Genomic DNA, 55,237 nt, shown 5'->3' on the forward strand with positions numbered 1-55,237 from the left:
GGGCGCGGGCGGGCGGGTTTCCCGGCGCCGCGCGCATCCTCGGTGAGATCGGCGACTGTCCCGCGTCGCGGCGCGTCGGCCTGCTGCCGGAAGGCCCGACCCCGATACGGGGAGGGGCCGCGCTCGTCGCAGAGGAGGCCGGCGAGGCCATCGGCCGGGTCACCTCCGGCGGCTTCAGTCCCAGCCTCAAGGCCCCCATCGCCATGGGCTACGTCCCCGCCGCCCTGGCGGCGCCGGGCACCCGCCTCTTCGCGGAAGTGCGCGGCCGGCGACTGCCGGTCTCGGTCGTGACGCTTCCCTTCGTACCGGCGCGCTTCAAGCGCAGCTGAATCCCGGCCCCCGGCCGTCTTCCCCCACCACCTGTTCACGGAGCGCATCATGCTGAAATTCACGGACGAGCACGAGTGGCTGGCCATCGAGGGCGATGTCGCCACCATCGGCATCACCGCCCATGCGGCGGAGCAGCTCGGAGACCTCGTCTTCGTCGAACTCCCCAAGGTCGGCGCCAAGCTCGTCAAGGGCGAGGCCGCGGCGGTGGTGGAATCGGTCAAGGCCGCCTCCGACGTGTTCGCCCCGGTCTCGGGCGAGGTGACGGAGGTCAACGAGGCCGCCGTGTCGGACCCGGCCAGCATCGGCACCGACCCGCAGGGCGCCGGCTGGCTCTATCGCCTCCGCCTCGACGACGTCGCCTCCCTCGACGGATTGATGGACGAGGCCGCCTACGCCGCGTTCGCGAAGTAGCGCTTGGAACGACCCAGAACGCGCCCTCCTCCCCCTTGTGGGGAGGAGTTGGAGGTGGGGGTGATTGGGTGACCCGCTGCGGAGTCCGGCGGAACCACCCCCACCCTCGACCCCTCCCCACAAGGGGGAGGGAGGTGCGTTGCGACATTCGTCAGACTTCGGCACGCGAGGCCCATCATGCCCAACGATCGCTACGACCCTTACGATTTCGCCAATCGCCGCCATATCGGCCCGACCACCGCCGAGATCGCGGCGATGCTGGCCGTGATCGGCTCCGAGAGCCTTCACGGCCTCGTGGACGAGACCCTGCCGCCGGACATCCGCCAGGAAGAGCGAATCGATTTCGGCACGTCGCTCACCGAGCGCCGGGTGCTCGAACACATGCGCGGCATCGCCGACAAGAACCGGCTTCTCGTCTCGCTCATCGGCCAGGGCTATCACGGCACCACGATGCCGCCGGTGATCCAGCGCAACATCTTCGAGAACCCGGCCTGGTACACGGCCTATTCGCCCTACCAGCCGGAGATCAGCCAGGGCCGGCTCGAGGCGCTGCTGAACTTCCAGACCCTGGTCTGCGACCTCACCGGTCTCGACATCGCCAATGCCTCGCTCCTCGACGAGGCCACGGCAGCGGCGGAGGCCATGGGCATGGCCTCGCGCATCGCCGGCAACGGCAAGACCGCCTTCTTCGTCGACGGCGAATGCCTGCCCCAGACCATCGCCGTGCTGAAAACCCGCGCCGCGCCGCTGGGCTGGACCATCGTCGTCGGCGATCCCGCCACCGATCTCGACCCGGCGGAGGTCTTCGGCGCCATCTTTCAGTATCCCGGCGTCTGCGGCGCCATCCGCGATTTCTCGGAGGTCATCGCCCGCCTGCACGAGGCCGGAGCCGTGGCGGTGATGGCCGCCGACCCCCTGGCCCTCACCCTGCTGAAGCCGCCGGGCGAGATGGGGGCCGACATCGCCATCGGCTCGATGCAGCGCTACGGCGTGCCCATGGGCTATGGCGGGCCGCACGCCGCATACCTGTCGACGCGCGACGCGCATAAGCGCACCCTGCCGGGCCGGCTCGTGGGCGTCTCCGTCGATGCGCGGGGGAACCGGGCCTACCGTCTCGCCCTTCAGACCCGCGAGCAGCATATCCGTCGCGAGAAGGCGACGTCGAACATCTGCACCGCGCAGGTGCTGCTGGCGGTCATCGCCGGCATGTACGCGGTGTTCCACGGGCCACGCGGATTGAAGGCCATCGCCGCGCGGGTCCATCGCGACGCGGTGCGTCTCGCCGAAGGCCTGGAGAGTCTCGGCTTCACCGTGGAGCCGAAGGGCTTCTTCGACACGATCACCGTCGAGGTCGGCGCCTTCCAGGGGCTGATCCTACAGAACGCGGTGAAGAACGGCGTCAACCTGCGGACAGTGGGCTCGGACCGCATCGGCATCACCGTCGACGAGCGCACCCGGCCCGACATCGTCCAGGCGGTGTGGCGCGCCTTCGGCGGCGAGCATCTCACCTACGACGAGGCCTGGCCCAACCAGCGCCTGCCGGAGGCGAATTTGCGCACCTCCGCCTATCTCACCCACCCGATCTTCCACATGAACCGGGCCGAGAGCGAGATGACGCGCTACATGCGCCGCCTCGCGGACCGCGACCTGGCGCTGGACCGGGCGATGATCCCGCTCGGCTCCTGCACGATGAAGCTCAACGCCACCGCCGAGATGCTGCCGATCTCCTGGCCGGAATTCTCGGAGATCCACCCCTTCGTCCCGGCGGATCAGGCGGAGGGCTACCGGGAACTCCTGCGCGACTTCTCCGACAAGCTCTGCGCGATCACCGGCTACGACGCGATCTCGATGCAGCCGAATTCCGGCGCGCAGGGGGAATATGCGGGGCTGCTCGCCATCCGGGCCTACCACCTCTCGCGCGGGGAGGGGCACCGCAAGGTCTGCCTCATCCCCTCCTCGGCGCACGGCACCAACCCGGCCTCGGCGCAGATGTGCGGCATGAGCGTCGTGGTGGTCGGCGCCGACCAGCACGGCAACATCGACGTGGAGGACTTTTCGCGGAAGGCCGAGTTGCACGGCGAAAACCTCGCGGCCTGCATGATCACCTATCCGTCGACCCATGGGGTGTTCGAGGTTCGGGTCCGCGAGATCTGCGACATCGTCCATGCCCATGGCGGCCAGGTCTATCTCGACGGGGCCAACCTCAACGCCATGGTGGGCCTCGCGCGCCCCGGCGATATCGGCGCCGATGTCAGCCACCTCAACCTGCACAAGACCTTCTGCATCCCCCATGGCGGCGGCGGCCCCGGCATGGGGCCGATCGGCGTCAAGGCGCATCTCATCCCGTTCCTGCCCTCCGACCCGCGCAGCGGTGAGGAGGGTGCGGTCTCTGCCGCCCCCTACGGCTCGGCCTCGATCCTGCCGATCTCGTGGAGCTACTGCCTGCTCATGGGCGGGCGCGGCCTCACCCAGGCCACCCGCGTGGCGATCCTCAACGCCAATTACATCGCGAGCCGCCTGAAGGGTGCCTACCCGGTGCTCTATGCCGGGGCGCAGGGCCGCGTGGCGCATGAATGCATCATCGACGTGCGGCCGTTCCAGAAATCGGCCGGGATCGGCGTCGAGGACATCGCCAAGCGCCTGATCGATTGCGGCTTCCACCCGCCGACCATGAGCTGGCCGGTGGCCGGCACCCTGATGATCGAACCGACCGAATCCGAGACCAAGGGCGAGATCGACCGGTTCTGCGACGCCATGCTGGCGATCCGGGAAGAGATCCGTGCCATCGAGGAGGGGCGGATGGACAAGGCAAACAACCCGCTGAAACACGCGCCGCACACGGTGGCGGACCTGATCGGCCCGTGGGAGCGGCCCTATTCCCGCGAGGCGGCGTGCTTCCCGTCGGGGAGCCTGCGGATGGACAAGTACTGGCCGCCGATCAACCGCGTCGACAACGCCTATGGCGACCGCAACCTCGTCTGCTCCTGCCCACCGGTGGACGCCTATAGCGAGGCGGCGGAGTAGGGCGGGTCTTCCACCTCCTAGCCTACTGGTTTCACCCATCTGCTCGTGCAGGCAGAGCGCGTCCCTCTCCCCCTTGTGGGGAGAGGTTAGGAGTGGGGGTGGCTCCGCCGGCCTCCGCAAGCTGAGGGTCACCCAACCACCCCCACCTCCAACTCCTCCCCACAAGCTCGACGGATCTCGGGCAGGCCCGAGATCCGCTGGGGAGGAGGGCCGCTTCCCTCCGTGTAGGATGGCGGACACCTGCGGGGGCGGTCTCCCGAGGCGCGCACCCACCGGCCCGAGACGATCCGCCATGCCCGACACCCGCTACACGTTCCTCGACACGCCCATCGGCGCGCTGCTTCTCGCGGGAGCGGACGAGCGCCTGCGTTGCATCGGTTTTCCCACCGGCAAGGGCGCGGTGACACCCCGGGCGGACTGGCACCGGGACGACGCGGCCTTCGCCGAGGCCCGGCGGCAATTGAGCGCCTATTTCGAAGGCCGACTCACCCGGTTCGACCTCGACCTCGATCCGCGCGGCACGCCGTTCCAGCGCGCCGTGTGGGAGGAACTCACCTGCATCCCGCCGGGGGAGACGATCAGTTACGGCGCGCTGGCCAGGCGGATCGGCCGTCCGAGCGCCAGCCGGGCCGTGGGTGCCGCCAACGGTGCCAACCCCCTGCCCATCGTGGTTCCCTGCCATCGCGTCATCGGCGCGGCGGGCAGCCTCACGGGGTTCGCCGGCGGCCTCGATACGAAGAAGTGGCTGCTCGCCCTGGAGCGCGGGGCGACCTCTCGTGTCTCGGAGCAGCTCAGCCTGCTCTGAGCGACTGTTTAAGATGTCCGTCCAAGGCTTGACCTCATCCTGAGGTGCCGCGGAGCGGCCTCGAAGGAGGCCTCCAGAACTAACCGAGCGAACTGGAGGGCTCCTTCGAGGCCTCCGCTACGCTCCGGCACCTCAGGATGAGGAGGTCGGCTCGGATGATCGTGTCTGGCGGGTGATCGACTCTGAGTCCGGCGCGAAGCGGCGCTTTGATCATTCTCCACATCCTCACCGCGACGACAAGCCGGCCTCGCCGCAGACACGCCCTGCGTGTTTCGAATTTCGGCGCATCCCGTTCCTGACGTATCCGCCTGCCCAGCGGCCAGCGACAGGGCCGAGCCGGAGGGATGAATGGCGGGACCGGACAATCGTCTGAGCGGGCTCGGCAAGGACGCGATGCGCCTGCTGCGCCCGATCTGGCCGCTCGTGGCCGCCTCCTCGGCGATCGGCGCCTTGAGCGGCCTCGCCACGGCGACGGTGCTGGCCAAGGTCAACACGGCCATCCATGCGGAAGGCGGTCTTTCCGAGACTTTCATTCCCGTCTTCCTCGGCCTCGTCCTCCTCGGCGTGGGCGGGTCCCTCCTGTCCGGGCTCGGCAGCGCCCTGGCGAGCGGGCGCATCAGCGCCGGCCTCAGCCGCGATCTCGCCGACATGATCCTCACGGCGCCCATCGACCGCATCGAGCAGATCGGCCGCCACAAGGTCCTCGCTTCGCTCAACACCGATGCCGCCACGCTGTCGACGACGGTCTCGATGCTGTCGGGACTGATCATCCATAGCGGCGTCACCGCCGGCTGCCTCGTCTATATGCTCACCCTGTCAGCCCCGCTCTTCGCCATCACCCTGCTGATCTTCGGCCTCGGCAGCTATGTGGAGAACATCCTGCGCCGCCGGGCCATGGTCGGCTACCGCACGCGCCGCGCCCTGGCGGACACGATGCAGAAGCATTTCCAGAGCCTGACCGACGGCAGCAGGGAATTGCGGCTCAACCGGGAGCGCCGGATGCGGCTGAGGGACGGGGCCCTTGCCTCCTCCATCGAGGAGCTCCGCCGCAACGGGTTCAGGACCAACACGCTCGTCGAATTCTCCTACCTGACTAAGAAGCTGGCCCTGTTCGCCACGATCGCGGCCATCGTGACCTGCAAGGCGACATTCGGGATCGACAACGCCGTCCTCTCCGGCTTTGTCCTGGTGCTGCTCTATATCGAGCTGCCGGTCACCTACATCCTCGCCATCCTGCCCGAGATCGGCCGGGCGCGGATAGCCTACCAGCGCATCGCCGAATTCTCGGCCGGACGCACCGTCTCGGAGCCGAACCTGCTCGCATCGGTGGAAGCACGGACGCCCCATGCGATCAGTGACATCGCGCTTCGCGGCGTCAGTCACGCTTTCCCGGCCGCCGAGGGCAAGCCGGGCTTCACCCTCGGCCCCATCGACCTCACCGTACGGCGGGGGGAGATCCTGTTCATCGTCGGCGAGAACGGCTCGGGCAAGACCACCCTCATCAAGCTGATCCTCGGCCTGTATCCGCCACAGACCGGCACCCTGTTCCTCGACGGAGCGCCGGTGACGGACGAGACGCGGGACGCCTACCGCCAGCATTTCTCGGCGGTGTTCTTCGACTATTACCTGTTCGACGATCTCGTCCTGCCCGCCGGGGCGGATCCGGCGGCGGCGGATGCCTATCTCGAGACCCTCGATCTTGCCCACAAGGTGACGATCCGGGACGGGGCCTTCTCCACCGTCGATCTCTCGGCCGGGCAGAGGAAGCGCCTCGCCCTGGTCCAGGCCAATCTCGAAGGACGGCCGGTCCTCGTCCTCGACGAGTGGGCGGCGGAGCAGGACCCCACCTTCCGCCGCCTGTTCTACACACGGCTCCTGCCGGACCTGAAGCGTGAGGGCCGGACCCTGATCGTCATCAGCCACGACGACCGCTACTTCGATGCGGCCGACCGGGTGATCCACCTGAACAACGGCGCGATCGTGGAAGCCTCACCGCCGGCCTGAGCGGCGATCCGCCTATTTCGGCAGGGCGTAGATGTTCACGTCGAGCTTCTCGTCCGCCTTGTCGTTCAGGTCGGTGACGTATTCCTCGATGAACCGGTCCTGGACCACCACGTCCTTGGCGTCGAGATAGGCGGTGAGGGTCTCGTAGGTGCCGTCGATCTCGTCGTAGGAGCCCTTGTGCGGGAAGCGCAGGGCCTTGCCGCTGGGGGTCGTGCCGAAGCGGAGGCCGCCGGTCTCGGCGGGCTTCGGGTTCGGCATCGAGGCGATGGGGATCATCGCCTCGAACTGGAACCCGTCATCGTCGGTCTTGGCGAAGACCGCGAGCGGCCGGCCGGCGGGGGTGATCCCGTCCTTGGCCAGCGCCTCCTCGATCTTCACGAAGGCCGCCTTCAGGGCCGGCACCGCCTCCTCCCAGCTCGCCCGCCCCGCCAGGATCGCGGCGGGTTTGGGCGGCAGGGAGACCTCGTCCACGTCGTTGGCGTCGCCGGGGGTCTCCACCAGGGTCGGGCGCGAGGGACCCGGCGTGAGTGCCGGCGCGGCGGGGAGGGCCTGGGTCGGCACCGGACGGGACGGCGCGTCGGGATTGACCGGATCGGGCGCCGTCGTGGTCGGCAGCGGAGAGGAGGTCGCGGGCGAGGCCGGCTGCTGCGCGAGCGCGGAGGAGACGGCCAAAGCGGCGGCGAGGCTGACGAGCGGCAATAGACGATGACGGGTCAAGGCAACGCTCCGGAGATCGCACGCCGCGACGAATCGTACGGCTGAATCGCGAAGCCCTAAAATAGGGAGGAAGCCGCCCTCCTGCGAGGCACCAACCCGCATCGGGCGCAGGAACGTGACGGGCGCGTCCCTTGTGCAACGCTCCCCCGAGCGGACCCCGCGTGCGCGGCCCGGCGCTTTGTCCTATATGCGGGGGCCGCGCATGCGGGATGCCCCGTTCGGACAACGAAACCAAAGACGCTCATGACGAGGCTCGAGAACCGTCGGTTCCTGAAGATGCACGGGGCGGGCAACGCCATCGTGGTGCTGGACCTGCGCGGCACGGAGCTGGTCGTGCGCGCCGAGGAGGCCCGCGCCATCGCCGGCCACCCGCGCTCCGGCTTCGACCAGCTCATGGTCATCCACGATCCGCGCAAGCCCGGCACGGATGCTTATCTGCGGATCTACAATACCGACGGGTCGGAATCCGGCGCCTGCGGCAACGGCACCCGTTGCGTCGCCTTCGCCATGCTGGACGACCCCGCCATGGCGCGCCCCGCCGAGAGCGGCCGCCTCACCCTGGAGACCAAGGCCGGGCTCGTCGGCGTGAAGCGCGAGGCGCAGGCCTCCTTCACCGTCGACATGGGCCGCCCCCGCCTGAAGTGGGACGAGATCCCGCTGGCCGAGCCGTTCCCCGACACGCGGCGGATCGAACTGCAGATCGGTCCCATCGACGCGCCCGTCCTGCATTCGCCGGGGGCGGTGAACATGGGCAACCCCCATGCGGTGTTCTTCATCGAAAGCGATCCCGACGGCTACGACCTCGGCCGCTTCGGCCCGATGCTGGAGAACCACCCGATCTTTCCCGAGCGCGCCAACATCTCCCTGGCGCAGGTGACGGGACCGGAGACGATCAAGCTCCGGGTCTGGGAGCGCGGCGCCGGGTTGACGCTGGCCTGTGGCACCGCCGCCTGCGCCACGCTGGTGGCGGCCTCGCGCCTGCGCATGCTCGGCCGCCACGCCACGGTGAGCCTCCCCGGCGGCGACCTCGTCATCGAGTGGCGCGCCGACGACCACGTGCTGATGACCGGCCCCGTGGCCCTCGAATGGGAGGGGTTCCTGTCCCCCGAGCTCTTCGCGCGGGTGGACTGAGTGGCGGTGGAGACCCTGACCTTCGGCTGCCGCCTCAACACGGTGGAATCCGAGGTGATGCGCCGCCACGCCGAGGCGGCGGGGACGGGCGGCGACCTCGTCCTCGTCAATACCTGCGCCGTCACGGCGGAGGCCGGGCGCCAGGCCCGCAAGGCGATCCGCAAGCTCGCCCGTGAGCGGCCGGGGGCCGAGATCGTCGTCACCGGCTGCGGCGCTCAGGTGGAGACGGACGCCTATTCGGCGATGCCGGAAGTGGCGCGGATCGTCGGCAACGACGCCAAGACCAGGGCCGAGACCTGGCTGCCCGCAACGCATGTCAGACCGCGCCTCGCCATCGACGACATCATGGCCGCGCGCGACGCCGCTCCGACGCGGATCGCCTCTGTGGCCGGGCATACCCGCGCCTTCGTTCCGGTCCAGAACGGCTGCGATCATCGCTGCACCTTCTGCATCATCCCCTTCGGCCGGGGGAATTCCCGCTCCGTCACGCTGGCGGACGCGGTCGATCAGGTCCGCCGAATCGTCGACCATGGCGGGCGCGAGGTCGTGCTCACCGGGGTCGACCTCACCGCCTACGGCCGGGATTGTTCGGAGCCGTCGAGCCTCGGCCGATTGGTCCAGGCGATCCTGCGCCACGTGCCGGATCTCGCGCGCCTGCGCCTGTCCTCCATCGATTCCATCGAGGCCGACGCGGCTCTCTGGGAGGCGATTGCCGGCGAGAACCGGCTGATGCCGCATTTCCACCTCTCGCTGCAGGCCGGCGACGACCTGATCCTCAAGCGCATGAAGCGCCGGCACGGCCGCGACGACGCGATCCGGTTCTGCGAGGCCGTGCGCCGTCTTCGCTCGGGCGCCGTCTTCGGGGCCGACCTCATCGCCGGCTTTCCCACCGAGACCGAGGCGCAATTCACCCGCTCCCTCGATCTCGTGGCCGAATGCGGGCTGACGCATCTCCACGTGTTTCCCTATTCACCGCGCCCCGACACGCCGGCCGCGCGCATGCCTCCCGTCGCCGGAGACGTGATCCGCGAGCGCGCCGCCCGCCTTCGTGACGCGGGAGCGGCAGCCTTGACGGCGCATCTCGCGGGAGAGGTCGGCCGGACCCACCGCGTGCTCACCGAGCGCGGCGGGATGGGACGCACGGAAGGGTTCACGCCGGTGCGGCTAGCAGCCGACACGCCTCCGGGCGAGCTCCGCGACGTGACGATCGCCGGACATGACGGCCGGGTGCTGATCGCGGCAGAGTGATCCGAGCGCAACGGCTCTACCGGCTTCACACATCCGCACTTGTCGGCAGAGCGCGTCCCTCTCCCCCTTGTGGGGAGAGGTTAGGAGTGGGGGTGGTTCCGCTTGCCTCCGCAAGCTGAGGGTCACCCAACCACCCCCACCTCCAACTCCTCCCCACAAGGGGGAGGAGGGACTCGCGCCTTACTCGTCGGCCTCGTACCCACACATCTCCATCCGCTCCCGCATATGCCCCGGCGCAGGCGCCTCGACCACGATCGGCGGCTTCTTGGGGTAGAGCGGCAGGGTCAGCGCGCGGGCGTGGAGCTGGAGCCCCGGCCCGCCCGAGCGAGGGGCGGTGCCGTAGATCGTGTCCCCGAGGATGGGCCAGCCCATGGCGGCGCAATGGACGCGCAGCTGATGCGTGCGGCCGGTGACCGGGCTGAGGGCGAGCCAGGCGAGGCTCCGGTCCGGCGAGCGGCCGAGAACGCGCCATGTGGTCAGCGACGGGTCACCGGCGGGGTCCGTCTTCATCCACCACGAGCGCGGGTCGTCCGAGCGGCGGGCGAGGGGCAGGTCGATGCGGCCCTCGTCTTCCGAGGGATCGCCCTCCACGATGGCCCAGTAGGTCTTCCCCACCGTGCCGCTCGCGGCGAACAGCTTGTTGAGGCGAGCGAGAGCCTTGGCGTGACGGCCGAGAGCCAGGCAGCCGGACGTGTCGCGGTCGAGCCGATGAGCGGCCTCCGGACGACGCGGCAGGCCGAAGCGCAGGGCATCGAGATGATCGGTCAGGGTCTCCCCGCCCTTGGGGCCGGGATGGACGGGCAAGCCAGCCGGCTTGTCGATGACGAGGACAAGGGCATCGCGGTAGAGGAGGCGCGCGCCTATGTCTGTTATGCGGTGTTCCACTGGGGCATCGGCTGACGGCATCGCCCTGCGCTACTCATGCGGGGTCGAGGGAGCAAGTGGGAATGAGCGAAGACAAGAGGCCGGGCTGGTTGCTGCGGCGGATGTTCGGGAAGAAGGAGGAGGCCTGGCCGCCCGAGCCGGTGCCGGTCCAGCCGCCCGATCCCAAATCCGAGTCCAAGTCCGAGCCCAAGCCCGAGCCGAAACCCGAGCCGAAACCCGAAACGCCGATCGAGCCGGCATCGCCTCCCATCGCGTCCCCCGCCTCGGCATCGGAAGGCCAGCCCGACTTCGCCACGGGTGCGGACGACATCTCGGCGATCCCGCTGCCCCCCAGCGAGCCCGCGCCCGCCGACCCGGACAAGAACACGATCGCCGACGAGATCGAGGGGGCGGACCTGCAGCCCATCGCGGGCGCCGACGAGCGCCCGCCGGCAGGCACCGCGGGAGACGATCCCGCGCGCGGAGCGGAGAAGGCCGACACCACGACGGTCGCCTTCGCACCAAAGCCCGCCCCCACGCCCGAGCCGGTCTCCGAAGCCGAACCGGCCTCCGAGAAGCGCGGCTGGTGGAGCCGCCTCACCGGGGGCATGAAGCGCACCTCGTCGGCTTTGTCCGAGCGGGTGACCGGCCTCTTCACCAAGCGCAAGCTCGACGCGGACACGCTGGAGGAGCTGGAGGACGCCCTGATCCAGGCCGATTTCGGCATCGACACCGCCATGCGGATCTCGGAGGCCGTGGGCAAGGGCCGCTACGAGAAGGGCATCTCCCCCGACGACGTCCGGGCCATCCTGGCGGCCGAGGTGGAGCGGGCGCTGACACCCGTCGCCATTCCCCTCAGCATCGACACGACGAAGAAGCCGTTCGTGATCCTGATGATCGGCGTCAACGGGGCGGGCAAGACCACCACCATCGGCAAGCTCGCCCTGAAGCTGAAGGGGGAGGGGCACAGCCTGATGCTCGCGGCGGGCGACACGTTCCGCGCCGCGGCCATCGAGCAGCTCAAGGTCTGGGGCACGCGCACCGGGGTTCCGGTGGTGGCGGGCGCGCAAGGAGCGGATGCCGCCGGCCTCGCCTTCGAGGCCTTCCAGCGGGCCAGAACCGAGGGCACCGACGTGCTCCTGATCGATACGGCCGGCCGGCTCCAGAACAAGACCGGGCTGATGGCGGAGCTGGAGAAGATCCTGCGCGTCATCCGCAAGATCGACGCCGAGGCGCCCCATGCCGTCCTCCTCGTCCTCGACGCCACCGTGGGCCAGAACGCGCTGAGCCAGGTCGAGCTGTTCTCGAAGGCGGCCAACGTCACCGGCCTCGTCATGACCAAGCTCGACGGCACCGCGCGGGGCGGCATCCTCGTGGCGCTGGCCGCGAAGTTCGGCCTGCCGGTGCATTTCATCGGCGTCGGAGAAGGCGTCGAGGATCTCGAACCCTTCGCCGCGCGGGATTTCGCACGGGCCATCGCGGGGTTGGACAAGGACTAGATTCATGGACGGGCGCTCCGGCGACCTGCGCGAAAAGGGCTCGCGCTAGGAAAGCCGGGGCGACTGTCCTACATCCGGCGTCCCGCCCGGCGCCGCTCTGCGTCCGGGCGTGCCGAACCACGAGCCGCTCACGATATGACCCTGCCCATCGAATCCGTGCCGCCGCGCCGCCATCTCGATCCGGTGCCGAAGCTCGCCCTGGAAATGGGGCCGCTGGTGCTGTTCTTCCTGCTGAACTCGTTCGGCACGCGGTTCGGCCTGAGCGAGGACAGCAGCACCTTCATGGCCATCGGGGTGTTCGTGGTGGCGACGGTGGTGGCCCTGGCCATCCACTTCGCGCTGCTGCGACGGCTGCCGATCATGCCGCTGGTCTCCGGCATCGTCGTGCTCGTCTTCGGCGGCATGGCGCTGGCGCTGCACGACAAGACGTTCTTCGTGATCAAGCCGACGATCGTGAACGCCCTGTTCGGCGCCATCCTCCTCGGCGGCCTGCTGTTCGGGAAGTCCCTGCTGTCGGTGGTGCTCGACTCGGTCTTCGACCTGACGGAGGAGGGCTGGCGCAAGCTCACCTTCCGCTGGGGATTGTTCTTCCTGGCGCTCGCCGCCATCAACGAGGTGGTCTGGCGGACGCAGACCTACGCGTTCTGGGCCAATTTCAAGGTGGTCGGCATCATGCCCCTGACCATCCTGTTCGCCCTGTCGCAGACCCCGCTCCTCATGCGCTACGACCGCAAGGCCGAGGCGAAGCCCGACGTCTAGTCAGGCGCGTCGGCGAATCAGGGCTTCGCGACCGTCAGCGTCTCCGCCGCCCGGATCTTCTGCAGCACCGCCGCATAGTTCTCCGCCGTGACGATCCCCACGAGCTTGTCGCGGATCACGCCGTCGGGGCCGATGATGAAGGTCTCCGGCACGCCGTAGACGCCGAAATCGATGCCGGTGCGGCCCGTGGAATCCATCCCCACCGCCTGGAACGGAACGCCGCTGCGCGACAGGAAGCGGCGGCCGTTCTCCGGCGCGTCCTTGTAGTCGATGCCGACGAGGTTCACGCCCGGCTCTCGCGCCAGCCGCATCAGTTGCGGATGCTCGATCTGGCATGGGGCGCACCACGAGGCCCAGAAATTGACCACCGTCACGCGGCCCTTGAGGTCGGCGCTCGACAGGCCGGGAATGGCCTGGCCTTCGCCGCCGACGAGGTTGGGCAATGGTCCCAGGGCGAAGGCCGGGACCGGACGCCCGATCAGCGCCGAGGGAATCGCGGCCGGGTCGGCGCCGGACCGAAGGCGGATGAAGAACACCAGGGCCAGCGCGGCGAAGATCACCAGCGGCGCGATGACGAGGAGCGACCGGCGCACCGGCGCGGACGAGGATGCGGCGCTCACGCCCGCTCTCCCGCATCGCCCTGGAGGGCCGCGAGCGCCTGTTTCTGCGCCCGGTGATCGCTGAGCGAGCGCCAGATCAGGGCGCCGATGACGAGGGCGGTGAAGGCGTAGGCGCCGAGGATGAAGCCGGCATGCGGCCCGAGGGAAGCCATCGGTCAGACTCCCCGGATCGCCTGGCCGAGGGGCCGGGCCGGACGCGGATCGGCATCGAGACGCTCGGCCTCGCGAATGGTGAGCGCCCTGACGCGGCGGCGCAGGATCTCCGTGCGCATGGCGTAGAGATGCAGCGTGATCCCCAGCAGGGTGAAGGCGAGGATCATCTCGAGCAGGGGGTAGAGCATCGAGGGATCGATGCTGGAGCCGCCCATCCGCATGATCGAGGCCGGCTGATGCAGCGTCGACCACCAGTTCACCGAGAACTTGATGATCGGCAGGTTCACGGCCCCCACCAGGGTCAGGATCGCGATGGCGCGCGCGGCCCGGTTCGGATCCTCGATGGTGCGCCACAGGGCGATGATGCCGCAATAGATCAGGAACAGGATCAGCATCGAGGTCAGCCGCGCGTCCCAGACCCAGTAGGTGCCCCACATCGGCTTGCCCCAGAGCGAGCCGGTGACGAGGCAGATCAGGGTGAAGGCCGCCCCGATCGGCGCGGCGGCGCGCTGCGCCACGTCCGCGAGGGGGTGGCGCCAGACCAGGGTGCCGATGGCGGAGAGCGCCATCGACCCGTAGAAGAACACGCCGAGCCAGGCCGCCGGCACGTGGATGTACATGATCCGCACGGTCTCGCCCTGCTGGTAGTCGGGCGGAACCACGAACCAGGTGAGATACAGGCCGATTGCGAGCAGCACGGCCGACAGCCCTGCGAGCCAGGGCATCACGGGGCCGGTCCAGCGCAGGAAGTGACCGGGATGGGCAAGACGTGTCCACATGGTCCGTGGACCTAGCCCAAGGTGCGGTGCAGCATCAATGCGGGCGTTACGCGCAGTCCGGCCGCGTCGATCATTTCTTCGCGCACGTCCTCACGTCTTTACCGTCCGGCCGGCCTCGATCTCGGCTATTCCGATGCCGCCCATTTCACCCGCGCGTTCCGTGGCTGGACCGGCCCGCCGCCGACGGAATGGCGGCGACTGGCGGCGAGCCTGGAAACAGGGGCGCCGATGGGGCGTTGACGCCGCGCCATGCTCGACAAAGCCCTCTACTACGCCCTGACCTTCGCGGAATCGGTCCTGTCCGTGGTCGGCATCCGTGCCACCTACGAGCAGCCGCGCTACGAGGTGGTCGAGCAACTGCCCCGCAACGTCGAAATCCGCCGCTACGAACCGCGTGTCGCGGTCGAGACCGACATGGCGGGACCGGGCGATAAGGAAGCGTTTCGGCGGCTGTTCCGGTACATCACCGGCGCCAATGGGGGAGACGACCGCATCGCGATGACGGTGCCGGTGGAACAGGGCACCCTGATTGCCATGACCGTGCCGGTGGAGCAGGGCGGCGATCTGCGCGTCATGCGCTTCTTCCTGCCCGCCGCCATCGCGAAGGCAGGTCCGCCGGTTCCCACCGATCCGAAGGTCCGCATCGCCCGGCTGCCCGCCGCGACCTACGCGGCGCTCCGCTTCTCCGGCACTCTCGACGCCAGGGCTCGCGAAAAACGCGAGGCGGTTCTCCGGCAGGTCCTGGCGAAGATGGCCCGCGAGACGACGGGTCCGTCGAGCGTGCTGAGCTACGATCCGCCCTTCGCGATCCCTTTCCTGCGGCGCAACGAAATCATCGTCCCCGTCGCCGAGGGGCGTTGATCATTCCGACCAGCGCAGGGCCGCGGCCGCCGCGAAGGTCCCGATCACCGCCGCGATCAGGCTGAGGGCCGACAGGATCAGCAGGGGCGTCGTGAAGGGCACCGTGCCGCCGGAGGCCGCCTCGGTCGCCGAGACGCCGAAGATCAGCGTCGGGATCATCAGCGGCAACACCAGGACGGCGAGGATCAGGCCGCCCCGGCGGATCGATGCGGTGAGCGCCGCACCGACCGCGCCGATGAAGGTCAGGGCCGGCGTGCCCACCAGCAGGGTGAGGGCGGTGGCGCCCATGGCGGTGCCGTCGAGGGCGACGAGCAGCCCGAAGAGCGGCGAGGCCAGTGCCAGCGGCAGGCCGGTGGTGAGCCAATGGGCGATCACCTTGGCGAGCACCACCATCTCCATCGGCGCGGGAGCACCGGTCATCAGGTCGAGGGAGCCGTCCTCCTCGTCGGCCTGGAACAGGCGGTCGAGGCCGATCAGGGTGGCGAGCACCGCCGCGAGCCAGAGTATGGCCGGACCGATCCGCGAGAGCAGGTTGAGGTCGGGTCCGAGCGCGAAGGGCACCAGGGCGACGATCATCAGGAAGAACACCAGCGACAGGGCGCCAGAGCCGCCGACACGGGCCGCGAGCTGCAGGTCGCGGGCGATGAGGGCGCGCATCACGCCGATCACCACCACACCTCCGAATCGGCCGCATTCGCGCCGGCCGAGGCGGGTGCGGGCTTCAACGCCTCGTCGATGCGCAATTCGCGGGCATCCTCCAGGCCGAGGGACTGGTGGGTGGCCGCCACGATGAGGCCGCCCTCGGCCCGGTGGCGCGCCATCAATCCGGCGAGCACGGCCTGAGAGGCGGTGTCGAGGGCCGCGGTCGGCTCGTCGAGCAGCCAGAGCGGACGCCGGCAGACGAGAAGCCGGGCGAGGGCGACGCGGCGGCGCTGGCCGGCGGAGAGGTAGGCCACCGGCAGCCGCAGGGCATGGCCGAGGCCGAGTTCGTTCAGCGCTTCGGCCGGGCTCGCGGTGGGCGAGCCGAGGAGGTCGCGGGCGAAGGTGAGGTTCTCCTCCGCCGTCAGCGGGCTCTTCAACCCGTCGCGATGGCCGACCACGTGAAGGCATTCGGCCAGCGTCGCCTCGCCCACATCGGCGACCGCGATGGTGCCGGCATCCGGCTTCAACCGGCCGGCGAGCAGGCTGAGCAGGGTGGATTTTCCCGCGCCGTTGCGCCCCGTCACCATCAAGGCCTCGCCGGGGCCGAGCGCGAAGGACAGACCCGAGAAGATGCGGCGACCGGAGCGGCGGGCGGCGAGGTTCGTGGCGGTCAGCCGCACGGCGCGCCCTGCCGGCCGACGGCGACGGCACGCCTCCAACTGCTCATGGGATCTGCGACCTTCACGTCTCGCGCTGGCGGCGCGGGCCTCCTCTCCTGGAAGGCTACTGGATTCACACATCTGCTCGACAGCCGTTCCCTCGATCCAAGAGGGTTGGCATGAGGCGCAGCGGAACTCCCTCTCCTGGAAGGAGAGGGCTGGGGTGAGGTGTGGTTCATCTCCGGAGTGGTCACACACCTCACCCTGTCCCTCTCCTTCCAGGTGAGGGGACCCGAGCCCCCCGCGAGAGGTGTGAATGCCGTAGCCGGAAGTGGGCGCCTGTCGCGCCTCATACCGACGTGAGCGTCCTCACTCGTTGCCAGTTTCGTGGATGGGGCAAATCCCTGCATCGCAAGGGTAAGGGGATCGTGCGTGATGGCCGCGATCACAATGCATACCGAGCGAGGAGTTCCGAGATGGGAACGGAGTCGCTCTTCCCCGCCTTCAGGTCGGCAAGCCGCCGCTCGGCGATTTGAACGTCCGCACGATCCTCAAGGTAATCCAGGATCGCGTCGCGGGCGACTTCACGCGCGCCTTGGCCTGTCCGCCGACCATGCGCATCCATATGCGCTTCGATCTCCGGGGGCAGGCGAAAGGCGATCATGGAATGCTTTGGCATGGCCGCCTGCATAGCTCGCGCACCGAGGCGCGTCCACGTTCTCCCGACACTCCCGCGCTCGTGTCACGGCAGGGCGTAGCGGCCAGTTTCGAAGTGTTCTATACGGGGCCCAGGCTGCGCCGCGCGAGTCCCGAGCGTCCAAATCGCTCGTCGCGCAACATCCTGTCCGGGCACCCCCGGAGCGGCGCGCGCTTTTTTTTTTAGAAGCGCTCCAGCCGAACACGACTTCGTGGCGCGGGTCATGCCTGCGCGTGTTCGACAACCGCTCGTGAGGAAGAAACAAGCCGTGGCATCACTCGACAGCTTTCACTCCCGCCAGACCCTCACCGTCGGCGACAAATCCTACACCTACTACTCCATCCCCCATGCCGAGCAGGCCGGCCTCGCCGATGCGACGGCTTTGCCCTTCTCGATGAAGGTCATCCTCGAGAACCTCCTGCGGTTCGAGGACGACCGCTCGGTGAAGAAGGACGACATCTCCGCCACCGTCGCGTGGCTCGGCAACCTCGGCAAGGTCGAGACCGAGATCGCCTTCCGTCCCTCCCGCGTGCTGATGCAGGATTTCACCGGTGTGCCCGCCGTGGTGGATCTCGCGGCCATGCGCGACGCCATGGTGGCGCTGGGCGGCGATCCCCAGAAGATTAACCCGCTGGTGCCCGTCGACCTCGTCATCGACCACTCGGTCATCGTCGACGAGTTCGGCACCCCGAAGGCCCTGGCCGACAACGTGGCGCTGGAATACGAGCGCAACGGCGAGCGCTACACCTTCCTGAAATGGGGCCAGTCGGCCTTCGACAACTTCTCCGTCGTCCCCCCCGGCACCGGCATCTGCCACCAGGTGAACCTCGAGTTCCTGTCGCAGACGGTGTGGACCAAGACCGAAGACGGTACCGAGCTCGCCTATCCCGACAGCCTCGTCGGCACCGATTCGCACACCACCATGGTCAACGGTCTGGCCGTGCTCGGCTGGGGCGTGGGTGGCATCGAGGCCGAAGCTGCCATGCTCGGCCAGCCGCTCTCCATGCTGATCCCGGAAGTCGTCGGCTTCAAACTGTCGGGCAAGCTGCCCGAGGGCACCACCGCCACCGATCTCGTGCTCACCGTGACCCAGATGCTGCGCAAGAAGGGCGTGGTCGGCAAGTTCGTGGAATTCTACGGCCCCGGCCTCGACGACATGGCGGTGGCCGACCGCGCCACGATCTCCAACATGGCCCCCGAATACGGCGCCACCTGCGGCTTCTTCCCCATCGACCAGAAGACCATCGACTTCCTCAAGGTGACCGGCCGCGCCGACGACCGGATCGCGCTGGTGGAGGCCTATGCCAAGGCCCAGGGCATGTGGCGCGACGCGCAGACCCCGGACCCCGTCTTCACCGATTCCCTCGCCCTCGACATGGGTGACGTGCGCCCGTCGCTGGCCGGCCCCAAGCGACCGCAGGACCGGGTGCTGCTGGACGGCGCCAAGCCGGGCTTCGCCCAGTCCATGGAGACCGAGTTCAAGAAGGCCGCCGACATCGCCAAGCGCTACCCTGTCGAGGGGGCGAATTACGACATCGGCCACGGTGACGTGGTGATCGCGGCGATCACGAGCTGCACCAACACCTCGAACCCGAGCGTCATGATCGGCGCGGGGCTGCTCGCCCGAAACGCCGTCGCCAAGGGCCTGCGTTCAAAGCCCTGGGTGAAGACCTCCCTGGCGCCGGGCTCGCAGGTGGTCGCCGAGTATCTGGAGAGCGCGGGCCTGCAGGCTCCCCTCGACGCCCTCGGCTTCAACCTCGTCGGCTTCGGCTGCACCACCTGCATCGGCAATTCCGGCCCGCTGCCGGCGCCGATCTCGAAGGCGATCAACGACAACGACGTGGTCGCGGCGGCCGTGCTGTCCGGCAACCGCAATTTCGAAGGCCGCGTGAACCCCGACGTGCGCGCCAACTACCTGGCCTCGCCGCCGCTGGTCGTCGCCTACGCGCTCGCCGGCTCGATGCAGATCGACATCACCACCGAGCCGCTGGGTATCGGCTCAGACGGTCAGCCGGTCTATCTCGCCGACATCTGGCCCTCCACGGCGGAGGTCGCCGAGTTCATCGAGGCCAACATCACCTCGACCCTGTTCAAGTCGCGCTACGCCGACGTGTTCAGCGGCGACCATTACTGGAAGGCCGTGGAGGTCACCGAGGCCGAGACCTTCAAGTGGGATTCGACCTCCACCTACGTGCAGAACCCGCCCTATTTCGAGGGCATGACCAAGACGCCGGCGCCGATCACCGACATCGTCGAGGCCCGCATCCTCGGACTGTTTCAGGATTCCATCACCACCGACCACATCTCTCCGGCGGGCAACATCCGGGCGGCCTCGCCGGCCGGCACCTACCTGCAGGAGCATCAGGTCCGGGTGCAGGACTTCAACCAGTACGGCACCCGCCGCGGCAACCATCAGGTCATGATGCGCGGCACCTTCGCCAACATCCGCATCAAGAACCAGATGGTTCGGGACGAGAACGGCAACGTGGTCGAGGGCGGCTGGACCCTGTTCCAGCCCTCGGGCGAGCGGATGTACATCTACGACGCCGCCCAGAAATACGCCGAATCGGGCACGCCGCTCGTGGTCTTCGCCGGCAAGGAATACGGCACCGGCTCGTCGCGCGATTGGGCGGCCAAGGGCACCAAGCTCCTCGGCGTCCGCGCCGTCGTGGCGGAGAGCTTCGAGCGCATCCACCGCTCGAACCTCGTGGGCATGGGCATCGTGCCGCTGGTGTTCCAGGGCGAGACGTCCTGGGCATCGCTCGGCCTCAAGGGTGACGAGACCGTCAGCCTTCTCGGCCTCTCGGGCGACATCAAGCCGCGCCAGACCATGATCGCCGAGATCACCTCCGCCGACGGCACCAAGCGGGAAGTGCCGCTCACCTGTCGGATCGATACGCTCGACGAGCTGGAATATTTCCGCAACGGCGGGATTCTTCCCTACGTCCTGCGCTCCCTGGCAGCGTAAGCCTACGATGCGAGGAAGGCCCTTCCCGGTCAGGGGAGGGCCTTTCGGCTCGGACATTCCGCCGGAATCTGAGCCGGCTTTGCAATTCCTCGAAACACCGTCCCATGGCGGTCGTTTCGGCCGTCCCATGGCGGTTGCGGGCGGCTCGAATTACGGTCCGCGCGGGCCTCGGGATGCGTCCTGCGCGACGTCTCCATCGGTGAATTCCCGCCACAAAAGCACCAGCGCCGCCATCACCGCCGGGCCGAGGAAAAGCCCGAGCAGGCCGAACGTCTCGACCCCGCCGAGGATGCCGAGCAGCACCCAGAGGAAGGGCAGGCGGGTGGTGCCGCCGATCAGCACCGGCCGGACGAAATGGTCGGCGACGAAGGTGACGACGAACCCCGCCGCCACGACCACCACCGCCGGGATCACCGCCCCGCCGGCGAGAAGAATCAGCGCGGCGATGCCGAAGACCAGCGGCGCCCCGAAGGGGATCATCGCCGCCACCGCCGTCAGCGCGCCGAGCAGGACCGGATGCGGCACGCCCGCAAAATAGTAAACGATTCCAAGGATTACGCCTTCGCCGAGGCCGACCAGGACGAGCCCATCGACGGTGCCGTGGACGGAGGCCACCATCTGGCGCGCCACCCGCTCGCCACGCGGGCCGAACAGGCGGCCACTCGCCGTCAGCGACTGCCTGATGACAGTCCGCCCGTCGCGAAACAGGAAGAACAGCGACAGCAGGGTGAAGCCGAATAGCACAACCCGGCGAACCACTTGAGCCCCGAGGCTCTTGGTCAGGCCGATCGTGGTCGAGTTGTCGAGCTTGTGCAGGATCTCGGAGCCGGCGGACGGGTGGCTGAGATTCTCGTTCCACCAGGCACCGGCCCTGGCCGCGCCGTAGGGCAGATGGGACAGGAATTCGGGGGCTGGAATCCCGCTCTGCTCCACCGACTTCACCCAGGCCATCGCGTCATGGGCTTCCCGTGCCGCCTGGACGCCGAGGACCACCAGGGGCGCCAGGAAGACCAGCGCCACCGCCAGGGTGAACAGGCTCGGCAGCAGGATGTTGTGGCCCCCGGGCGGCCAGCGCCGCTCGGCCTTCGCGTAGAGCGGCCAGAGCGCGATGGCGAGGATCACGGCCCAGGCCAGGGCCGGAAGGAACGGGTGGAGCACCCACAGGCCGAGGGCGGACAGCGCCAGGACCAGGGCGATACGCGCGCCTCCTTGGGCGCGGCTGCGATGGTCCACCGGCGGCCCCGCGGCATCGACAGAAATAGATTGTTCCATTCTCGTCACCTCTGCCGCCCCGTGGCACGCCTCACGCTCAAGGAATTTCGGGCAAGGAGCCGGATGGACCCACGTCGAACAGGCGCGCGTCCGCATGTAGGTCAAGGCATCGCAGGGCGGAATGGTCCGGCGAGGCCCGCAGCCGCACGAAGACGCGAGCCTGGCCTGAGCTTCTGCCAAGGTTGCCCGCCACCACCCCCTCGTGTAAGGGACCGCCTTCGATCGGAAGCGGCGCGACGCCGCTTCGGGGGCATGCTGCGCGACCCGGGGGGCGCCGGGATCACGCGCCAGCCTCGGACCGGCCGCGCCCGCCACGGGATCCGATACCGGATCCGCCACGGCGCGCCATAGAGAAGAAAACGGCGAGAACGCATGTCTGACCAGCCGACCACCGCTACGTTCGACCGCGTCGCGGACATCATCGCCGACACCGCCGACATCCCGCGCGACACTATCTCGCCCGAGAGCCACGCCATCGAGGATCTCGGCATCGATTCGCTCGCTTTCCTCGACATCGCCTTCGCGGTGGATAAGGCATTCGGAATCAAGCTGCCGCTGGAGCGTTGGACCCAGGAGGTCAACGAGGGCAAGGTGCCGGCCGAGGAGTATTTCGTGCTGAAGAACCTCTGCGCCCGCATCGACGCGCTGGTGGCCGAGAAGGCCGCCAAGGCCTGAAGGGCAAGCCCGGCCGGGCCGAGCCTTTGAGTGTCCAGCGGAGCCTCTAGTCCCCAGCGGAGCCTTTGACGCCATGCGCCTCGAGTATTTCGAGATGATCGACACGGTGACGAGTCTCGACAAGGCCGCCGGCCGGATCGAGGCGCTGGCTCACGTGCCGATGGAGAGCCCGGTCTTCGAGGGTCACTTTCCCGGCCATCCCCTGGTGCCCGGGGTGCTGCTCACCGAGACCATGGCGCAGGCGTCCGGTTACCTGCTCCTCGCCCATCTCGATTTCGTGCAGATGCCGTTCCTGATGGCGGTGGACAAGGCGCGGTTCCGCTCCTTCGTCGGCCCCGGCGCGACGCTCGTCGTGCAGGCGAGCCTGGAGCATGATGGTTCCGGCTACGCGGTGACAAAGGCCTCGATCCGCCACGAGGGCAAGCCGTTGGCCGATGCGGAGCTGCGGTTCCGGACGATGCCGTTTCCCGAAGGGCTCGATGCTCCCATGCGCGAGCGCGCCCGGCGGATCGGCCTGATGGATCGCGCCATTGCATCGGGGGCGCCCCCCGGCGGGGCGGTTCCGGCATGAGCAAGATCAGCATGAGTCAGCGCGACGTCGTCGTCACTGGTATCGGCCTCGTCTCCTGCGCCGGCGAGGGGATCGCCGCTCACCTCGAAGCCTTCGCGGCGGGCAGTCCAAAGGCCACGGATACGGAGCGCTTTGCGCCCTATCCGGTCCATCCCGCCCCGGCGCTGGTCCTCGACGGACAGATCCCCAAGAAGTCGGACCAGCGGCAGATGGAGGCGTGGCAGCGCCTGGGCGTCTACGCGGCCGGGCTTGCCCTCGACTCGGCCGGGGTGAAACAGGACGCGGCCTTCAAGGCAGCAATGCACCTCGTCGTCGCCTGCGGCGGCGGCGAGCGCGATACGGCGGTGGACGGTGCTATCCTGACCGGCCTGCGCGACGCGGCCGATCCGGGCGCCTATCTCAACGAGCACCTGCAGAACGACCTGCGCCCGACCCTCTTCCTGGCACAGCTCTCGAACCTGCTCGCCGGCAACATCGCCATCGTCCATGGGGTCACGGGCGCCTCGCGCACGTTCATGGGTGAGGAGGCTTCGGGCGTCGACGCCTTGCGCAACGCTCAGAGCCGTATCGCTTCAGGCCAGATCGACACGATGCTGGTGGGCGGTTCCTACAGCGCGGAACGTCCCGACGTCCTGGTCGTCCACGAGCTGGGCAGATATCTGCGGAAAGGCAACTTCCGGCCGGTCTTCGAGCGTCAGGGTGAAGGCGGGGCCGGCTTCATCCTTGGGAGTACCGCCGCCTTCCTCGTGCTGGAAGCCGCCGAAACCGCCGCCGCGCGCAAGGCGACGATCTTTGCCCGCCTGCTTCCGGTGGGGAGCGATCGTCCCAGGCGCGAGACCGGCAGCGTAGAACTCAGCCTCTCCGCCTTGTGGAAAAAGGCCGGCGCCAAGCCGGACATGCTAATTTCGGGCGCTACCGGCGTCGAGGGAATCACAGCCGAGGAGAGCACGGCACTGGGCGAACTTGCGCCTGGTGTGCCCGTCACGGCCCTCGGGGACATCACCGGCCACTCGCTCGAAGTCACGGCGCCGTTGGGGGCCGCACTCGCCGCCGCGCTCATCTCGGAGGGCAGGGCGCGCGAGGTCGCGATCACCACCGTTGGCCATCGCCGCGGTGAGGGCTTGGTCCGCTTGAGCGCGATGTCGTGACCCGCGGGGATACGGCTGTCAGCTCACCGAAATTCCGCTAAGACGGGTTCAACCGTGATCGATCGGCCCGAATGTTCGGGGCGGGGCATCTTCAAGGCCGTTCGGTCGGAACGATAGCAAGACGGCGCTATGACGAACTCCTCTCCCCGCGATTCACGAAGCTTCCGGGACAGCCATGGCCGGCCATTGGTCGCGGTGACAGGCCTCGGCATCGTCACGTCCCTCGGGCAGGGACAGGCCGACAATTGGGCTGCGCTCACCGCCGGCCGGTCCGGCATCCACAGCATCGCCCGTTTTTCCACCGATGGCCTGCGCACCCGTATCGCCGGGACGGTGGATTTCCTCGACACCGACCCACTCGTGGCGCCCGCATTGTCGCAGCGCTTCGCCGAGGAAGCGGCCGAGGAAGCGATCACCCAGTCCGGCATTGGTGCGAAGGGTGATTTCCCCGGTGCACTGTTCATCGCAGTACCGCCGGTGGAGATGGAATGGCCCCAGCGCCAGTCCCTGGCACAGGCGTCCGGCCAGAACGGCGACATCACCTATTCCGACCTCCAGCGGGCGGCATCGAGTGGACGGTTCGACGCCTGGCACGACCTCTTCATCTTCGCCACCGTAGCCGACAACATCGCCGACCGGTTCGGCACCAAGGGGTCGCCGATCTCGCTCTCCACCGCCTGTTCCTCCGGCGCCACCGCGATCCAGCTCGGTGTCGAGGCGATCCGGCGGGGCGAGATGCAGGCGGCTCTCTGCATCGGCACCGACGGTTCGGTAAACCCGGAATCACTGATCCGATTCTCGCTGCTCTCTGCTCTTTCGACCCAGAACGATCCACCGGAGGGGGCTTCAAAGCCGTTCTCCAAGAATCGCGACGGTTTCGTCATGGGGGAGGGGGCCGCCGCCCTGGTCCTAGAGAATGCCGAGTCCGCACGGGCGCGGGGCGCGACGATCCTCGGCTATGTCCTGGGCTGCGGCGAAAAGGGCGACGGCTTCCATCGCACCCGGTCGAGCCCAGACGGTGCGCCCGGCATCGCCGCCATCCGCGCTGCCCTGGACGATGCCGGCACCGAGCCAGATTCCATCGATACGATCAATGCACACGGCACATCGACGCCGGAGAACGACAAGATGGAGGCGTTGGGCTGCGCCGCTGTGTTCGGTGAGCGGATCCGCACCCTGCCGATCTCGTCGAACAAGTCGATGATCGGCCATACGCTGACCGCCGCGGGGGCCATCGAGGCGGTGATCTCGCTCCTCACCATCGCCCATGGCCGCATCCCGCCGACGATCAACTATGCGGTGCCGGACCCAGCCCTCTCCCTCGACGTGGTGACCACGGCCCGCGACGCCCGGGTCAGCCGCGTTCTGTCCAATTCCTTCGGCTTTGGCGGGCAGAACACCTGCCTCGTCCTTGGGGACGAGCCCGTATGACGACGGAAACCACCCGGCGCGTTCTCGTCACCGGGGGTGCCTCCGGCCTCGGCTCGGCCATCGTGCGGGCGCTGGTATATGCCGGCTACGACATCGCCTTCACCTATCGCTCCTCGGGCGATGCGGCGGAGCGCCTCGTGGCCGAACTCAGCCAGGCCAATCCCGGACGGGCGATCACCGCCCACCCTCTCGACCTCGCCGACCGCGATGCCTTGGAGGTTTTCTGCGAGGCCCAGGAAGGGGAAGCGTTCTACGGCCTCGTCCATAATGCCGGCCAATCCTACGACGTGCTGGCCGCGATGATGGCTCAGGACAAGGCCGAGGCGGCGATGCAAGTGAACTTCTGGTCGCTGACCCGGATCACGAAGGCACTGGTGCGCGGCATGATCCGAGGACGTTCCGGCCGCATCGTCGCCATCGGTTCGGTGGCAGCCCTACAGGCCAACCCGGGCAATGCTGCCTATGCGGCGACGAAGGGTGCGCTGATCTCCTATTGCCGGACGTTGGCGATCGAATCGGCCAAGCGCGGGGTGACGGTCAACGTCATTGCGCCGGGCTTCATCGACACCGAGATGATGGCTCCCTACGCCGCGCATCGTGACGGTATGGAGAAACAGATTCCCTTGGGACGCTTCGCCAAGCCTGAGGAAATAGCGGCGCTCGTGGCCTTCCTTATGGGAGATGCCGCGGCCTACATTACCGGCGCGGTTCTGCCGGTCGATGGCGGGCTGACGGCGATGATGGGTGTTCACCGGACCTGAGGCGGATGATCCTATGCGCTTCCGCCTCATCCTCGCGCTGGCTCTGGCAGCGGTTCCCGCCTTCGCCGAGACCGGCGCTTTCCGCGTCGACGGGCTTCCGCGCGGTGACGGGTTGAGCATCCGCGAGACCCCGGACGCCTCGGCGCCCGTGCTTGGCCAAGCGCCGGAAGGGGCGCGCCTGCGCGGCTTCGGCTGTACCAACGAGACGCCGAGCGGCCTCACATGGTGCCGGGTCAAGGCTGGCCCGATCCTCGGCTGGGCGCGGCGGCGCTACCTTGCGCCGGATTGAGCCAGGACGGCTTTCAGTCGATAAAGCCGCCTATCCATTCCAATCCCTCTTCCCCGAGGTGCGGAGTTATTGCGGAGGCCTCCAAGGAGGGCTCCAGATGGCACATGGGCCCTGGAGCCCCCCTTCGAGGCCTGCTGATGCGGGCGCCTCAGGACGAGGTGGTGCGAAGGAGGCTCGGGATCCGAAGCGCCTGACGAGAGACGAGACCGATGCAAGCCCTCCAACTCTTCGGTGACCGTGACCTTCGCCTCGGCGAGGTCGATCCGCCTTCCGCTCCCGGCCCGGGCGAGGTTCAGATCCGCGTGCGCGCCGTGGGATTGAACTTCATCGATGTCTGGGGCTTTCGCGGCATGGCCTTCGCCAAGCGCAAGATGCCTCTGACGGTGGGGGCCGAAGCCTCGGGCGAGATCGTCTGCGTCGGCGAGGGCGTGACGGATCTCCGCGAGGGCGACCGCGTGGTGATGTACGGCGCGCAGACCTGCGGCCGCTGCAAGGCCTGCCGGGAAGGTCGCGACAACCTGTGTGAGGACGTCTCCGGCGTCATGGGCTTCCATATCGACGGGTTCGCGCGCGAGCGCGTCACCATGCAGGCCCGTCTCGTGGTAAAGGTGCCCGATGGGGTAAGCTTCACCGATGCAGCCTGTGCGCCGATCGCCTTCGGCACCGTTCAGCACATGCTGTTCGACAATGCCAAGCTCGAACCCGGCGAGAGCATCCTCGTCCATGCCGGTGGCTCGGGCATCGGCACCGCCGCGATCAAGATGGCCAAGGCTATCGGCTGCACCGTGTTCACGACGGTAGGCGACGACAGGAAAGGCGAGATGGCAAAAGCCCTCGGCGCCGATCACGTGATCAATTATCGGAACGAACGCTTCGAGGGTGAGGTTCGCCGCCTGACTAAGCGAAAGGGCGTCGATGTGGTGTTCGAGCATGTCGGTCCTGACACTTGGAACGGCTCGCTCCTTTGCCTCAAGCGAGGCGGCCGCCTCGTTACCTGCGGCTCCACCTCCGGCGTCTCCACCACTATGAACCTGATGCAGTTGTTCCAGCAGCAGTACCGCATCACCGGCTCCTTCGGGTGCTCCATGGCCAACATCCGCCAGTCCCTGGCGAAGATGGCGGACGGGATCACGCCGGTGGTCGACACGGTCCTCCCCCTCGGGGACTTTTCACAGGGGCTGGAACGCCTGGAGTCGCGTAAGGTGTTCGGTAAGATCCTGGTGGCGATCGACTGACCTATCGTTGGGGCAAGCATGACTCGCATTCACCTCAGGCTGCCACTTCTCCAAAAAATGTTCTACACGAGCATGATAGCCACTTCCGGATAGTCTCGTGCTGCGTCTTGCCCTCGTCCTGAACCGCCATCTGCCCCGGATGGCGGGGATTGCCATGATTCCGCTCGTCCGCTGCCTGTTCTGGTTAGCGCGGATGCTGGGGACCGAGCGGGCGAGCCGGACCGGCGGGGCGATTGCGCGAAGGGTGGGGCAGTTCCTGCCGGCGAACCGTATCGCATTGGCGAATCTGCGTGCTGCTTACCCCGAGAAGGATGAGGCCGCGATCAGGGCGCTCGCGGCCCAGGCTTGGGACAATCTCGGCCGGACGGGGGCAGAATACGCGCATCTTGCCACCCTGTTCGATATCAACCCCAACGATCCGGCGAGTCAGCGGATGACCGTTGCCGGCGCCGAACATTTCGAGGCCTTGCGCGACGACGGCAAGCCGGGGCTCATCTTCGCTGCCCACCTCGCAAATTGGGAATTGCCAGCGATCTGCGCCGCTCGCTACGGGCTTGAGGCTACTGCGATCTTTCGCCCCCCCAACGACATCGCCTCAGCCCGCCTCGTCGCCGAGGTGCGCCGCGAGACCATGGGCGGGTTGGCGGCAGCGGGGCAAGGCGCCGTATTTTCGATGCAGGGCGTCGTGGAACGCGGCGGCCATCTCGGCCAGCTCATCGATCAGCATTTCACCCGCGGTGTGGTGGTGGAGTTCTTCGGCCGACCCGTTCTGGTGAACCCTTTGCTCGCCAAGCTCGCCAAGCATTACGAATGTCCCGTTCACGGGGTCCGCGTGGTGCGCAAGGACAATGCCCGCTTTCATCTCGAACTCACCCCACCCCTCGATCTGCCCCGTGATGCCAAAGGCGAGATCGACGTCCAGGGCGCGATGCAGGCGATGACCCGCGTGGTGGAGCAATGGGTCCGAGACAATCCCGGCCAGTGGCTCTGGATGCACAGGCGCTGGCGCCCGAACATGCTGCCAAAACCCAAGGTTGCCCCGCCGACACAGTCGGACTCATCCACGGCCCATCGAGACAACGTGTCTTCCGTTCCAGGCTGAGGCGCTGTCACATAGGTATATGGGCCGATCCGCTTCACGCATGCGCCGCTCCGCGCCAAGCCTCCTCGCGCTGACCATTGTCCTGACGCACATGGTGGGTCCGGCTCGCGCCGAGCCGCCCCGCGCGGTGATCGAACTCTTCACTAGCCAAGGTTGCGGCGCCTGCCAGCAGGCCTCCCGGATGATGGGAGAGTACGCTCAGCAGCCCGACGTTATCGCCCTGACACTGCCGGTCACCTACTGGGATTATCTCGGCTGGAAGGACGAGTTCGCGATTCCGGCGTTCACCGAGCGCCAGCGCGCCTATGCTCTCAGCCACGGTGAGCGCCAGCTCTTTACGCCCCAGGCCATCGTCAACGGCGAGCCGTCCCCGGTCCGGTCGGACCGGGCATTCCTGGACCGCAGCCTTCGTGCGGCACGACAATCGAGCGGCCTCATCGTATCGGTGAAGGCAACGGACCAGGGGGACCGTATCGCCATCGATATCGGCGCCGGACGCGGCACCGGCGAGGTCTGGCTGCTGCCAATCCTGCGCAGGCACCGGACAGCCGTCGCGCACGGCGAGAACAAGGGGCAGGTGGTGGATTACGTCAACGTGGTGCGCGGGATGCATCGGGTCGGAGCCTGGACGGGCCAAGCCACGCATTTCGAACTCCCGCGCACCCTCGTTCGTTCGGGCAATGCCGACGGTTACGTGGTCGTACTCCAGAGCGGGACGCTGGCCCATCCCGCTCGGATTCTCGGTGCCACGAAGGGTCCCGGCTTCTGAGCCACGGCCACTTCCCGCCTTCTGTGCCTCAGCCGATCCATTCCCCCGCGCGCATCACCGGTACCGCGCGCCCTTCGGCAGTAAGTCCGTCGACATCAATGTCGGCAGAGCCGATCATCCAGTCGATATGGATCAGGCTACGGTTTGCGCCACGTGCCGCGAGGTCGTCCTCACTGAAGCCTTCTCCACCATTGAGGAAACATTTGCTGTACGCCTGCCCCAGAGCAATGTGGCTTGCGGCGTTCTCGTCGTACAGGGTGTTGTAGAACAGCAGTCCGGAAGCCGAAATGGCGGACGAGGCCGGCACCAGGGCGACCTCGCCGAGACGGCGGGAACCCTCGTCCGTGTCGAGCACCCGCGCGAGGACGTCGCTTCCCGTGCGAGCCGTCGCCTCGACGATACGCCCCTCTTCAAACCGAACCCGGATACCGTCGATCAACGTGCCCTGGTATGACAGGGGCTTGGTGCTTGCCACATAGCCGTCCACCCGCAACTTGTGCGGCGTGGTGAACACCTCCTCGGTGGGAATATTGGCATTGCACAGGATGCCGCTGCGCGAGACGGATGCACCGCCGCACCATTCGTGATCGTCAGCGAGACCGACGGTGAGGTCGGTATCCGGCCCTTGAAACCGCACAGCCGCGAAGCGATGCTGATTGAGGATTTTAGTGCGGGCGTGGAGAGCATCGTTATGCGCCTTCCACTGGCCCACCGGATCGTCTCCGTCGACCCGGGACGCGGCGAAAATCGCGTCCCACAGGCGTGCCAGCGCCTCGTCCTCCGGGCAATCCGGGAAGACGGTCCGCGCCCACGGGCGGGTCGCCGCCGAGACGATCGTCCAGTTGGTGGCGAAGTTGGCGATAAGCTCAAGGGCCGGCACATAGGCCTTCGAGCGCGAGCGATTGGCGCGGGCGACCTTCTGCGAATCCTGGCCGGCCAGCAAGGATGGATCATCTCCGGCGATCGCCAGCCTCGCGGCCCCGTTGCGGAAGGCTTCGGCCATACCGCCGTAAAGCCAGCCCGCCGCAGTATCGAACGCGTCGTCAGGCGCGTGAGCGAAACGAGCCAGGGTTGCGGCATCGTCGGAATAAAAGGTTGTCACCAGGGACGCGCCGGCCTTGTAGGCTTCGGTGGTAATCGCGCGGGCGAGGGGCGCGGCTTCGAGCGGCGCGGTTATCACCAATTCCTGGCTATGCTTCAGCCCGAGCCCAATTCGGACCGCCACCTCGGCGAGGCGGCCGATCCGCTCGTCGAAGGGGAGGGCGATCGTGTCAGCCCCAGTGCTCGTCGTCATCACCCTGTCTCCTCAGCCCCACCCCGCATAGGCTGCGGGGACGACGCTCAGCAAGATCGGAATTCGTGGCGGGGTTTCAAGCGCGGGGCGGTCAGGCCGCGCGCGACCAGGTGATTTCGCCGAGATTCTCGCGGAAGGCAAAACGCATGAGGTGGTCGGCCACCACGTTTTCGAGACGGGTCAGACCGGCCGGGTCGGGGGTCGCCACACGCATCAGCAGGGCATCGGCTTCTGCCTGGAACGTGCAAATGCGATCCTCGCCGAACGGCACCGTACCGGCCGCATCCGTGGCCTCCACGGGGAACTTATGACTCCAATGGCGGCAAAGCTGCTTCAGGTAGCGGCTTGCCTCGGCAGTAGGAACTCTCGCCTGCGAGGTCGGCATCGTCTGGTCTCCTTCGGTCCCTGTAATTCAAGAGCACAGCCGGCAAATGGTTGTCGCCAGGCTGGGCAGGCCGTCATTGAGGGTGCGATCCGCCTCTCATGAAGGGGCCTAGATCGTTAACGCCCCCATAAGACGCTGCAGCGCACTCAAGCAGCACTCTCACCGCGACAACGCTTTAGATCGGAATTCGAACCCGATTTATGGCGCGTCGCGAGACGGATTGTGATCCTTTCTTGTGCGCCGCACAATGGGCTTGTGCAAAACGCGGATGAGCGTTCGGTTCGCTCCCGAAAGGCAAGGTCATGGCCCCGAATCCTATTCGGGAGGAAGCGCCGGAGGTGGATTTGCCGACATTGCTACGATCTTCCCAGGGTTTAGGAGATCGTGCGGATCGAGGGCGAGCTTGAACCGACGCATCAGGTCCAGGCCCACTGGATCGCCGTAAAGGCCCAGTTCGTCGCGCTTGATCAGGCCGATGCCATGCTCGGCGGCGATGGACCCGCCCATATCATGCACAATGTCGTGAACGATCCTATTGAAGCGAGCCCAATGCTTGAGGAAAGCGGCCTTCTCCATGCCGAGAGGCTGGCTGAGGTTGAAGTGGATGTTACCGTCGCCGAAATGCCCGAACGCGCAGACGCGCAGGCCCGGCATTTCGGCTTCGCAGGCTGCAATCGCCGTATCCAGGAAGTCGGCCAGACGCGAGAGCGGTACCGAGACGTCGTGCTTGATCGAACCGCCTTCGAGTGACTGAACGTCGGACAGGTTTTCGCGAAGCGCCCATAAGTTCGCGTTCTGCGTCTCGCTCAATCCGATGACTGCATCTTCAACGAGACCATCCTCAATCGAAGCGGCGAGGGCCTTCTCGAGGCCGCCCAAAGCCTCCGGCCCGGCGCGCGTCGTGGACATCTCGACGAGCGCGTAGGCAGCATGGTCGCCGGTGAGGGGGCGCAGAAATCCAGGCCTATGTTTCAGCACGATGTCGAGGCCGAAGCGCGGAATGAACTCGAATGCCGTGAGATCGCGTCCGACCGTCCGCTTCAACTTGTCGAAAAGGGTCAGAGCCGCGTGTGGGGACGACAAGCCAGCGAAACCCACCGCCCGCGACGAGGGCTTGGGATAGAGCTTCAGCACCGCCGCGGTGATGATTCCCAGCGTCCCTTCCGATCCGACGAACAGGTGTTTCAGGTCGTAGCCCGCATTGTCCTTACGCAGTGCGCTCAGACCGTTCCAGACTCGGCCATCAGCCAGCACCACTTCGAGGCCGAGCACGAGATCGCGCGTGTTGCCGTAGGCGAGGACTCCGGTCCCGCCGGCATTGGTGGCGAGGTTCCCGCCGATCGTGCACGACCCTTCCGAAGGCAGTGAAAGGGGAAACAGCATTTCCTCCACGTCGGCCGCCGCCTGAACCTCGGCGAGCAGGGCGCCGGCTTCGACGGTAATGCTGGCGCTCAGGCGGTCGATGGCGCGAATGCGGGACAGACGACACAGGGACAGGACGATCCCGCCCTGTGGCACGCCGCCCCCCACCAGTCCGGTATTGCCGCCCTGGGCAACGATTGCGATTCCAGCTTCGGCGCAGGCCGCGACGACGAAGGCGACCTCGCCGGTATCGGCCGGACGGACGACGGCGATTGCGCTCCCCCGGAAGAGGCCGCGCCATTCCACGAGATGAGGTGCGATGTCAGCGGGCGCCGTGAGGACATGCTCCTCCCCCAACCGATCGGCGAGACGAGAAAGGAATTCGGCGGAAGCGATCACGGAAAGCTCGGGGCAGGAGATGAAGGGGCAACACGAGGGGTCAGGGCAGGACCGGCACGATGGCGGCGGGCGGCTCTCCTCATATAATAATGATAGTGACCCCTCTTTGCAGGGCGCAGGGCTGCCCCGCAACCGATCCGAGCAAACCCATCAGGAGGCGCCAGACCGATGCTGTCCGTGATCCCGAACCCACCCCGCATTGCCCTGCCTATCGTCGGCAGCGAAGACTTCTTCCCCGTGCGCCGCGTCTATTGTGTGGGGCGCAACTACGCCGCTCATGCCCGCGAAATGGGAAAGGATCCTGAGCGCGAGCCGCCGTTCTTTTTCATGAAGCCGGCGGACGCGCTTCAGATCGTCCCGGGCTCGGAGGCGGTGGATCATCCCTATCCGCCGCGTACCGCTAATTACCATTTCGAGGTGGAACTCGTGGCCGCTCTCGGACGCGGCGGGCGGGACATTCCCGCGACTGAGGCACTGGATCACGTCTACGGCTACGCCGTCGGCCTCGATATGACCCGCCGCGATGTTCAGGACGAAGCAAAGCGCCTTGCCCGCCCGTGGGACCTCGCCAAGTCAGCCGATGCCTCGGCCCCCATCGGACCGCTCCACCGGGTAGAAGGTCGCGGGCATCCGATGCGCGGCGCCATCGTGCTCTCAGTGGACGACATTTCCCGTCAAGCCGGCGACCTATCGGAGATGATCTGGTCCATCGCCGACCAGATCGCGCTCTTGTCCACCTATTTCGAGCTCCATCCCGGCGACCTGATCTTCACGGGCACGCCTTCGGGCGTCGGCGCGGTCGAGCGCGGACAGGCAATGGAGGCGGCCATCGAAGGCTTCGGCGCCATCCGCCTCATCGTCGTATGATCAGAACCCTCCTCGACCGACCGCTCTTCCAGTGGCTGTTCCAGTTCGGCGCCCTCGCGTCCCGGGGGATGACCCTCGGCGTGCGTGGCGTCGCCCTCGACGCGCGGGGCCGCGTCTGCCTCGTGCGCCATACCTATGTGGCGGGATGGCACTTGCCCGGCGGTGGCGTCGAAATCGGCGAGAACGCCGTCGACGCCATGGTCAGGGAGTTACGGGAGGAGGCCGAGATCGTGGTGGAGGAAGCGGACACGATGCGCCTGCACGGATTTTTCCGCAGCACCGCTGCCACGGGCCGCGACCACATCGTCGTCTACGTCGTCCCAGCCTTCACGCTCCTCGGACCAAAGCTTCCCGACCGGGAGATCGCACAATGCGACTTCTTCGCGCTCGACGCCCTGCCCGAAGGGACCACGCGGGCCACGCGCGAGCGCCTCGGCGAGATCGCCCATGGGCGATCCCCGGCGGCCGCGTGGTGAGGAAGCGAGAAAGTTGCCCGCCGGCAAAAGAACCACAAAACAGCCCTTGCCACGCCCGCCATAATGTTGTTTAGAGACGCCGTCCGGGGCCGCCGGCGGGTCTTCTCCTTCAGCGGCACGGCATAGTGAGCGGGTGTAGCTCAGGGGTAGAGCACAACCTTGCCAAGGTTGGGGTCGAGGGTTCGAATCCCTTCGCCCGCTCCAATTCATCCAACCGACTTATAGTACTGCGACAGGCCGCCTTCGGGCGGCCTTCGTCGTTTTCGCCTTGTAACGCATCTCCTGGCAGACGGTTATGATGCGTCGGCTTCCCGCACATCGCTTCATCCGGTGGCGACCTTCCAGACCTGTCGATGAACCAATGCGGCCCTCTGCATGTTGAGTGAACGACAGCAAGGGAAAAAACGTATGACATCAACGTGGATGACCCTCGAGGAACTCGCCTTGAACCGCCGGATTACGGTGGATGAGGCTCTCCGCATCGTGAACGATGCCCATTGCCCAAAGGTGTTTCGCGCGTCGGCGACTCTCTATCTGGTTTGAGGGTCATACGGGCATGTTTGGGTTTCGTTAACGATTGTTGCCTTCTATGCCCGTCCCGGCCCTGAACCACTGACTCCAGACCGAAGGAATACGACGCGATGAAATCATTCCGGATTGCCGCCCTCACGGCATTCGTAGCCTGCGCCGGCTTCGCCTCAGCATCCCAGGCTGCCCCCATATCGCTCGGCAAGGTGGATATCGCTCCGTCGGGCGCCGTGGAACATGTGCAGTATGGCTACGGCTATGGCTATGGTCACAGCGCCCGCTATTTGCGTCGCAAAGCCATCCGGCAGGAAATCCGTCGCGAGCGTCGTTGGGACGCCCGCCGCCGTGCTTGGCGCTACGGTTATTGAGCGTTACGCCATCGTCATGATTTGAATGAATTTAACGAAACAGCTCGGCGCCATCATTTGGCGCCGAGCTGTTTCGTTACACGGGTCTCTGCTGCTCAGCATTCGTACGGGATCGAGGGGGAATACAGACCCGTATCCGGGTGATCTCAGAACCGGCGTTTCCGCCCCGGCCTTGTTGGATCATATCGATATCTGGCAGGGTCTATCTCGTGATGAGATGCCCCCCCAACTCATGGGCTTTACCCTTGATACCGGATGCCAAGCGGGTTCATCATGGCTGCTTGAAAGCCTCCAGACAGCGCTCTCGTTAAAGCGCTTGCCCGCCGGTCTGACGCATGGGATCGCAGATTTTCGCCGAAACCTTATCGAGATGCTCGCAGGCATTCTTCAGGTACCAAGTTTTCAGATCTGGCTGGGTTGGTGCGACGAACATCGCCACGAGGACGAAGCCGACGAAGCCGAGGACGACGAGCGTCAGAAGATTCCGCATCAACTCACTCCATAAAAAGGCGTTCTCTCCCGCTATTGGAGCGATAGCCCCTAGAAGATAACGCAAAACGGCCAGCCAATCGCCTCAACGGACAATTCGGCTGACCGGTTCGATAACACTACGGCTTGCAAAAGCCGACATGGGAAAGGCTGTTGAGACCTGATTCATCAACGATCTTTGAAGTGCATCGGTTCCCAATAGGAGTTTTAGGCCTCTACGGGTTCGAATAGCGGCACAATCTCCATGGCTGGGACCAATACGATGCCCTTGTCGGTGATCCGAATTTCCGGAATGACCGAGAGGGGGATCAGGTTGAACCCCATATAGGGAATCGTGCACCCGGCCCGCTCCCAGGCCTTCTTCAGCAGTCGGACTTCCTCGGCGACGATACCGACGCGCTTGTCCGAGAGAAGTCCCGCCACTGGCAGCGGAACCATGGCGGTCACCTGGCCATCTTCGACGACGCAGACGCCCCCTTGGATCGCCGACAACGCATCAATGGCGACGCGCATATCCTCCGCGTTCAGCCCCGCGACGATCACGTTGTGCGAGTCGTGGCCGACACTGCTCGCGACCGCGCCATGCTTCAGCCCGAAGGCACGCAGCAATCCGTGTGCGACGTTGCCGGCTCCGCCATGGCGCTCAATGACAGTGACGAAGCACAGATCGTTGTCCCGCAGGGTCGTCGGCCAATCCGAAGCAGGCGTCAGGTCGTACCGCTCATGGGTCAGTTCGATTCCGGGAAGCGTGGTGCGGATGGCGTTGACGACACAGCGGCCTTTGGGGAGCACCGGGACCAGGGCTGGTAGGGGCAGTGGCAGATGCATCGTCGCATAGGCCGGTGCAGGGTAGCGGTAGGGACGCGAGAGCGCCGCATCGAGGAGAGGCGTGATCGTGCGATTCTCGACCACGCAACGGCCACCGTACCAAGTGGTCTGCGGAATGAAATCGTCGTCGAGGAGTACGAGATCGGCCCGGCGACCGCCACCGAAGCCACCGATCTCGTTATCGAGCCCATACCGGGTCGCCGGATGCAGCGAGCCCATCGACCACGCCTGTTCGCGGGGAATACCCATGCGGATGGCCTCTCGCACCACCCAGTCGAGACCGTAGGCGAGGAGATCCTGGGCGTCCCGGTCGTCGGTACAGACGCAGACCCGCTTGGCCGAGGCCCCCAGTTCGATGATCGTGCCGATGGCCTTGGGCAGGCTGTGCCAGGGCGTGGTCGGCGGGCCTCCGCGCAGGTAGATCCACAATCCCGCTTCCAGCAAGTCGTCGGCAATGTCCCGATCGATGGCCTCGTGGGTGTCGGTGACGCCGCTGGCGGCATAGGCGCCGACAAAGCCGCGTCCGTAGATGTGACCGGAGACCGGTCGCCCACGCTGCAGTGCAGCCGCGATGATGGCATGAGCCCGCTCGTCGCCCTCGGCCACGGCGACGAAATCCATCTTCTCGCCGAGGCCGATCGCCTCCGGCCACGCATCGAACAGGGCGCCAATCTTCTCCGCCGTGAGGTCGCCGCCGGCGGTCTCGAGTTCCGGCGAGGTGGCCGGAACCGTGCTCGGAACCGTCAGGTAGATATTGAGCGGCGCCGCGCGGGCATCCTCCAGCATCCAGGCGATCCCGTCCGTGTCGAGGACGTTGCCGATCTCGTGGCTGTCGCAGACGATCGTCGTTGTGCCATTGAGGAGCGCAGCCTCGGCATAGGCACAAGCCGTCACCATGCTGCTCTCGATGTGCAGGTGGGGATCGACCAAGCCGGGAGCCAGAATGCCGCCGCCGGCCTCATAGCGTGGCGCTCCGCCCCTGTAGGCTCCCGCCGGCTTCACGGCGGCGATGCGCCCGCCCGTGATCCAGACCTCGCTGTCGGGCCGCATCCGCTCGGAATAGGTGGACAAGATGCGCGCGCCGGTGATGACCAGATCCGGCTCGGCCCGTCCGCCTGCGACACTGGCGAGCTGGCGGGTCATCCGGCTCAAGGGAGCGACGGAGAAGCGTGTCAGCGGTGTCGGATCGGTCATCGTGCAATCGGCTCCTCGCCTCGCCCGGCCCCCCTGCCCGACGGGGCGGGTCACAGCGGGCGATCCGCACGCATCATGCCACAGGTCGGTCCATTAGGTCGGCCCATGCGGGAGGCTGCCTTGCGCCGCACCATGCCGGAGGGGATACGGGTTGCCTTAACGTCGGGACGGGACCATGTAGCGCCTGAGCCCGGTCGCGACCCTTCCGATCGATCGGCGACGGCGAAGAAGGCAGGATGTCGGCGGGACCACGGGGTCGATCGCCAGACATCTGCCTTGAGAGCCGTCGACCGGGCACCCTCCCGGTTTTCATCGTCCGAGCATCCGTCATGGCCAAGCGTACCAAGTCGAAACCGCAGGAGCGTGGCTCCGTCCTGTTCGATGTCCTCTACGAGGACGAGTCCCGCGCTTCGAACCGGCGGGTTCCCATGGAGATCCTCGGAGGCCTCGACGGGGACGAGCCGGCCCGGCACCTCATCGAGGAGCAGGACCGCGCCATCGCCGAGAAGTCCGGCCGCCCCTCCCGTGCCATCCGCAGCCTCAGCCGCTCGCCGATCCGCGCGCCGAGTGCCGTCTCCGGCGACTGATCTCAGGCCTTCTTGAGGAACTGGGTCTTCAGGACGAGCCCCTTCACCTTCTCGGCGTTGCACTCGATCTCGTCGGGATCGTCCGTGATGCGGATGTTTTTGATCAGCGTTCCCCGCTTCAAGGTGGTCGAGGTTCCTTTCACCTTGAGGTCTTTGACCAGGGTGACGGAATCTCCATCCGCCAGCTTCGTGCCATTGGCATCCTTTGTGTCGGCCATGGCTCAGGCGTCCGCGTTGGAGATCGGCGGCATGTACGGCTGACCGGCATTGGTCAGCGCCCGGTCGACCGCCTCGATCGCCAGCAGGATGCGCATGAAATCCTCCGCCGCGGAAGCGGCGGCGAGCTCGCTCGAGCCGATCCGCTTGGCGAGCGCGCTGCGCTGCCGCGAGAGGCTGGCGCGGGCGCGGTTGAGGTCTGAAATCTCGTCGGGCGTCATGGTGGGGTCTCTCTGCCGATCGACCGTCCAGGCGGTCTCGGGTGGGGAGCGATGCAGTCTTTATCGGCGGGATGCAATGGCGCGTCCCCCCGGAGAACGCCTCGCCGACGCCTCGCCTGCGTAGAGGGTCACAATTCCGCCGACCGCCCCGACAGCTCCGCCCGGAGCTGCCGGGCCGCGTCGGTGAGGGCCGTATCCCGGCGCAGGCGCGGGCGGGGAACGTCGATCGTCATGTCGGCGGCGACCCGTCCGGGACTGCCCGCGAGCACCACCACGCGGTCGGCGAGGGTCACGGCCTCGTCGATATCGTGGGTGACGAACAGGATGGTCTTGCCCGTCGTCGCCTGGATGCGCTGCAGCTCGTCCTGCAGGCCCTCGCGGGTGAAACTGTCCAGCGCCGAGAAGGGTTCGTCCATGAGGAGCACGTCCGGATCGACGGCCAGCGCGCGCGCGATGGCGACGCGCTGGCGTTGCCCACCCGAGAGCTGGTGCGGCCAGCGCTGGCCGAGGTCGCCGAGCCCCACGAGGGCGAGCATCTCCTGCGCCTTGGCCAGGCGCTGAGCCTTCGACAGGCCGCCGCCCTCGAGACCGAAGGCGACGTTGGCGATCACCCGGCGCCAGGGCAGCAGGCGGGCGTCCTGGAACACCAGCGCCATCGGCGTGCGGCAGCCCTCGCGCGTGGCGAGGCGGACCGTCCCACCGCTGGGCTCGGCGAGGCCGATCAGCACCCGCAGGACCGTGGATTTGCCGACGCCGGATTCGCCGACGATGACCACGAACTCCCCGCGCGCGATGGAGAGGTCGAGCTCCGACAGGATGACGTTGCGGATTCCGTCGCGCTCGTAGGCGAGGCTGAGGCCGCGGATGTCGATGATCGGGTCCATCAGGCGCGCCACCGCAGGAGCCAGCCCTGGAGGGCGACGAAGCCGGTATCGAACAGGCCGTAGAGCCCGGCCATGGTGAGCATGTAGACGACCACGATGTCGGTGGAGAGGAGGCTGGAGGCCTGCATCATGCGGGCGCCGACGCCGGGCACGCCGAAGATCTCGGCGGCCACCACCGCCATCCAGGCCTGGCCCAGCGCCGTGCGCAGGCCGACGAGGATGCCGGGGGTCGCGGCCGGCAGCAGGATCTTGGTGAGACGCGCCAGGGGCGAGCGGAAGCCGAAGGCCTGGGCGACCTCCACGAGGTCCCGGTCGACCCCGCGCACCGCCCCTTGCGTCGCGAAGAACACGATCCAGAACACGCCGATGGCGATGATGAACACGGCGGCCGAGGGCTGGACCCCGAACCAGATGATGGCGAAGGGCACCCAGGCGAGGCCGGGGATCGGGCGCAGCAGGCGCACGATCCAGGCGGTGAGCGCCTCGAAGCCGCGGAACATCCCCACGACGATGCCCAGCGCGATACCGGCCCCCGTGCCGACGGCGAGGCCGACGAGGTAGTGGCTCAGGCTCGACCACACCGCCTCGCCCCAGACCCCGAGGCGGATCTCGTTGAGGAAGGCGGCCGGGATCGTGCTCGGCGGCGGCAGGAAGGCCGGGTTGATCAGTCCGAGCCGAGGCATCGCCTCCCAGAAGAGGAGGAAGGCGACGAGTCCGAGAGCCGCGAGGGCGGGGGCGCGAAGGGCCTTCATCCGATCAGCGCGCGATGGCCTTCTCGTAGTAGCGGGAGTCGAACAGCCCATCGAGGGGCACGTCCTTCTCCAGGGCGCCGATGGAGACCTGATAGGCCTGCATCGCCTTGGTGGCGACGATGATGGCGCGCGGATCGACGGTGAACTTCGCCGCCGGGGAGGTGAGGGCCTTCTGGATGGTGGCGAGATCGACGATGCCCTTGCCGAGGGCGGCGAGCACGTGGGGCGCAGCCTTGGCCGAGTCGGATTTCAGCAGGGTGTCGGCGCGGATGAGGGAGCGCACCAGGGATTCCACGGCGCCGGGATTCCGGTCGGCATAGGCGCCGTAGACGCCCACCACCGTGCCCGGCTGGTCGGGGAACATCTCGGCCCCGTTGGCGATCAGCGCGATCGCGGGGTTGCGGCCCTGGACGATGGTGAGGGCCGGCTCGCGGATCGAGGCGCCGTCCACGGCGCCGGCGAGGATCGCCTGCTGCGTGGCGTCGATGCCCATGGACACCACCTCGGCATTGGCCTTGTCGGCCTTGGCCACCTGCCACAGCCAATGCTGCAGGGTGGTGTTGGGCACCGAGCCGAGGGGCTGGGTGGCGAGCCGCGCGGGGCGGCCTTCCTTGGCCTTGAACTGGGCGAAGGCCTCGGCCTTGCTGGCGCCGTTGGCGAAGAACGGGGCGAGCTTCGGCCCGGCCACGAACACCATCTCCTCCACCGCGGTGGAGGCGACCACGCGGACGTCGATGTTCTTGGTCCGCGCCACGGCGAGCGGCGCGACCCCGGCGACGTAGACGTCGATGGTGCCCGACGCCAGCGCCTGGATCATGTTCGGGCCGGATTCGAAGGTGGTGAAGGTGGGAGCGAGGCCCGCCTCCTTGAGCCAGCCTTCGCCGTTGGCCACGAAGATCGGCGAGGCGCCGATGACCGGGATGACGCCGATCCGCATGGGGATCGGCGCGGTCTGCGCCTGGGCGGGGGCGGCGAGGACGAGCCCGACGAAGGCCGTCAGGAGCGTCGCGAGGACGGGGAGGGGAGAGCGCATCGGGAGATCCGGATTCCGGAGCGAAGGGTGGCCCGGCAAGGAGCCTCGAGCCCGGCCATGCCACAGGCCGCGCATTCTTCAAACACCCGTGAGCGAAAGAACGGCCCCGGCTTCGCAATCGGGGAGGGCGTTCCACGCTCACGCTTCGCCGCGCGGTCTTTATTCCCCTTCGCCGGACCGGAACGGGCGCGGCCCGATTCCGTTGAGAGCAGGAGACCGGCCACATTTCGTCGCGGCCGGCCAACGACAAGGACACAACGCCATGAGCTTTCTCGGCAGCATCGTCAGCAAGATCCTGCACCCGTTCGGTGGCGGAAGCACCAGCGCGGAGGCCGCCCCCGCCGACGCACCGGCCGGCACGGCCACGACCGACACGAGCGGCGCCGCAGCGGCCAAGCCCGGCGAGCCGGTGGACGTGGAAGCCGTGCTGAACGGCATGGCCGCGAAGAACTCCCAGACCCTCAACTGGCGGACCTCCATCGTCGACCTGATGAAGCTCCTCGACATCGATTCGAGCCTCAGCGCCCGCAAGTCGCTCGCCGACGAGCTGCACTACACCGGCGACAAGGAAGACTCGGCCACGATGAACGTCTGGCTGCACAAGCAGGTCATCAAGAAGCTCGAGGAGAACGGCGGCAAGGTGCCGGCCGACCTGAAGGATTGATCGCAGGCGAGCGTCCCCCTCTCCCCGCGGGCGGGGAGAGGATCGCGAACACCTCGCCGTGTCCGCGATGAGCGAAAGGCGAAGCCGAAGCGAGGGTGAGGGGGCGAGTCCGAAAGAGACTCGTCCGTCGTCGCCCCCTCACCCTCGGCTGCCGCCTCGACGCGCCGACGACGAGGTCGTCGCGTCCCTCTCCCCGCGAGCGGGGCGAGGGGATCCACACACCTTCACCCCCGCGCGCGACAGCGCCGGGGGCATGGCCCAAAAGAAGCCCCAAAAGGGGGACGCGGGACGCCGCGAAACCCATTGAGCGCTAGAATTGTTTGCCGGTCCCCCGGCGTCCCGTCAGGCTCCGGCGTTCCCGCCGGGGCCTGTTTTTTCGTCGCGGTGTCTCCAGCGGTCCTCGCGTTGCGTCGCGCTTTGGTGGTGGTCGTTCGATCCCATCCCGGCTGTTCGAACGGACTTTGCCCCGCACGCCCTCTCGTATTGGAGGGGTCGCAATCCTTGTCATGGGAGCCCAGACCGAGGTCGATGCCGGGGCATTTAACTCCCAGTTCCTCGCCCCGATCCGAGCCTCCAGCCTTGGCGAGCCGCCGCCCGGGGCGATGGTGACCGACACCACCGACGCAGGCACCGCCCCGCCGCCCTTTCGGCCCACCCGGTCGGTCACCGGACAGGCCCCCTTCGCTGGGCGGCATATGTGGGGATATAGGCATGGAATAGGAATTTTGTCAATAATAAACTTGAGTTCGAGAGCGGGTGGTTTACATGTGGCTCATCGGAAGCGGGTCGCTACCGGTTGACAGCATTGTTTATGTAAATTGTTATGCCCACAATATAAAACAATAGATTTGGGATTGAAATGGCTTTGTACTTTACGAACCGGCGCCTACATCAGATTTTTTGCGATATAAAGCCTCACTTAAATAGCAGTAAACGCAAGGATTTTGTTGGGCGCCTCAATAGCCCATCAGTTGACCAGTCGCTTCCCGCAGAAATCGAACTCGCTTTAATTTGGGCGCTTGCACAGACGGGAGATATCGACGTCGAACCAGAATGGCTCACAGAGATTAAACGGCCTGATGCATACACTGAAACACTAATCCCTGGCTATCCAGCAGTTGTGGAGATCACTGCCCACAGCAATGGACGAATGGCATTTGAGGATCCCATGGTCAAATCCGCCACAAGAATTTCGGAATTTGCGGACACCGTTGAACGAAAATTTAGTGAGAAATTGCGTTTTTGCTTCTCTTGTTTACGAATATATAGAAATAACACATTCGAAAGACTACCAAAAGCTCGACAGAACTACAAAATTTCGCAGCACGGAAAAAATCAAATTCGACGCTGGATTGAAGTCGGCGAAGATCGGCTTGAGTATCTTCAGTTCGAGGATGGCGAAGTTGAATGCCAAATACGATGCACAATTCCAGTGCGAATTCCTATGACACAACGAGTCTGGACAACTGCACCACCCGAAACATACGACCTCGTCGACAATCCTCTTTTCGAAGCGTTGGACCGAAAACGTAAGCAACTTTCTGGCACTCCAGATGGGATTGCTCGAATTATTTTCATCGCTGACGCTGGATCGGATCTACTACGGAAAATCGATAGCAGCAGCATGCGAGACTGGAGCAATCCTAAAACTGGCTCCCAAATTATCGAAAATTTTCTTTTAAAGAGAAAGCTAGATATCGACGCAGTCGTTGTCTTTACGCCTCACAGATCAACAAAGTCACCATTTGGAATTCCCGCAATTTTAAATCAGTCAAAAGTTCAATGGCTTACTAAGATTTTTACTAGCAGTGAGTTTAGCGCAGACTTGTCAGGACTTGAGAATATACGGCGAGCCCTTCCAAATCCTAAGCGCGAGGGATATCAGGCTAGATCAATCGGTCAACAGTATCATACATCTAAAATTCGAACTCGTTTATATCGTGGATATAGAATTGTGTCTGACATGAAAAGTATGAAGTTTAGCATATCATCGAAGGCATTATTTGATCTGTTATCAGGCATGCCAATGGATGAAATTTTAAGAGATGCTATTCCGGAACAGATTCCAGCGCTGCGCGATCGTGGATATACGATTAATGATATAAAATTCGAATCAAAAGGCCTCGACTCCGACGACGATCACATCGTAATCACCCTTGCACCAGATCTTTCTAATACGCCGTTTTCCATAGATTAGATTGAATTAAATCAGCAACACAATTAAAGCTCGGCTAGAAATAAACAAACATTCATATCAAATCATTCAATATAGAATTTGGATAATATTATTATACAGGCAAAAAATAATTCATCGATCACCGCCCCGTCCGCACCCGCGTCCAATTCCGCGTCACGAACCGCTGCGTCCGGTCATCCCAGGCCTGGTTGGTGAACAACCGCTGCATCGTCGCCTCGTCCGGGTAGATGCCGGCATTCGAAAGAATCTCCGGCTTCACCAGGGGTTTGGCGGCGAGGTTGCCGTTGGCATAAGAGACGAAGTTGGTGTTGGCGGCGGCGACCTCGGGGCGCATCAGGTAGTCGATGAAGCGGTGCGCCTCCTCCGGATGGGGGGCGTCCTTGGGGATGGCGAGGGCGTCGAACCACATCAGCGCGCCTTCCTTCGGGATGAAATAGGCGATCTCGACGCCGTTCTTCGATTCCTCGGCGCGTTTCTTGGCCTGCATCACGTCGCCGGAATAGCCGACTGCGAGGCAGAGGTCGCCGTTGGCGAGCCCGTTGATGTATTCCGAGGAGTGGAATTTTCGCACCGAGCCGCGCACCTTGAACAGGGCGTCGGTGACTTGGGAGATGTCGTCCCAGCGCTTGGTGTCGGGCTTGAGGCCGTAGGCCGGCAGCATGCTGGGGATCAGGTCCTCAGGGCTGTCGAGCATCATCACCCCGCAATCCTTGAGCTTGGCCATCAGCGAGGGATTGAGCACCAGGGTCCAGGTGTTGAGGGGCTGGTTGGGGCCGAGGCGCTCGCGCACGGGGCCGAGATTCACGCCGATGCCGGTGGTGCCCCACATGTAGTCCACCGCATAGGCGTTGCCGGGATCGTAGACCGCGAGGCGCTGGGCGATTTCGGGCCAGGCGTGTTTCAGGTTCGGGATCTTGGCCTTGTCGAGGGGGCGGAACACGCCCGCCTTGATCAGCCGCTGCAGGAACGGGCCGGTGGGCACCACGAGATCGTAGCCGGACTGGCCGGCCAGCAGCTTCGTCTCCAGGATCTCGTTGTTGTCGTAGGTGTCGTACACGACCTTGATGCCGGTCTCCTTGGTGAAGGCGTCCAGCATCTTGGGGTCGATATAGTCCGACCAGTTGTAGATGTTGACCACGCGCTCGGGGCCCTTCTGCTCCTCAGCCTGCGCCGAATTGAGGAAGGCGAAGGCCAGGAACAGCGACCCGGCGAGGCTGAGCGCCAGCGCGATCAGAAGGATGACGAAAACGATCCGGCGCATCGGCTGGCTCCTCGCGTGTCAGTGCGTCAGGCGGGGAGTTTGGCCGCGACGACGACGATTTCCACGAGGTATTCGGGTGCGGCGAGCTTGGCCTCCACCGTAGCGCGGGCGGGCGGGTTGTCCTTCGAGACCCAGGCATCCCAGGCGGCGTTCATCTCGGCGAAGGTGGCGATGTCGGCCAGATAGATCGTGGTCGAGAGGATGCGGCTCTTGTCGCTGCCGGCCTGGGCGAGCAGCCGGTCGATCTCGGCGAGGATCTCCTGCGTCTGCGCGGTGACGCCGACCCCCACCACCGTGCCGGCCACCTGGCCCGCGAGGTAGACCATGTCGCCATAGGTGACCGCCTGGCTCATGCGGGCGCCGGATTCGAAACGGGTGATCGTGGTCATGCGGGGATACTCGAGAATGGGGGAGGGTGCTCCCGCGTTGTGCCGTGCGGGAGGGCCGCCCGTAAAGGGGCAGGGGGACGCGCCCCCTCGGGGAATGAGACATTCTCGCCACGCCGGGCGCAACCCATCCCGCGATGCGGCGTTGCTTGACCAATACGGCCAAGTCCGGCGGGGACAATCCCGGCCGCCGCGTATCGGGGATCATCTCATGGGTATCATCTGGACCATCATCATCGGCTTCCTCGCCGGTGTCGTCGCCAAGTTCATCATGCCGGGCGACAAGGAGCCCGCGGGCTTCATCCTCACCACCATCCTCGGCATCGTCGGCGCCTTCGTCGCCACCTTCCTCGGCCAGGCGCTCGGCTGGTACGGCCCCAACCAGGGCGCGGGCTTCATCGGCGCGGTGGTCGGCGCCATCGTGGTGCTCGCCATCTACGGCTTCATCGCCAGCCGCCGCACCACCACCCTTTGAGGCTCATGGGGTGCGGGTCGTGTGACCCGCGCCGGAGATCGGACAGACAAAAAAGGGGCGCCCCATCGGAGCGCCCCTTTTTCGTGTCTTGGGTTCAGGAGATTTGGGTTCAGTAGATTTGGGTTCAGGAGATGTAGCCGGCCGACTTGACCGGGCAATGGCCGGTGGCGCCGCGAATGGCGAGGCCGGCGCCGACCACGAGGGCGGCGAGGCTCAGCCACTTGTTCGGCCGGGGCTGGGCGGCGGCGGCCGCGATGCCGAGGCCGAGCACCACGGACATCGCCCGCTCGGTGGTGGACAGGTTCGCTTCGCCCTCGAAGATGCTCGGAATCATCGGATCTGCCATGGTGGAGTCTTCTCCTCGTGTTGCGTCGCGGGGCGAACGCGGCGGGAGGATGGGTGTTCCGAGAGAACGGAGGCCGGATGGGTACGAGCACACGCAAACCGATCTCCGTGGCCGAGATCCGCCGCCTCGCCGGCCCGGAGGTTTTTGCGCGCGGCGACGAGTACCGGCGCCGGGACGCGGTCTCCGACCTCGTGATGCGCGGCGACACCCTCACCGCCGCGGTGGCGGGGAGCGAGATCGATCCCTACCGGGTGAGCATCCGCATCGCGCGGGGCAAGGCGACTGCCTTTTCCTGCACTTGCCCCTACGAATGGGGCGGCGCCTGCAAGCATGTGGTGGCGGCGCTGCTCACCCTCGCCGACGATCCCGGCTCCGCCGTCGCCCGGCCGACGCTGGACGCCCTCCTCAGCCCCTTGAGCGCCGAGGCCCTGCGCGACCTGATCCTGCGGCGGGCGGAGGAGGATCCCGACCTCAACGGCTGGATCGAGGCGGACCTCGCCACCGCGTTGCGCCCCGGCGGCGCGCCGGTGGACACAACCGCCGTTTCCGCGCGCGCCCGCGCCGTGCTCTCCGGCCCCTCCCGACACCGCGACTTCTGGGACGGCTATCGCCCCAGCGGCAATGCCGACGCCCTGCGCCACCTCGCGGACAAGGCCGTGCCGCACATGGAGGCCGGCGACGGTCGCAGCGCCCTGCGCATCCTCAAGGCCGTGGCCGAACCCGTGATCGAGGACTGGCTCGGCGGCGGCTACGAGACGGACGAAGAGTTCTACCTCCTCTTCCACGATCTCGGGCGGATGATGGCCGAGGCGGCGCTGCTCTCCGACCTCGACGGGGGCGAGCGGGAGGCGCTGGTGGACACCCTGGAGGGCTGGGACGCGGAGCTCTACGACTACGGCGTCGAGGACGGCTTCGGCATCGCGGCCCGCGCCCTGGAGCAGGGCTGGGACGATCCCGCGCTCAACGCCATCCTGGAGGGCGGGACCGGGCCGTGGCCGGCGGACGACGAGGACCTCACCGAGCTCGAACTCACCGCGATCCGCCTGCGGGTGCTCGACGCGCGGGGCCACGGCGACGCCTATCTCAACCTCGCACGGGCCGTCGGCGCCGAGGCGCGCGTCGCCACCATGCTCGTGCGGCTCGGCCGGATCGCGGAGGCGGTGGCGCATGGCAGCGCCCGCTTCACCCTGCCGGACGAGGCCCTCGACCTCGCGCGGGCGCTGATGGAGGCGGGCCGGTCCGATGAGGCGTTCCACGTCGCCGAGGCCGGGCTCGGCCTCGCGGGGGGCGATGCCGGCGACAGGGACGACCAACCGTGGCGTCCCGGCGCCTCGGTCCTCCCCCTGGGCCATTGGCTGCGCGAGGCCGCCGACGAGGCAGGGCACACGGAGCTGGCCGTCCGGGCCGCCCGCGCGGCCTTCCGGCGCTCGCTGTCGCGCGAGGATTACGAGGCGGCGCGCGCCGTCGCGGGGCAGGGCTGGGACCGGCTGAAGCCCGATCTCCTCGCCGGGCTGATCGCCGCCGACCGCGCGCCCGACCGGATCGAGATCCTCCTCGACGAGGGGATGATCGACGAGGCGGTCGCCGCCATCGGCGAGGCGACGGGCTACGACACGCCCGAGCCGGTGACTTTGCGCCTGCTGGAGGCGGCGCATGGGCGCCATTCCGATTGGGTGATCCGCACCGCCGAGCGCAAGGCCGTCGCGATCATCGATCAGGGTCAAGCGGGCCGCTACGATGTCGCCGCGGCCTTCCTCGCCTGCGCCGCCCGGGCCTACGACGCGGCGGGGCGGATCGACGACTGGACCGCCCGCATCGAGGACCTCATCGCCACCCACCGGCGCAAGCACAAGCTCCGCCCCCTGCTGGAGGCCCTGCGCTACGACGCGTGAGCCTCACGCCCGTACATGGCCGGCGGGGTTCGATGCGGCGACAAGGCCGTCGTCGATCTCGCTCGCCCGCAACGCCGCCGGCCGGGCATAGAGCCGGCCGACATAGGCCTCGAAGGCGGGGCGGCGCGGAATCGTGCCGAACTGCATGCCCCAGCCGAGATGCGAGCCGAGATAGAGGTCGGCGGCGCTGAACCGGCCGCCTGCGAGATACTCCGTGCCCGAGACCGCGCCTTCCAGGGTATCGAGCACCTCGGCCATGCTGCCGTAGCCGGCCATGCCCTTGCGCTCGGGCGGCACATCGATACCGAGCGCCGTGTTCAGGACGGCCGCCTCCACCGGCCCGGCGGCGAAGAACAGCCAGCGGTAATACGCTCCGCGCTCCGCGCTGCCGGATGGCGGTGCGAGACCGGCGTCTGGGAACGCATCGGCGAGATAAGCGAGGATGGCGGCGCATTCGGTGACCACGCTCTCGCCATGGCGCAGGGCCGGCACCTTCCCCATGGGATTGATGCCGAGATAGGCCGGCTGCTTCAGCGCTGTGAAATCGAGGATCTCTGCCCGGTAGGGCCGCCCGACCGCCTCCAGCATCCAGCGCACGATCCGCCCGCGCGACATCGGGTGGGTGTAGAGGATGAGGTCTTCGCTCATGGGGCCTCCCTGGGACGGTGGTCGCCGGCGATTCGCCGAGGCCGGGGAGGGTACGGAGCTGACCGGAGCCGGCAAGTGCTTGTGGCTGCCACCAGACCACCTCCACCTCAGCTGCGGCGCCGCAGCCTCGGGAGGGTTCCGGGGATCGCAATGATATCTGAAGCCCTCCTTCGAGGCCTTCGCTTCGCTCCGTCGCCTCAGGATGAGGTGGTTTGGCGGGATGAGCCGTGTGCGGCCGGCCCTATCGCCATCACCAGACGTCCCACCCAATCACCTCATCCTGAGGCGCCGCGTAGCGGCCTCGAAGGAGGGCTCCAGAAGATCGCGGTGGGTTCTGGAGCCCTCCTTCGAGGTCTCCGCTCCGCCCCGTTCCTCTCCGAACTTTCATGCATCGGTCGAGGTCGATGTCATCGATACACACCCAGGGCGCAGCGGAACGATCATGGCCATCCGCCTCTGACGATACCGGATGATGGAGTGAGCACCGGGCACGACCATCTCGATCATGGGCGCGCTTCCCGAGGCATCCGTGCCCCAAACGAAAAAGCGCGGCCCCTCTCGGGACCGCGCTCTTCATTCTCGATCAACCCGAAGGCTGAGGGGGCTTACGCGTCCTGGCGGGGTCCGCGGGCGCGGTCCTGCTCGGCGTTGCGCTCGGCCTTGAGCTTCTCGGTGAGGTCCTCGCCGGTCTCCTGGTCGACGACCTTCATGGAGAGGCGGATCTTGCCGCGATCGTCCGCGCCGAGGAACTTCACCTTGACCTTCTGGCCGTCCTTGACGACGTCCGTCACCTTGGCGACGCGCTGGGCGGCGAGTTCCGAGATGTGGACGAGGCCGTCCTTGGCGCCGAAGAAGTTCACGAAGGCGCCGAACTCCATGCATTTCACGACGGTGCCGTCGTAGATCATGCCGACTTCGGCTTCCGCCACAATCGACCGGATCCAGTTATAGGCGGCCTTGATGGCCTTGCCGTCGCTGGAGGCGATCTTCACCGTGCCGGTGTCGTCGATGTTGATCTTGGCGCCGGTCTTCTCGACGATCTCGCGGATCACCTTGCCGCCGGTGCCGATCACTTCCCGGATCTTGTCGGTGGGGATCTGCATGGTCTCGATGCGGGGCGCGTATTCGCCGAGCTCGGGACGGGCATCGGTGAGGGCCTTGGCCATCTCGCCGAGGATGTGGACGCGGCCTTCCTGCGCCTGATGCAGGGCGACCTTCATGATCTCCTCGGTGATGCCGGCGATCTTGATGTCCATCTGCAGCGAGGTGATGCCGGCTTCCGTGCCCGCCACCTTGAAGTCCATGTCGCCCAGATGATCCTCGTCGCCGAGGATGTCGGACAGCACGGCGTAGCGCTCACCCTCGAGGATGAGGCCCATGGCGATGCCGGCCACCGGACGGCGCAGGGGCACGCCGGCATCCATCAGCGACAGCGAGGCGCCGCAGACGGAGGCCATCGAGGACGAGCCGTTCGACTCGGTGATCTCGGACACGACGCGGATCGTGTACGGGAACTCGTGGGCCGGCGGCAGCACGGGATGCACGGCGCGCCAGGCGAGCTTGCCGTGGCCGATCTCGCGACGGCCCGGGGAGCCCATGCGGCCGGTCTCGCCCACCGAGTAGGGAGGGAAGTTGTAGTGCAGCAGGAAGGTCTCTTTGTAGGTGCCTTCGAGCGCGTCGATGAACTGCTCGTCCTCGCCGGTGCCGAGGGTGGCGACCACGAGGGCCTGGGTCTCGCCGCGGGTGAACAGCGACGAACCGTGGGCGCGGGGCAGCACGCCGACCTGGGACACGATCGGCCGCACGGTGCGGACGTCGCGTCCGTCGATGCGGGAGCCCGTGTCGAGGATGTTCCAGCGCACGACCTTGGACTGCGCTTCCTTGAACGCGGCCTTGACCTTCTCAGGCGAGAACTTCTGCTCGCCCTCGGCCGGACAGAGAGCCGCGATCACCTTCGCCTTCACGGCGTCGACGGCAGCGTAGCGCTCCTGCTTCACGGTGTTCTTGTAGGCGTCACGGAGTTCCGCTTCGCACACGTCGAGGACGGCCTGCTCCACGTCGCCGTTCTCGGGCGCGGAGAAGTTGCGGGGCTCCTTGGCGGCCTTCTCGGCGAGGCGGATGATCGCGTCGATGACCGGCTGGAAATGCTTGTGGCCGAACATCACGGCGCCGAGCATGGTCTCTTCGTCGAGCTCCTTGGCCTCGGATTCCACCATCAGCACGGCGTCCTGCGTGCCGGCGACGACGAGATCCAGGGTCGAGTTCTCGAGCTCGGGAACCGGCGGGTTCAGGATGTACTGGCCGTTGACGTAGCCGACGCGGGCCGCGCCGATCGGGCCGGTGAAGGGCACGCCCGACAGGGTGAGGGCGGCGGAGGCCGCCACCATGGCGAGGATGTCGGGATCGTTCTCGAGGTCGTGGGTCAGGACGGTGACGACGACCTGGGTGTCGTTGCGCCAGCCTTCGACGAAGAGGGGGCGGATCGGGCGGTCGATGAGGCGGGAGACCAGGGTCTCCTTCTCGGAGGGACGGCCTTCGCGCTTGAAGTATCCGCCGGGGATGCGGCCGGCGGCGTAGGCGCGCTCCTGGTAGTTCACGGTGAGCGGCAGGAAGTCGATTCCGGCCTTGGGCTCCTTGCCGGACACGACGGTGGCCAGCACCGAGGTCTCTCCATACGTCGCCATCACGGCGCCGTCGGCCTGGCGGGCGACCTTGCCCGTCTCGAGGACGAGCTTGCGGTCGCCCCAGATCAGCTCTTCACGTTGTACGTCGAACATATGTCATGCCTTCCTGCGGTCGGGCGTGCCCGGCGCCGCCAGGGGCAAGACGGCGAGGAGTTCCGCGCCGGACCGGCGAAGAACTCCTGGCGATCCTGTCCCCGACGAGTGCGCCTCGAAGCGGCCCGATGGTCGCGCGGCCAGACCCATTCCGGCAGCGCGGGACGTCAATGAAACGCGGCCCTGAGCCAGGCTCGGGACCGCGAAAATTGCCTTAGCGGCGGATGCCGAGACGCTCGATGAGGCTGCGGTAGCGGGCCTCGTCCTTGCGCTTGACGTAGTCGAGCAGCGAGCGGCGCTGCGAGACCATCTTCAGGAGGCCGCGGCGGGAATGGTTGTCCTTGCCGTGGGTCTTGAAGTGGCCGGTGAGGTTGGTGATCCGCTCGGTGAGGATCGCCACCTGGACCTCCGGAGAACCGGTGTCCTTGCCGCCGGTCGCGTATTCCTTGATGAGCGCAGTCTTGCGCTCGGCCGAAATCGACATCGCATTCCCTTTCGATACGGGTTTTCGGATCGAGACGGTTTTCTTCGAGAAAGACCGCCTCAGCCTGCGACGGGGCCTGTGCCGGGATGTCGTCCAGCACGGTCGCGTTCACAAGCAGCTTTAGCCCCGTGCCCGTTTCCGGGTCGAGGCCAGAGGACACATACACGAATCCGGGCTTCGTGCCACCCCCGTCCCGGCGCCTGCCCGGACGGATGCCGGGCCTTCGCTCCGCCTCGGCGGAGCGTCCGGAACGACGCAAGGCCGCCTCGGGCCATTCCAAGTCTAACGTCTTGATTTATCGTATTGTCTGTCGACGAGCCGGGCTCCATTTCGCCGCAAAGGTCACACTGCGACAAATTCGAGCTTCTGTCTTTTGCATTCAAACTTAAATGTGATAAAGGCTCGGCCTCAACTAAGAAGCGCAATCAGGTTTTCCGAAACGACTGGGGGTGGAATGAACCGGATCATCATCAAGATCGGAAGACCGATAGCATTTGCTGTTATTGCTTTCGTATCAAGTTATTACTTGTTTGGCTCGGCCTTTATCGCGTTGGCACTTAGCCTGATCCCCCTGCTGCTCGGGGGGCTTGGTGTCTTCGAGAGCTTTTCCTACACAGTCGCGGCGCTGATCTTCGTCGCCGCCGTGATCTGGGCCGTCGTTCCCGCCGGGACGAAGGAGTTCGTCAAGCAACACTACGATGCCGCCGTGAAGGAGTTCGTGGCCGGCATGCCCGACACGAAGAAAACGGACTGAACCGGTATCGAAAACAGCGTTCGCCGGTTCTGCGGCCGGACCGCCCCGACACTCAGAAGCTTGTGCGCAGCCCGATGGGCGGATGGAATCAGCCGGAGGCGGACAGTCGATCCGGCACAGCCGCGCTCACCGCGCGGATGTCCTGCACGAGCGCGTCGATCCGCTCGAGCTCAGAATCCCAGGCGAACATGAATCGGGCGCCACCGCCGATGAAGGTGTAGAAACGCCAGCCCCTGTCCCGCAAGGCGTCCAGTCGCTCGGGCGATGCCTTCAGGAATACGGCGTTGGCCTCCACCGGAAACATGGCGGCAAAGCCCGGGCACTCCGCCACCGCCCCGGCGAGACGTCGCGCGCAGGCATTGGCATGGGCCGCGTTGCGGATCCAGGCGCCGCCCTCCAGCATTCCGACCCAGGGCGCGGTGAGGAAGCGCATCTTCGAGGCGAGCTGCCCCGCCTGCTTGCAGCGATAGCCGAAATCCTCGGCGAGGGCGGGATCGAAGAACAGGATCGCCTCGCCCGCCGCCATGCCGTTCTTGGTGCCGCCGAAGCAGAGCAGGTCGACCCCCGCCTTCCAGGTCATCTCCGCCGGCTCACAGCCGAGGCTGGCGCAGGCATTGGCGAAGCGCGCGCCGTCCATGTGGAGGCGCAGGCCGAGGTCCCGGCAGCCGGCCGAAACCGCCCGGATCTCGTCGAGGGTATAGAGCTGCCCGGTCTCCGTCGGCTGGGTGATCGTCACGACGCGGGGTTTGGGGAAATGAATGTCGGAGCGCCCCGTCGCGAGCCCCCGGATGAGGGCCGGCGTGAGCTTTCCGTCCGGGCTCGCCGCCACCAGCAGTTTCGAGCCGTTGGAGAAGAATTCCGGGGCGCCGCACTCGTCGGTCTCCACATGCGCCGAGGCCGAGCAGATGACGCTGTGGTAGGACTGGCACAGGGAGGCCAGCGCCAGGGAGTTGGCGGCGGTACCGTTGAAGGCGAAGAACACCTCCGCATCCGGCTTGTCGAACAGATCGCGGAACGCGTCCGACGCCCGCTTCGTCCAGGCATCCTCGCCATAGGCGGGCACCGAGCCGCCATTGGCCGCTTCGGTGGCGGCCCAGGCCTCGGGACAGATGCCGGCGTAGTTGTCGCTGGCGAATTGCTGGGGTTCGGACTTCATCGTCGCTGCGCCTTCCGTCGGTCCCAAAGGGGAGCCGAAGCGACGCGTGGCGAAACCCGTTTCGTTGCCGGTTCGGCCACATCCCCTCCAGTCGATGAGGGCTCCACCTTGCTCGGATCAGCAGGTTGGCGTCGGGCGTCGCCGCGACTCTTGATGCGATAGGAGGCTTATCAGCGCGCGGGGCCGGCCGCAACGCGACGGGAGTGATGCGTGCCGCCCGTCCTCCCACACTGGGAGGACGGGCGAGGAGCGAACTTCAGGCAGTCGGGCGACCCGAGCGGCCGGAATAGCGGCGGCGGAGGTAGGAGACGACCCTGGGGAGAAGGAAGGCGAGGATCAGCTTGCGCATTTGGAGGACACTCCGGAGCGGTGAATAAGATGCGGCGCCCATCCGGGGCCGCCAGTCCGAAGTGCAATGATCGGCAGGGCTTTGCGTTCCTCGGCCGGCCACACGGATGGGATGCGCCCGCCCGTCACAGGTCGAGGGTCAGCGTCACCGGTACGTGGTCGGAGGGTCGCTCCCAGCCCCGCGCCTCGCGGAACACGTCGACGGAGCGCGCGGTGCCGATGAGGTCGGGCGAGATCCAGGCATGGTCGAGGCGCCGCCCCTTGTTGGCGGCCGACCAGTCCGGCGAGCGGTAGCTCCACCACGTGTAGATCTTCTCGGGCTCCGGGGTGAGCACGCGGGCGGCGTCGATCCAACCGGCTTCCCCGCGCAGTTCTTCCAGGGCCTGCGTCTCCACCGGCGTATGGCTGACCACGGAGAGCAACTGCTTGTGCGACCAGACGTCGTGTTCGAGGGGCGCCACGTTGAGGTCGCCCACCAGGATCGCCGGGCCGGCCATGCGCCGTGCGCCCCAGGCACGCAGGTCTTGCAGGAAGTCGAGCTT

At 66.7% G+C, this 55,237-nt stretch carries 56 protein-coding genes, 1 tRNA gene and 1 riboswitch (1 of these 58 cut by a window edge); of the genes, 31 read left to right on the forward strand and 26 right to left on the reverse strand.

Annotation, left to right across the window (positions count from 1 at the left end; genetic code table 11):
• The 5 genes from FV220_RS03420 to FV220_RS03445 all read left to right on the forward strand — a co-directional run.
• On the forward strand, window positions 1-329 hold a 329-nt coding region (locus FV220_RS03420; protein WP_281406069.1), incomplete at its 5' end, for a glycine cleavage T C-terminal barrel domain-containing protein.
• A 49-nt stretch (window positions 330-378) separates the two neighbouring features.
• The gene (gene gcvH / locus FV220_RS03425; protein ID WP_147829650.1) at window positions 379-741 is read left to right on the forward strand and encodes a glycine cleavage system protein GcvH; all 363 of its coding nucleotides are present in this window, start codon (window positions 379-381) and stop codon (window positions 739-741) included.
• A 177-nt stretch (window positions 742-918) separates the two neighbouring features.
• The gene (gene gcvP, locus FV220_RS03430) at window positions 919-3,765 is read left to right on the forward strand and encodes an aminomethyl-transferring glycine dehydrogenase (protein ID WP_147829652.1); all 2,847 of its coding nucleotides are present in this window, start codon (window positions 919-921) and stop codon (window positions 3,763-3,765) included.
• A 292-nt stretch (window positions 3,766-4,057) separates the two neighbouring features.
• Window positions 4,058-4,570 carry a methylated-DNA--[protein]-cysteine S-methyltransferase gene (locus tag FV220_RS03435; protein WP_147829654.1) on the forward strand — a complete coding sequence of 171 codons (513 nt, stop codon included), beginning with the start codon at window positions 4,058-4,060 and terminating at the stop codon, window positions 4,568-4,570.
• 348 nt (window positions 4,571-4,918) lie between these two features.
• The gene (locus FV220_RS03445) at window positions 4,919-6,574 is read left to right on the forward strand and encodes a cyclic peptide export ABC transporter (protein WP_238253727.1); all 1,656 of its coding nucleotides are present in this window, start codon (window positions 4,919-4,921) and stop codon (window positions 6,572-6,574) included.
• A 12-nt stretch (window positions 6,575-6,586) separates the two neighbouring features.
• Here FV220_RS03445 and FV220_RS03450 read toward each other — a convergent pair whose 3' ends face one another.
• Complete coding sequence (locus tag FV220_RS03450) at window positions 6,587-7,291, reverse strand: GyrI-like domain-containing protein (RefSeq protein WP_056159250.1); 705 nt, start codon at window positions 7,289-7,291, stop codon at window positions 6,587-6,589.
• A 243-nt stretch (window positions 7,292-7,534) separates the two neighbouring features.
• On the opposite strand from FV220_RS03450, the gene dapF reads away from it, so the two are divergent.
• Window positions 7,535-8,422, forward strand: a complete 888-nt coding sequence (dapF, locus tag FV220_RS03455; protein WP_147829656.1) for a diaminopimelate epimerase — start codon at window positions 7,535-7,537, stop codon at window positions 8,420-8,422.
• A complete protein-coding gene (gene mtaB / locus FV220_RS03460; RefSeq protein ID WP_147829658.1) occupies window positions 8,423-9,670 on the forward strand; it encodes a tRNA (N(6)-L-threonylcarbamoyladenosine(37)-C(2))-methylthiotransferase MtaB in 1,248 nt (415 codons plus the stop codon). It abuts the gene before it with no gap.
• A gap of 180 nt (window positions 9,671-9,850) precedes the next feature.
• Here mtaB and FV220_RS03465 read toward each other — a convergent pair whose 3' ends face one another.
• Entirely contained in the window at window positions 9,851-10,555 is a 705-nt protein-coding gene (locus FV220_RS03465) for an RluA family pseudouridine synthase (RefSeq protein WP_238253726.1), read from the reverse strand.
• A 62-nt stretch (window positions 10,556-10,617) separates the two neighbouring features.
• Here FV220_RS03465 and ftsY point away from each other — a divergent pair, with 62 nt between their 5' ends.
• Both ftsY and FV220_RS03475 read left to right on the forward strand, forming a co-directional pair.
• Window positions 10,618-12,033 (forward strand): signal recognition particle-docking protein FtsY, encoded by a 1,416-nt coding sequence (ftsY, locus tag FV220_RS03470; RefSeq protein WP_147829662.1) that lies wholly within the window; start codon window positions 10,618-10,620, stop codon window positions 12,031-12,033.
• A gap of 141 nt (window positions 12,034-12,174) precedes the next feature.
• A complete protein-coding gene (locus tag FV220_RS03475; RefSeq protein ID WP_147829728.1) occupies window positions 12,175-12,792 on the forward strand; it encodes a septation protein A in 618 nt (205 codons plus the stop codon).
• 17 nt (window positions 12,793-12,809) lie between these two features.
• Here the strand turns inward: FV220_RS03475 and FV220_RS03480 are convergent, their stop codons facing one another.
• Genes FV220_RS03480 through FV220_RS03490 form a run of 3 tightly spaced genes read right to left on the reverse strand, consistent with a single transcriptional unit; the run spans window position 12,810 to window position 14,344 of the window.
• Entirely contained in the window at window positions 12,810-13,412 is a 603-nt protein-coding gene (locus tag FV220_RS03480; protein WP_147829664.1) for a DsbE family thiol:disulfide interchange protein, read from the reverse strand.
• The gene (ccmD, locus tag FV220_RS03485) at window positions 13,409-13,564 is read right to left on the reverse strand and encodes a heme exporter protein CcmD (RefSeq protein ID WP_056142979.1); all 156 of its coding nucleotides are present in this window, start codon (window positions 13,562-13,564) and stop codon (window positions 13,409-13,411) included. The genes FV220_RS03480 and ccmD overlap by 4 nt, the downstream gene beginning before the upstream one ends.
• A gap of 3 nt (window positions 13,565-13,567) precedes the next feature.
• On the reverse strand, window positions 13,568-14,344 hold the full coding sequence (locus tag FV220_RS03490; RefSeq protein ID WP_018044167.1) for a heme ABC transporter permease: 777 nt from the start codon (window positions 14,342-14,344) through the stop codon (window positions 13,568-13,570).
• A gap of 249 nt (window positions 14,345-14,593) precedes the next feature.
• On the opposite strand from FV220_RS03490, the gene FV220_RS03500 reads away from it, so the two are divergent.
• On the forward strand, window positions 14,594-15,205 hold the full coding sequence (locus FV220_RS03500) for a heme-binding protein (RefSeq protein ID WP_147829666.1): 612 nt from the start codon (window positions 14,594-14,596) through the stop codon (window positions 15,203-15,205).
• Here the strand turns inward: FV220_RS03500 and ccmB are convergent, their stop codons facing one another.
• From ccmB to FV220_RS03515, 3 genes are all read right to left on the reverse strand, one after another.
• Entirely contained in the window at window positions 15,206-15,862 is a 657-nt protein-coding gene (gene ccmB / locus FV220_RS03505; RefSeq protein ID WP_043764704.1) for a heme exporter protein CcmB, read from the reverse strand.
• Window positions 15,863-15,870: 8 nt separating this feature from the next.
• Window positions 15,871-16,527, reverse strand: coding sequence for a heme ABC exporter ATP-binding protein CcmA (gene ccmA / locus FV220_RS03510; protein ID WP_147829668.1), 657 nt, complete (start codon window positions 16,525-16,527; stop codon window positions 15,871-15,873).
• A 424-nt stretch (window positions 16,528-16,951) separates the two neighbouring features.
• Complete coding sequence (locus tag FV220_RS03515; protein ID WP_147829670.1) at window positions 16,952-17,170, reverse strand: CopG family transcriptional regulator; 219 nt, start codon at window positions 17,168-17,170, stop codon at window positions 16,952-16,954.
• Between the two features lie 301 nt (window positions 17,171-17,471).
• Between FV220_RS03515 and acnA the strand changes: the two genes are divergently transcribed.
• On the forward strand, window positions 17,472-20,171 hold the full coding sequence (gene acnA, locus FV220_RS03520) for an aconitate hydratase AcnA (protein ID WP_147829672.1): 2,700 nt from the start codon (window positions 17,472-17,474) through the stop codon (window positions 20,169-20,171).
• A gap of 150 nt (window positions 20,172-20,321) precedes the next feature.
• Here acnA and FV220_RS03525 read toward each other — a convergent pair whose 3' ends face one another.
• Entirely contained in the window at window positions 20,322-21,443 is a 1,122-nt protein-coding gene (locus FV220_RS03525) for an AI-2E family transporter (RefSeq protein WP_147829674.1), read from the reverse strand.
• 372 nt (window positions 21,444-21,815) lie between these two features.
• Between FV220_RS03525 and FV220_RS03530 the strand changes: the two genes are divergently transcribed.
• The 9 genes from FV220_RS03530 to FV220_RS03570 all read left to right on the forward strand — a co-directional run bounded on the left by FV220_RS03530 (window position 21,816) and on the right by FV220_RS03570 (window position 29,424).
• On the forward strand, window positions 21,816-22,118 hold the full coding sequence (locus FV220_RS03530) for an acyl carrier protein (protein ID WP_018044158.1): 303 nt from the start codon (window positions 21,816-21,818) through the stop codon (window positions 22,116-22,118).
• 73 nt (window positions 22,119-22,191) lie between these two features.
• Window positions 22,192-22,689, forward strand: a complete 498-nt coding sequence (locus tag FV220_RS03535; RefSeq protein ID WP_056142968.1) for a 3-hydroxyacyl-ACP dehydratase FabZ family protein — start codon at window positions 22,192-22,194, stop codon at window positions 22,687-22,689.
• Window positions 22,686-23,837, forward strand: a complete 1,152-nt coding sequence (locus FV220_RS03540) for a beta-ketoacyl-ACP synthase (RefSeq protein ID WP_238253725.1) — start codon at window positions 22,686-22,688, stop codon at window positions 23,835-23,837. Before FV220_RS03535 ends, FV220_RS03540 begins: the two co-directional genes overlap by 4 nt.
• 129 nt (window positions 23,838-23,966) lie before the next feature.
• On the forward strand, window positions 23,967-25,268 hold the full coding sequence (locus FV220_RS03545; RefSeq protein ID WP_147829676.1) for a beta-ketoacyl-ACP synthase: 1,302 nt from the start codon (window positions 23,967-23,969) through the stop codon (window positions 25,266-25,268).
• A complete protein-coding gene (locus tag FV220_RS03550) occupies window positions 25,265-26,029 on the forward strand; it encodes an SDR family NAD(P)-dependent oxidoreductase (RefSeq protein WP_147829678.1) in 765 nt (254 codons plus the stop codon). Before FV220_RS03545 ends, FV220_RS03550 begins: the two co-directional genes overlap by 4 nt.
• A 13-nt stretch (window positions 26,030-26,042) precedes the next feature.
• Entirely contained in the window at window positions 26,043-26,318 is a 276-nt protein-coding gene (locus FV220_RS03555) for an SH3 domain-containing protein (protein WP_147829680.1), read from the forward strand.
• A 209-nt stretch (window positions 26,319-26,527) separates the two neighbouring features.
• A complete protein-coding gene (locus FV220_RS03560) occupies window positions 26,528-27,553 on the forward strand; it encodes a zinc-binding dehydrogenase (RefSeq protein WP_018044152.1) in 1,026 nt (341 codons plus the stop codon).
• A 97-nt stretch (window positions 27,554-27,650) separates the two neighbouring features.
• The gene (locus tag FV220_RS03565) at window positions 27,651-28,655 is read left to right on the forward strand and encodes a lipid A biosynthesis lauroyl acyltransferase (protein WP_147829682.1); all 1,005 of its coding nucleotides are present in this window, start codon (window positions 27,651-27,653) and stop codon (window positions 28,653-28,655) included.
• Window positions 28,656-28,695: 40 nt separating this feature from the next.
• Window positions 28,696-29,424, forward strand: coding sequence for a DUF1223 domain-containing protein (locus FV220_RS03570; protein WP_056142950.1), 729 nt, complete (start codon window positions 28,696-28,698; stop codon window positions 29,422-29,424).
• Between the two features lie 28 nt (window positions 29,425-29,452).
• Here the strand turns inward: FV220_RS03570 and FV220_RS03575 are convergent, their stop codons facing one another.
• From FV220_RS03575 to FV220_RS03585, 3 genes are all read right to left on the reverse strand, one after another.
• Window positions 29,453-30,718: an aminopeptidase gene (locus FV220_RS03575; protein WP_147829684.1), complete on the reverse strand. Its 1,266-nt coding sequence runs from the start codon at window positions 30,716-30,718 to the stop codon at window positions 29,453-29,455.
• A gap of 91 nt (window positions 30,719-30,809) precedes the next feature.
• Window positions 30,810-31,103, reverse strand: coding sequence for a DUF2218 domain-containing protein (locus tag FV220_RS03580; RefSeq protein ID WP_026175995.1), 294 nt, complete (start codon window positions 31,101-31,103; stop codon window positions 30,810-30,812).
• Between the two features lie 315 nt (window positions 31,104-31,418).
• Window positions 31,419-32,864, reverse strand: coding sequence for an FAD-binding oxidoreductase (locus FV220_RS03585; protein WP_147829686.1), 1,446 nt, complete (start codon window positions 32,862-32,864; stop codon window positions 31,419-31,421).
• A 168-nt stretch (window positions 32,865-33,032) separates the two neighbouring features.
• On the opposite strand from FV220_RS03585, the gene FV220_RS03590 reads away from it, so the two are divergent.
• The 5 genes from FV220_RS03590 (at window position 33,033) to FV220_RS25765 (ending at window position 35,608) form a co-directional block, all read left to right on the forward strand.
• Window positions 33,033-33,731, forward strand: a complete 699-nt coding sequence (locus FV220_RS03590) for a fumarylacetoacetate hydrolase family protein (protein ID WP_147829688.1) — start codon at window positions 33,033-33,035, stop codon at window positions 33,729-33,731.
• Window positions 33,728-34,207 carry an NUDIX domain-containing protein gene (locus tag FV220_RS03595; protein WP_187273317.1) on the forward strand — a complete coding sequence of 160 codons (480 nt, stop codon included), beginning with the start codon at window positions 33,728-33,730 and terminating at the stop codon, window positions 34,205-34,207. The genes FV220_RS03590 and FV220_RS03595 overlap by 4 nt, the downstream gene beginning before the upstream one ends.
• A gap of 129 nt (window positions 34,208-34,336) precedes the next feature.
• Window positions 34,337-34,411: transfer RNA gene (locus tag FV220_RS03600), tRNA-Gly, on the forward strand.
• 437 nt (window positions 34,412-34,848) lie between these two features.
• Window positions 34,849-35,103, forward strand: coding sequence for a hypothetical protein (locus FV220_RS03605; protein ID WP_018044143.1), 255 nt, complete (start codon window positions 34,849-34,851; stop codon window positions 35,101-35,103).
• Between the two features lie 25 nt (window positions 35,104-35,128).
• A complete protein-coding gene (locus FV220_RS25765; protein WP_192216483.1) occupies window positions 35,129-35,608 on the forward strand; it encodes a hypothetical protein in 480 nt (159 codons plus the stop codon).
• A gap of 191 nt (window positions 35,609-35,799) precedes the next feature.
• On the opposite strand, the gene FV220_RS03615 is transcribed toward FV220_RS25765, so the two are convergent.
• Window positions 35,800-37,614 (reverse strand): adenine deaminase C-terminal domain-containing protein, encoded by a 1,815-nt coding sequence (locus FV220_RS03615; RefSeq protein WP_147829690.1) that lies wholly within the window; start codon window positions 37,612-37,614, stop codon window positions 35,800-35,802.
• A 329-nt stretch (window positions 37,615-37,943) separates the two neighbouring features.
• On the opposite strand from FV220_RS03615, the gene FV220_RS03620 reads away from it, so the two are divergent.
• The gene (locus FV220_RS03620; protein WP_018044140.1) at window positions 37,944-38,201 is read left to right on the forward strand and encodes a hypothetical protein; all 258 of its coding nucleotides are present in this window, start codon (window positions 37,944-37,946) and stop codon (window positions 38,199-38,201) included.
• A gap of 2 nt (window positions 38,202-38,203) precedes the next feature.
• Here the strand turns inward: FV220_RS03620 and FV220_RS03625 are convergent, their stop codons facing one another.
• The 5 genes from FV220_RS03625 to FV220_RS03645 form a co-directional block, all read right to left on the reverse strand.
• Window positions 38,204-38,419 carry an alkylphosphonate utilization protein gene (locus tag FV220_RS03625; RefSeq protein WP_056142930.1) on the reverse strand — a complete coding sequence of 72 codons (216 nt, stop codon included), beginning with the start codon at window positions 38,417-38,419 and terminating at the stop codon, window positions 38,204-38,206.
• A gap of 3 nt (window positions 38,420-38,422) precedes the next feature.
• A complete protein-coding gene (locus tag FV220_RS03630; protein ID WP_056142928.1) occupies window positions 38,423-38,638 on the reverse strand; it encodes a hypothetical protein in 216 nt (71 codons plus the stop codon).
• A 128-nt stretch (window positions 38,639-38,766) separates the two neighbouring features.
• A complete protein-coding gene (locus FV220_RS03635) occupies window positions 38,767-39,522 on the reverse strand; it encodes an ABC transporter ATP-binding protein (protein WP_187273319.1) in 756 nt (251 codons plus the stop codon).
• A complete protein-coding gene (locus FV220_RS03640; protein ID WP_147829694.1) occupies window positions 39,522-40,274 on the reverse strand; it encodes an ABC transporter permease in 753 nt (250 codons plus the stop codon). The genes FV220_RS03635 and FV220_RS03640 overlap by 1 nt, the downstream gene beginning before the upstream one ends.
• Window positions 40,275-40,278: 4 nt before the next feature.
• Complete coding sequence (locus FV220_RS03645; RefSeq protein ID WP_147829696.1) at window positions 40,279-41,307, reverse strand: ABC transporter substrate-binding protein; 1,029 nt, start codon at window positions 41,305-41,307, stop codon at window positions 40,279-40,281.
• A 262-nt stretch (window positions 41,308-41,569) separates the two neighbouring features.
• Between FV220_RS03645 and FV220_RS03650 the strand changes: the two genes are divergently transcribed.
• Complete coding sequence (locus tag FV220_RS03650) at window positions 41,570-41,971, forward strand: DUF3597 domain-containing protein (RefSeq protein WP_018044134.1); 402 nt, start codon at window positions 41,570-41,572, stop codon at window positions 41,969-41,971.
• Window positions 41,972-42,830: 859 nt separating this feature from the next.
• On the forward strand, window positions 42,831-44,168 hold the full coding sequence (locus tag FV220_RS03660) for a hypothetical protein (RefSeq protein ID WP_147829700.1): 1,338 nt from the start codon (window positions 42,831-42,833) through the stop codon (window positions 44,166-44,168).
• Between the two features lie 118 nt (window positions 44,169-44,286).
• Here FV220_RS03660 and FV220_RS03665 read toward each other — a convergent pair whose 3' ends face one another.
• Window positions 44,287-45,429, reverse strand: coding sequence for a polyamine ABC transporter substrate-binding protein (locus tag FV220_RS03665; RefSeq protein WP_147829702.1), 1,143 nt, complete (start codon window positions 45,427-45,429; stop codon window positions 44,287-44,289).
• A gap of 26 nt (window positions 45,430-45,455) precedes the next feature.
• Window positions 45,456-45,818, reverse strand: coding sequence for a RidA family protein (locus FV220_RS03670; protein WP_147829704.1), 363 nt, complete (start codon window positions 45,816-45,818; stop codon window positions 45,456-45,458).
• Between the two features lie 208 nt (window positions 45,819-46,026).
• On the opposite strand from FV220_RS03670, the gene FV220_RS03675 reads away from it, so the two are divergent.
• Window positions 46,027-46,290, forward strand: coding sequence for a GlsB/YeaQ/YmgE family stress response membrane protein (locus FV220_RS03675; protein ID WP_018044131.1), 264 nt, complete (start codon window positions 46,027-46,029; stop codon window positions 46,288-46,290).
• 124 nt (window positions 46,291-46,414) lie between these two features.
• Here the strand turns inward: FV220_RS03675 and FV220_RS03680 are convergent, their stop codons facing one another.
• Window positions 46,415-46,636 carry a DUF2892 domain-containing protein gene (locus FV220_RS03680; RefSeq protein WP_147829706.1) on the reverse strand — a complete coding sequence of 74 codons (222 nt, stop codon included), beginning with the start codon at window positions 46,634-46,636 and terminating at the stop codon, window positions 46,415-46,417.
• 77 nt (window positions 46,637-46,713) lie between these two features.
• Between FV220_RS03680 and FV220_RS03685 the strand changes: the two genes are divergently transcribed.
• The gene (locus tag FV220_RS03685; protein WP_147829709.1) at window positions 46,714-48,528 is read left to right on the forward strand and encodes a hypothetical protein; all 1,815 of its coding nucleotides are present in this window, start codon (window positions 46,714-46,716) and stop codon (window positions 48,526-48,528) included.
• A 3-nt stretch (window positions 48,529-48,531) separates the two neighbouring features.
• Here the strand turns inward: FV220_RS03685 and FV220_RS03690 are convergent, their stop codons facing one another.
• The 3 genes from FV220_RS03690 to rpsO all read right to left on the reverse strand — a co-directional run bounded on the left by FV220_RS03690 (window position 48,532) and on the right by rpsO (window position 52,437).
• Complete coding sequence (locus FV220_RS03690; RefSeq protein ID WP_147829711.1) at window positions 48,532-49,176, reverse strand: glutathione S-transferase family protein; 645 nt, start codon at window positions 49,174-49,176, stop codon at window positions 48,532-48,534.
• Between the two features lie 605 nt (window positions 49,177-49,781).
• Window positions 49,782-51,953: a polyribonucleotide nucleotidyltransferase gene (gene pnp / locus FV220_RS03695; RefSeq protein ID WP_147829713.1), complete on the reverse strand. Its 2,172-nt coding sequence runs from the start codon at window positions 51,951-51,953 to the stop codon at window positions 49,782-49,784.
• Window positions 51,954-52,167: 214 nt separating this feature from the next.
• Complete coding sequence (gene rpsO, locus FV220_RS03700; protein ID WP_018044126.1) at window positions 52,168-52,437, reverse strand: 30S ribosomal protein S15; 270 nt, start codon at window positions 52,435-52,437, stop codon at window positions 52,168-52,170.
• A 454-nt stretch (window positions 52,438-52,891) separates the two neighbouring features.
• Here rpsO and FV220_RS03705 point away from each other — a divergent pair, with 454 nt between their 5' ends.
• On the forward strand, window positions 52,892-53,191 hold the full coding sequence (locus FV220_RS03705) for a hypothetical protein (RefSeq protein WP_018044125.1): 300 nt from the start codon (window positions 52,892-52,894) through the stop codon (window positions 53,189-53,191).
• Window positions 53,192-53,279: 88 nt separating this feature from the next.
• Here the strand turns inward: FV220_RS03705 and FV220_RS03710 are convergent, their stop codons facing one another.
• The gene (locus FV220_RS03710) at window positions 53,280-54,347 is read right to left on the reverse strand and encodes a low specificity L-threonine aldolase (RefSeq protein ID WP_147829716.1); all 1,068 of its coding nucleotides are present in this window, start codon (window positions 54,345-54,347) and stop codon (window positions 53,280-53,282) included.
• 50 nt (window positions 54,348-54,397) lie between these two features.
• Window positions 54,398-54,509: riboswitch (SAM-I-IV-variant riboswitch) on the reverse strand.
• A gap of 311 nt (window positions 54,510-54,820) precedes the next feature.
• Window positions 54,821-55,237, reverse strand: partial view of an exodeoxyribonuclease III gene (locus FV220_RS03715; RefSeq protein ID WP_147829718.1) — the 3' portion only. 393 nt of this gene lie beyond the right edge of the window; the window shows 417 of its 810 coding nt (coding positions 394-810); its start codon lies beyond the right edge, outside the window; the stop codon is at window positions 54,821-54,823.

This window comes from Methylobacterium sp. WL19, assembly GCF_008040005.1.
Classification (GTDB): domain Bacteria; phylum Pseudomonadota; class Alphaproteobacteria; order Rhizobiales; family Beijerinckiaceae; genus Methylobacterium; species Methylobacterium bullatum.

Excerpts from the sequence above, each read along its gene's own strand:
- FV220_RS03660 (WP_147829700.1), top strand. The coding sequence starts at position 42,831 with ATGGCTTTGTACTTTACGAACCGGCGCCTACATCAGATTTTTTGCGAT.
- pnp (WP_147829713.1), bottom strand. The coding sequence starts at position 51,953 with ATGTTCGACGTACAACGTGAAGAGCTGATCTGGGGCGACCGCAAGCTC.
- FV220_RS03690 (WP_147829711.1), bottom strand. The coding sequence starts at position 49,176 with ATGAGCGAAGACCTCATCCTCTACACCCACCCGATGTCGCGCGGGCGG.
- FV220_RS25765 (WP_192216483.1), top strand. The coding sequence starts at position 35,129 with ATGAATTTAACGAAACAGCTCGGCGCCATCATTTGGCGCCGAGCTGTT.
- FV220_RS03625 (WP_056142930.1), bottom strand. The coding sequence starts at position 38,419 with ATGGCCGACACAAAGGATGCCAATGGCACGAAGCTGGCGGATGGAGAT.
- FV220_RS03630 (WP_056142928.1), bottom strand. The coding sequence starts at position 38,638 with ATGACGCCCGACGAGATTTCAGACCTCAACCGCGCCCGCGCCAGCCTC.
- FV220_RS03445 (WP_238253727.1), top strand. The coding sequence starts at position 4,919 with ATGGCGGGACCGGACAATCGTCTGAGCGGGCTCGGCAAGGACGCGATG.
- FV220_RS03575 (WP_147829684.1), bottom strand. The coding sequence starts at position 30,718 with ATGACGACGAGCACTGGGGCTGACACGATCGCCCTCCCCTTCGACGAG.
- FV220_RS03650 (WP_018044134.1), top strand. The coding sequence starts at position 41,570 with ATGAGCTTTCTCGGCAGCATCGTCAGCAAGATCCTGCACCCGTTCGGT.
- FV220_RS03435 (WP_147829654.1), top strand. The coding sequence starts at position 4,058 with ATGCCCGACACCCGCTACACGTTCCTCGACACGCCCATCGGCGCGCTG.
- FV220_RS03525 (WP_147829674.1), bottom strand. The coding sequence starts at position 21,443 with ATGGAACAATCTATTTCTGTCGATGCCGCGGGGCCGCCGGTGGACCAT.
- FV220_RS03580 (WP_026175995.1), bottom strand. The coding sequence starts at position 31,103 with ATGCCGACCTCGCAGGCGAGAGTTCCTACTGCCGAGGCAAGCCGCTAC.
- FV220_RS03535 (WP_056142968.1), top strand. The coding sequence starts at position 22,192 with ATGCGCCTCGAGTATTTCGAGATGATCGACACGGTGACGAGTCTCGAC.
- FV220_RS03555 (WP_147829680.1), top strand. The coding sequence starts at position 26,043 with ATGCGCTTCCGCCTCATCCTCGCGCTGGCTCTGGCAGCGGTTCCCGCC.
- FV220_RS03570 (WP_056142950.1), top strand. The coding sequence starts at position 28,696 with ATGCGCCGCTCCGCGCCAAGCCTCCTCGCGCTGACCATTGTCCTGACG.
- FV220_RS03500 (WP_147829666.1), top strand. The coding sequence starts at position 14,594 with ATGCTCGACAAAGCCCTCTACTACGCCCTGACCTTCGCGGAATCGGTC.
- FV220_RS03675 (WP_018044131.1), top strand. The coding sequence starts at position 46,027 with ATGGGTATCATCTGGACCATCATCATCGGCTTCCTCGCCGGTGTCGTC.
- gcvP (WP_147829652.1), top strand. The coding sequence starts at position 919 with ATGCCCAACGATCGCTACGACCCTTACGATTTCGCCAATCGCCGCCAT.
- FV220_RS03710 (WP_147829716.1), bottom strand. The coding sequence starts at position 54,347 with ATGAAGTCCGAACCCCAGCAATTCGCCAGCGACAACTACGCCGGCATC.
- FV220_RS03615 (WP_147829690.1), bottom strand. The coding sequence starts at position 37,614 with ATGACCGATCCGACACCGCTGACACGCTTCTCCGTCGCTCCCTTGAGC.
- FV220_RS03540 (WP_238253725.1), top strand. The coding sequence starts at position 22,686 with ATGAGCAAGATCAGCATGAGTCAGCGCGACGTCGTCGTCACTGGTATC.
- FV220_RS03640 (WP_147829694.1), bottom strand. The coding sequence starts at position 40,274 with ATGAAGGCCCTTCGCGCCCCCGCCCTCGCGGCTCTCGGACTCGTCGCC.
- ccmB (WP_043764704.1), bottom strand. The coding sequence starts at position 15,862 with ATGCGCGCCCTCATCGCCCGCGACCTGCAGCTCGCGGCCCGTGTCGGC.
- dapF (WP_147829656.1), top strand. The coding sequence starts at position 7,535 with ATGACGAGGCTCGAGAACCGTCGGTTCCTGAAGATGCACGGGGCGGGC.
- gcvH (WP_147829650.1), top strand. The coding sequence starts at position 379 with ATGCTGAAATTCACGGACGAGCACGAGTGGCTGGCCATCGAGGGCGAT.
- FV220_RS03665 (WP_147829702.1), bottom strand. The coding sequence starts at position 45,429 with ATGCGCCGGATCGTTTTCGTCATCCTTCTGATCGCGCTGGCGCTCAGC.
- FV220_RS03680 (WP_147829706.1), bottom strand. The coding sequence starts at position 46,636 with ATGGCAGATCCGATGATTCCGAGCATCTTCGAGGGCGAAGCGAACCTG.
- FV220_RS03560 (WP_018044152.1), top strand. The coding sequence starts at position 26,528 with ATGCAAGCCCTCCAACTCTTCGGTGACCGTGACCTTCGCCTCGGCGAG.
- FV220_RS03545 (WP_147829676.1), top strand. The coding sequence starts at position 23,967 with ATGACGAACTCCTCTCCCCGCGATTCACGAAGCTTCCGGGACAGCCAT.
- FV220_RS03620 (WP_018044140.1), top strand. The coding sequence starts at position 37,944 with ATGGCCAAGCGTACCAAGTCGAAACCGCAGGAGCGTGGCTCCGTCCTG.
- ccmD (WP_056142979.1), bottom strand. The coding sequence starts at position 13,564 with ATGGCTTCCCTCGGGCCGCATGCCGGCTTCATCCTCGGCGCCTACGCC.
- FV220_RS03685 (WP_147829709.1), top strand. The coding sequence starts at position 46,714 with ATGGGTACGAGCACACGCAAACCGATCTCCGTGGCCGAGATCCGCCGC.
- FV220_RS03550 (WP_147829678.1), top strand. The coding sequence starts at position 25,265 with ATGACGACGGAAACCACCCGGCGCGTTCTCGTCACCGGGGGTGCCTCC.
- FV220_RS03635 (WP_187273319.1), bottom strand. The coding sequence starts at position 39,522 with ATGGACCCGATCATCGACATCCGCGGCCTCAGCCTCGCCTACGAGCGC.
- FV220_RS03530 (WP_018044158.1), top strand. The coding sequence starts at position 21,816 with ATGTCTGACCAGCCGACCACCGCTACGTTCGACCGCGTCGCGGACATC.
- FV220_RS03595 (WP_187273317.1), top strand. The coding sequence starts at position 33,728 with ATGATCAGAACCCTCCTCGACCGACCGCTCTTCCAGTGGCTGTTCCAG.
- rpsO (WP_018044126.1), bottom strand. The coding sequence starts at position 52,437 with ATGTCGATTTCGGCCGAGCGCAAGACTGCGCTCATCAAGGAATACGCG.
- FV220_RS03705 (WP_018044125.1), top strand. The coding sequence starts at position 52,892 with ATGAACCGGATCATCATCAAGATCGGAAGACCGATAGCATTTGCTGTT.
- FV220_RS03490 (WP_018044167.1), bottom strand. The coding sequence starts at position 14,344 with ATGTGGACACGTCTTGCCCATCCCGGTCACTTCCTGCGCTGGACCGGC.
- FV220_RS03590 (WP_147829688.1), top strand. The coding sequence starts at position 33,033 with ATGCTGTCCGTGATCCCGAACCCACCCCGCATTGCCCTGCCTATCGTC.
- ftsY (WP_147829662.1), top strand. The coding sequence starts at position 10,618 with ATGAGCGAAGACAAGAGGCCGGGCTGGTTGCTGCGGCGGATGTTCGGG.
- FV220_RS03670 (WP_147829704.1), bottom strand. The coding sequence starts at position 45,818 with ATGACCACGATCACCCGTTTCGAATCCGGCGCCCGCATGAGCCAGGCG.
- FV220_RS03605 (WP_018044143.1), top strand. The coding sequence starts at position 34,849 with ATGAAATCATTCCGGATTGCCGCCCTCACGGCATTCGTAGCCTGCGCC.
- FV220_RS03515 (WP_147829670.1), bottom strand. The coding sequence starts at position 17,170 with ATGATCGCCTTTCGCCTGCCCCCGGAGATCGAAGCGCATATGGATGCG.
- FV220_RS03645 (WP_147829696.1), bottom strand. The coding sequence starts at position 41,307 with ATGCGCTCTCCCCTCCCCGTCCTCGCGACGCTCCTGACGGCCTTCGTC.